Below are 54744 nucleotides of genomic sequence, written 5' to 3'. Positions count from 1 at the left end.
GCTCAGCCACTCGACATTGCAGCCCGCACCGATGATGCCGGTGGCCAAGGGAACACTCTCCGCAAACAGCCGCATGACGACAGCCGAGGTGTGCCAGCCACTGGCCGCGAGCCCGTTGAAGAAGGATTGCTGGGCTGCGACCGGATCGATATGAAACGGCTGTGGGTCGAATTCGCTGGCGAAGGCAACCACCCGCTCGGCACTCATCTCGTAGCGCCGGCTGGTGAAGGTGTCGCCTATGGAAAGGTCTTCCAGATAAAGCTTCTGTTGCGCTTGGGTAAGGGTCACAGCGTTTGCCCGCGTTGGAGTTGAGTCGGGATACGCTACCCCATTTGCTCAAGGTTGGCCGCTTCCCCAAAACTGCCCAACCCGGTCGATGTCGTTGCCCTGGCTTCGCTGCCTCGCCCCCCGATTACTACCCGCCTCAGCCGCGGACCGCGTCCAGGAAGTCCTGATAGTGCCGAGCGGTTTCGGCCGGGCGTTCGAGCATGGGCACGTGGCCGCAGTTCTGCATGATCACCACGCTGGGCTGTTTCAGCAGCGGCTTCATCACCTCGATGCTCGATACGTCCAGCACCCGATCCTGATCGCCCCACAGCAGCAAGGTCGGTACCTGGATCTTGGGCAGCTCCGGCTCCAGTGGCACGTAGTGTTCACGCAGCTGGGCGAACACTTGGTCGTAGTGCGCGCGGTTGGCCATCGACTGCTCGGCGAAGTGCCGCTTCAAGGGGCCGGGGATGCTTGGCGGAGTGGCGAAGACGAACTGCATCAGCACATCGAAGTCTTGCGGCTCCCGCACGATCAGCGGGTTGGGCTCGCCACGCTGCACGCGCAGGTACATCTCGCTCTTGGTCGGGGTGGTCACGCCGGCATTGTTCAGCAGCGCCAGGCTGAGCACCTGGTCGCCATGACGCGCGCTATACAGCGCGGCGATGTGGCCGCCCATGGAATTGCCGATCAGGTGCAGTTTGCCCAGGCCCAGGGTCTGGATCACGGCGTGCAGGCGCTCGACCTGGCTGGCGACGTCATAGCTGACATCCGGCTTGCTGCTCTGGCCGAAGCCCGGCAGGTCCAGGGCGATAACGTGGTAGCGCTCGGTGAACTGGCGCGAGAAGCGCAGCCAGGTGTCGCGGTTGCCGCCGAAGCCATGCAGCATCAGGAGGGTTTCGCCATCGGCCGGGCCGCCCTCGTAGTAGCGAATGGTGAACTCGCCAACCTGGATTTCCTGGGGCGAGAGCCCGGCCAGGCGCCGCTCGACCAGTTGCGTGGTGGCAAGCAGGGCCGAAGGGAAGAAGTACAAGCAGGCGGCGGCGCCTAGCAACAGCACCACGATGGCCGAGATCAGTTTTTTCATGGCGACTCCCCGCGCCTCGTTGCTGGAATGACCGCTCATGCGATGGCGCCGGGAAGCGGCCAAAGCGAGACGGTATCTAGCAATGTTCGGGACTTGGGAGTGGCGGCGCTATCGCTCTTCGGGGTGATCTCGCGGCGAGCTACAGAGCGATGGTGGCGCTAGCCATGCCCGCTTCGGGGGAAGCGGGCCTTGTACGGCGGCGACTAGATGAAGGTTTGCTTGGCTACGCCACGAGGCAGTCGATTGCGACCCGGCAGCTGTTGCAGACGCTGCTGCCATTCGGCGCGCGCCGACAGTCGGGGGGTGGGCTTGGCAGCCTCGGCAGCGGCTGCCTTCTCCGCCTTCGCGGCGGCTCTCAGCTCCGCCAGACTCGGCGCCTTGCGTACGGGCGCGGTCGCCATCTTTTCCACGGAGCGAAGGCAGAGCTTGCATGAAACCTGGGCGACATCCTGGCTGCTATTGAGGCCAGACCCGGTGCGTCCGCACGCAACACTTTCCTGGGACGCGAAGTAATGAATGACCAACGTGTTGTCTCCTGCATTTTCGGGCGCGGGATTCTACACAGTCACTCCGCAGAGTCGACACAATTTTGCGGCGAGAACCACTGGCGGTCAGCCGAGGGAGCGAAACGACTCGCCAGCCGTATTCAGGAACCAGGTGATCGCCGCCGCAGCGGCAAGCGCCGCGACCAGCAGGCCGACAAGCAGCCACTGCACCACCTTGCGCCACACCGAGGGTTTGCGCCTCGGCACCAGAGCCTCTCTGGCCAGCCGCATCTCCTCGGCACAGCGCGAACAGGGCGCGTTGTGCTGGAAGGTGAGGAATCCGCATCGATCACACTTTCTCATGCTGCTGACTCAGGATCGCAGGGCGCGCGCAAGCGCTCAGTATTTGTGGACGATGCCCAGCCGGCCCATGATCTCCAGCGCATTGACCAGCCCCAGGCCATTCATGGGCAGGCAGGCGAAGGCCTGGCTCTCGTCGAAGTGGGTGCCGATGGCCAGCAGCTTCAGATCATGGGCGTCCAGCTGCGCGTTGAAATACTGCAGCACCGCCCGCCCCCAGTCGTCGGCACGGCTGACAGTGGCGACGGTCGTGTCGTCAGGCGCCGCGATGGCAATGCCCAGCTGTCGTAGCGGCGCGAGGGCATTGACGGCATCGACGCCGTGGGACGACCACTCCTTCCATTCGAACTCGGCCAGCTGGTCGGCCCCGGCCAGCGCCGATTCGAGCTGCCTCCAGGCCCAATCCCACTGCGTCGACGGCGCCGGGAGGTTATCCGCGAGTTGCTGCGCGCGGGGCTCGTCGAACAGGCAGTAGAACAGCTCGGCCAGGGTGTCGCTCACATCGAGCTGCGGCCCCTGCTCCTGGTTGTCCAGGTCGCGGCTCATGCGCTGCCACATGTCACCCAGCTCGCCCCAGTCCTCCTCGTCCATGGCGTCGTCGATGACCTTGGCCTTGTCGCCGCGCCGGTAGTTGTCCAGTCGCGTCTTGCGCACGCGTATGCCGCCCTCGGCGAGGTCGACCTCGTAGCTGCGGTAATCCAGATAATTGGTCTGGAAAACGATGCGGTCAGGAAACACCTCGTGGGCGAGCTCTTCCTCGGAGTCGAAGTACGCGGCCCCCTCGAATTCGCCATGGGCGCTGGTGATGCGTTGGAACGACTGGAGATCGATTGGATTCATTGGGGGGCTGATCGCATGAAGGAAGCGGAATCTGCTAGATATGCTGCCAGCCACCCTCGACATCGCGCTGCCGACCAATGCTCAAACCCATGGCGCCGTGCGCACGACGCGGCATTCGGGCTGGCCGGTGTCACCCGCAAATACTTGAACACCCGCCCCGCTCTCCCCTCAAAACAGAGGTATCCAGCCTCTATGGAGAGCCGAGCCCATGACCAGTCACGCAACGCCCGACGGTAAAGCCGAACAGACGCCCACCACTCATGAACCGCCCAAGAAGGAAGAGCAGCCGGACGAGGACATCACGGGGGAACAGCCGCGCAGCCGATCCAACGAAGGCGACCCGCAGAACGCCCCCGAGTGATGCGCATGCCCTCGGCTCAGCCGTGGGCCTGCGCCCTCAGCATCTCGTGGCGCATTTCCTCCTCGATCTCGACCACCGCGTGGGCGCGCATCGCCACGCCCAGGTTCTTCTGGTCGGTATCGATGGGGAACTGCTCCAGCAGGTATCGCTCCAGCTCGGCTTGCGCGGCATTTCTCTTGTCGCGCAACGCATCCAGCGTGCAGCTCGTCTGTTGCTCCATGACACTCGCCTTCATGCCAACCTCCCGATTCGCGCCTGCAGATGTGCTCCAGAGTTTTGAGCCCTGGGAGTCGCATCCATTGCAGCTAAATGCAGGCAGCTCGTCCGGGAGCCGACGGTTCTGCCATCACATGCCGCTCAACGACGCGCGCCTTCAGCCGGCTGCGCCGTTGCCTGCCCGGCGTGCCGGGCGGACTCCAGCAACTGGCGAATGATGCGTTCCTGCTCGGCGTAGCCGCCCTCGCCCCAATGCAGATGGCGGATTCGTCCATCGGCATCGATGAAGTAGTGCGCCGGCCAGTACTGGTTGTTGAAGGCGCTCCAGATCCGGTACTGGTTGTCGATCGCCACCGGGTGCTGCACGCCCAGCCGCACCACCGCGTCGCGCACGTTCTCGACGATGCGCTCGTAGGGGTACTCGGGGGTGTGCACGCCGATCACCACCAGGCCCTGGTCGGCATAGCGCCGGGCCCACTGGTTCACGTACGGCAGGCTGTTGCGGCAGTTGATGCAGTCGTAGGTCCAGAAATCCACCAGCACCACCTTGCCGCGCAGGGCTTGCAGATCCAGCGCCGGACCGTTGAGCCACTGGGTGGCCCCGTCCAGCGAGGGTGCCGGCCCCAGGTCGGGCAGCTGTTCGCTATCGGCGGCGCGGGCATCGCCGACCAGCTGCGTCAGCAGCAGGGGCACGCCGCCGAGCACCTTGCGTTCCAGCGCGGACAGCAGGCTCGACGAGCCGGCGCCGGCCAGTTGGCTACTCATCCCGCTGGCGATGCCGATGACCGCCAGCAACGCCACGCCGCCCATGCCACGTCGCAGCCACTCGATCAGGCGTAGCGAGGGGCGTAGCCGCTGCACCACACCACGGCCCAGGAAGATCACCAGCGCCAGCGCCACGGCGCTGCCGAGCCCGTAGCTGAACAGCAGCAGGCTGCTGGCGACAGCGGGCCCGCCGAGCATGGCACCCGAGAGGATCAGGCCGAGTATCGGCCCCGCACAGGGCGCCCACAGCAGCCCGCTGGCGAGCCCGAGCAACCAGGCGGAAAGCCCTGCAGGCAGGCGCCGGGCCTCGCCGTGCAAATGATCGCCCAACCATAGCAATGGGCGCGACAGCCAGTTGCCAAAGCGAGTGGAGAGCAACGCCAGCGCGGACAACGCCAAGGCGGCGAGTGCCATATAGCGACCCCAGACGCTGGCCGTGATGGCCCAGTCCGCAGACACCGCCGCCAGGCTGGCCAGCAGGGCGAAGCCGGAAGCCAGGCCGAGCAGGGTCAGCCAGATCGATGCGGCCGAGCCACCGACTCTGGACAGCAACAGCGGCAGCACGGGCAAAATGCAGGGGCTGAGAATGGTCAGCACCCCACCGAGGAAGGCAATGAGCAGCATGGGTCACCTCGCGGTGCGCGAAAGGTCATGCCCGGCGCCGCCGGGCGAGTCGGGGGCAGCGATCAGTTGTCGTACTCGCAGGCCTTGGCATGCTTGAGGTAGGCCAGGCTGCGCTCGCGGCCCTGGGAATCCAGGTAATCCATGCGCGCCTCCACCACCTGGCACAGGGTCGAAGGCGCTTCGTGCAGCTGCAGGACTTTCTGCACGTCCAGCTGCATGCCGTAGTGGTAGCGCTCGACGGGGATGCTCTCGGCGGCCTGAACAGCGAAGCTGCCGAAGGGAAGGACGCAGGCCAGGACGAGGGCGGCGCGGGTGATGGCTTTCATGAGAGTCTCCTGAGGATCATGGGGATGGCGATGGATCACATCTGCCGGGCGCCCATTGCACGTTCAGGAGGTATCGCCAATGTGTCGGGCACGGCGAGCGATTGCCGCGCCAGGTATCACCCCGAAGCCTGGATACACTGCAATACAAAGGGTGGCGGGCAAGCGCCGCCGAGGTCGATAGACTAGCCACCGTCACTGCAACGAGAGACCGCCATGGACCATGTCGATCACATCCTGATCGTCGACGACGACCGGGAAATCCGCGAGCTGGTGGGCAACTACCTGAAGAAGAACGGCCTGCGCGTGAGCCTGGCGGCCGATGGCCGGCAGATGCGTGCCTTCCTCGAGGGCAACGCGGTGGACCTGATCGTGCTCGACATCATGATGCCCGGCGACGACGGCCTGAAGCTGTGCCGCGAGCTGCGCGTGGGCAAACACAAGGCCACGCCGATACTGATGCTCACAGCGCGCAACGAAGAGACCGACCGCATCGTCGGCCTGGAGATGGGCGCCGACGACTACCTGACCAAGCCCTTCTCCGCCCGCGAGCTGCTGGCGCGGATCAACGCCGTACTGCGCCGCACGCGCATGCTGCCGCCGAACCTGCAGATCAGCGAGAGCAGCCGGCTGATCGGCTTCGGCCAGTGGCGCCTGGACACCAGCGCGCGCCACCTGCTGGACGCGGCCGACACGGTCATCGCCCTGAGCGGAGCCGAATACCGCCTGCTGCGGGTGTTCCTCGATCATCCGCAGCGGGTGCTGAGCCGCGAGCAGTTGCTCAACCTGACCCAGGGCCGCGAGGCGGACGTGTTCGACCGCTCCATCGACCTGCTGGTCAGCCGCCTGCGCCAGCGCCTGCTGGACGATGCCCGCGAGCCGGCCTACATCAAGACGGTGCGCAGCGAGGGCTACGTGTTCTCGCTGCCCGTGCAGCTGATCGAGCCGGGCCTGTGAACGCCCTGCTGCGCTGGCCGCGCACCCTGGCCGCACGCCTGAGTCTGATCTTCCTGGTCGGCCTGTTGCTGGCCTACGGCATGTCGTTCAGCTCGCAGTTCTACGAGCGCTACCAGACCGGCCGCGAGCTGATGCTCGACAACCTGCAGATGGACCTGAGCACCACGGTGATGCTAGTCGACCGCCTGCCCGCCGCCGAGCGCGCCAGCTGGCTGCCGCTGCTGGAGCGGCGCAACTACCGCTACCGGCTCGACCAGGGCCTGCCCGGCGTGCCGATGGACATGAACGACGCACCCATGGCGGTGCCCGCCATCGAGCGGGCCATCGGTGCCCATTTCCCCCTGCGCTTCGAGACCATCGAGGGGCCGCGCCCGCATTTCCAGGTACATATCCGCCTCAGCGACGGCAACCCGCTGGTGCTGGACGTCACACCCGGCACCATCCCCATGGCCGACTGGCTGCCGCTGATGCTGCTGGTGCAGTTGCTGGTACTGCTGCTCTGCACCTGGCTCGCGGTGCGCATGGCGATCCGCCCGCTGACCCGCCTGGCCAGCGCGGTGGACCATCTCGACCCGGACAGCCCGGCGCCACCGCTGGACGAACGCGGGCCGAAGGAAGTGGCCTACGCCGCCCGCGCCTTCAACGCCCTGCAGGGCCGCATCGCTGCCTACCTGAAGGAGCGCATGCAGCTGCTGGCGGCCATCTCCCACGACCTGCAGACGCCGATCACGCGCATGAAGCTGCGCGTCGAACAGATGGACGACTCGCCGGAGCGCGAGCGCCTGTGGAGCGATCTCAACGAGATGCAGCACCTGGTGCGCGAAGGTGTGGCCTACGCGCGCAGCATGGACGGCAGCCGCGAGGCGCTGTGCCGGGTCGACCTGGACGCCTTCCTCGACAGCCTGGTGCTCGACTACCAGGACAGCGGCCAGGCGGTGAGCCTGGACGGCCGCAGCGGCGCCTTGGTGGAGACCCGTCCGCATGCCCTGCGCCGGGTGCTGAGCAACCTGATCGACAATGCCCTCAAGTTCGCCGGCAGCGCCGAGCTGCGGGTGGAGCGCGACGAACATGGCGTGCGCCTGCAGATACTGGACAACGGCCCCGGCATCGCCGAGGCGGAACTGGAGGAAGTGTTCAAGCCGTTCTACCGGGTGGAAAGCTCGCGCAACCGCAGCACCGGCGGCACCGGCCTGGGCCTGGCCATCGCCCTGCAACTGAGCCAGGCCCTGGGCGCACGCCTGACCCTGAGCAACCGCGACAGTGGCGGCCTATGCGCCCAACTGGAGCTGACTGTAACAAGCTGAACCGGCGATACACGGCGATACACGAAGGCCCCAGGCGGACACATCCGATACAAACCGGTTGGCGAGCATGGCAGGGACAGCGCGGTGGCATCCCGCCGACCGCGCACCACCCCGGAGCCCAACCCATGAACCCTTCCACCGCCCCTGCCAGCCTGCACGGCTGGCGCCTGTTCGGCCTGCTCGCGCTGCTCGTCCTGGTCGCCACCGCACTGTCCCTGGCCTGGCAGCCACAACTGGTTGAGGCGCTGCGCAGCGCCATCCGCGTCACCGCCCGCACCTCCTTCGCCCTGTTCCTGCTGGCCTTCCTCGCCTCGTCGCTGGCTATCCTGGTGCCCAGCCCGACCAGCCGCGCGCTGCTGCGCGAACGGCGCTTCTTCGGCCTGGCCTTCGCCTTCTCCCACCTGATCCACGGCGTACTGATCCTGACCTACGCCAAGCTGTTCCCCGAGGTGTTCTGGAACGGCCGCTCGGTGGCCGCCAATATTCCCGGCTCGGTGGGCTACCTGTTCATCCTGCTGCTCAGCCTCACTTCCTTCCCCTGGGCGATGAAGGCCCTCGGTGGCCGCGGCTGGAAACTTCTGCACGGCACCGGCACCTGGGTACTGGCGGCGATCTTCTGCCTGTCGTTCTACAAGCGCATCCCGATGAGCCCCTGGTACGTGCTGGGCTTCGCCCTGATGTTCTCCGCCATCGTGCTCAAGCTCGTCGCCAAGCTGGCCCAGCGCGTGCGCCGCAACACCCAGCCGGCCCGCACGCCGCTCGCCACCGCCCGCTGATTCGAGGTCGCCATGCATAATTTCGCACTCGCTCCGCTGAAGAACGTCTTCGCCCAACTCGACCGCCTCGGTGCCTGGAGCGCCGACCTGCCGCTGCGCCTGTTCCTCGCCTGGGAATTCTTCGAGGCCGGCCTGGAGAAATGGAACGGGCCGAACTGGTTCGCCCAGCTGCAGTTCCCCTTCCCGTTCCACCTGCTGCCGGCCGAGGTGAACTGGCAGCTGTCGATGTGGATCGAGCTGATCGCGCCCCTGCTCCTGCTGCTCGGCCTGGGCACTCGCCTGGCGTCGGCCACCCTGATCGCCCTAACCGTCGTGGCCATCGCCGCCGTGCACTGGCCGGCGCACTGGTCGAGCCTGGCGGAGCTGGCCCTGGGCTACTCGATCAGCGACCACGGCCATGGCAACTACAAGCTGCCGCTGATCTACCTGGTCGCCCTGCTGCCGCTGCTGCTCAAGGGCGCCGGGCGCCTTAGCCTGGACGCGCTGTTGCGGCGCGAGGCCTGATCCGCGCAACAAAAAAGCCCGCGCACCTCATGGGGTGCGCGGGCTTTTTCATGACCGGCGTTCAGACGGCGATGCGAGTACCGAGCACCACGCCCTGGGCGCGCAGGCTCTGCAGCAGCGCCAGCCCGGCCGGCACAATTTCCTCCGGCGCCACGCCGATGGCCTCGGCCAGCAATGCCAGGTGCTCGCGGCCGCTGACATCATGCGTCTGCAGCGACAGCAGCAGCGCATGGGCCAGCGGCGCCAGTCGCGAGAAATGCACGCGCTGGTCCGCCCGGCGCTGGGCCAGGATCAGGGTCGGCTGCGCCGGCGCCTGCTGCGGCAGATGCCCAGGGCCGATCTCCGCCACCGGCCAGCGATAGGCCAGCGGCCAGGCCAGGGGCGACAGCACGGGCACGCCGTCGAGCAGATCGCCGTGGGGCTCATTGGCCGGCTCGTCCGCGGCGCTGAGCAGCAGCACGCTCTCCACCCGCTCGTAGTGGGCCAGCTCGGCCAGCCACTCCGGTACATCCGGAGCCTCGCCCGCCTCCAGGTAGTCGACGAACTCGCCGGCCAGCTCGGTGAACAGCGGCGTGCGGCAGCGGTAGTCGGCGTAGAAGGCCTGCACCAGCGCCTGCCAGCGAGCGCTGCCCAGGCTCGCCCGCGCCACCGGAAAGGCCCCGGCCAGCAGCGACTCGAGATTGCCGAAGAACAGCTGCCGATAGACCGCCAGGCGCCGCGCCTCGATGCCCGGTGGCGGCGCATGGCGCTGCGGGTCGCGCACATGGCGGGCCATGCGCAGCAGTTGCTCGTGCAGGGCCTCAGCCATGGCGCACCTCCGGCAGCCGGGCGGCACGCTGGTAGCCGCGAATCTGCTCGACCTCGGTCAGCAGCTCGGCCAGTGGCGGGAAGTTGAAGTCCCGCTCCAGCAGCGTCGGCACCTCGCCGAAGCGCGCGTAGGCCTGTTCAAGTAGCGTCCAAACGTCGCCCTTCACGGCGGCTCCGTGGGTGTCGATCTTCAGGTCCGGGGCCTCGTCGTAATGCCCGGCCACGTGCAGGCAGACCACCCGCGCGGCGGGAATCGCCGCCAGGTAGCTCGCCGCGTCGTAACCATGGTTGATGGCGTTGACGAACAGGTTGTTGACGTCCAGCAGCAGGTCGCAGTCGGCCTCGTCCAGTACCGCGAGAAGGAACTCGATCTCGCTCAGCGCCTGGTAGGGCGCCGCGTAGTAGGAGATGTTTTCCACAGCGATGCGCCGGCCGAAGACGTCCTGGGCCTGGCGGATGCGCGCGGCCACGTGGTGCACGGCCTCGTCGGTGAACGGCAGCGGCAGCAGGTCGTACAGCTGGCCGTCGTCCGAGCAGTAGCTCAGGTGCTCGCTGTACAGCGGCACCCGATGGCGTTCGAGAAAACTGCGGGTGCGCGTCAGCAGGTCGAGGTCCAGCGGCGCCGGGCCGCCGAGGGACAGCGACAGGCCGTGGCAGGTCAGCGGGATGCGCTCGGCCAGTGCCGCCAGGCCATCGCCATGGGCGCCACCGACGCCGATCCAGTTGTCCGGCGCGCATTCGAGAAAATCCACGCTGCCGGGCGCCATCGCCAGCAGTTCGGGAAGCAGGGCACGGCGCAGGCCGAGGCCGGCGCCGTGCACGGGAGCAAGAGCGGTCATGAGGCTTCTCCAGATGGACGAACGCCCTCCCGGTCGGCGACAGGGAGGGCGTGGTGACAGGGGCGGATCAGTCCTTGGCCTGGCTCATCTTGGTGAACAGCTCGGTCGGCACCGGCTTGCCATTGCTGGTGTACTGGTTGCTGCGGAACTTGTAGACCTCGGCCTCGGACAGGTAGCCGTCGGCGTTGCTGTCCATGGCCTTGAACTCGCCGCTGCCATTCGGCGCCACGGTCAGCAGCTCCTTGAGGGAGACGCGGCCGTCGTCGTCGGTGTCGGTGCGGGCGAAGGAGGCGTCGCCGCACTTGCCCTCACCGCATTTGCCTTCGGACTGGGTGGCCTTGGCCTCACCGCCACACTTGCCCTCGCCGCATTTGCCCTCCCCACACTTGCCCTCCCCGGCCTTGTCGGCGGCGGCCAGTTGGTAGCCCTGGGGCAGTTGTTCGACGGCGAAGGCGGTGGAAGCCAGGTTCATGCCGCCGGCCAGGGCGACAGCGAGCAGGCCGATGCGGGTCTTGTTGGAAACGGGGGTACGGGACATGGAAGTTCTCCGATGCTGGGCGCGATGGCGCGCGGATATGCCACACAGGGCGATTGGCCGGTAGAGGCCGCGTGTGCGGGTCTCTTTCGGGTGTCGCCATTTGGCTCCGCGCTTGTATCTGGCACGTATCGGAGAGGCGCTCGCTTTGTATGTCAGCCGCGCCCAGGGCGCGGCAGATACAGAGTGATACGCAGGGTTGGGTTCAGGCGTCAGCCGCCCACTGGCGCTGCTGCTCCATGATGAAGTCGACGAAGGCACGCAGGCGCAACGGCATGTGCCGGCCCTGGGGATACAGCAGGGTGAAGGGCCGCGAGCGCCCGGCGAACGGCTGCAGCACCTCGACCAGCGAACCCTCGGCCAGCTCCCGTTCAACGATGAAGCGGTAGGTTTGGAACAGACCCGCGCCATGCTTGGCCAGGGTCACGCCGCCCAGCACATCGTCCGAGCAGACATAGCCACCCTCGGTAAGGATCTCCCGCTCCTGGCCGTCCTGGTTGAACAGCCAGGTGATGCGCCGCCCGCTGCTGGGCAGCTCGAACTGGATGCAGTCGTGCCGCGCCAGATCCTCCAGAGTCTGCGGCACGCCCTCGCGCGCCAGATACTCGGGCGTGGCGACCACCACCAGGCGAGCATCCTCCAGCGGCCGGGCGATCAGGGTCGAGTCCGGCTGCGCACGCACGCGGATGGCCAGGTCGTAACCCTCACCGACGAAGTCGATATTGCGGTTACCCAGGTGCACGTCGACCTGAACCTTCGGAAAGCGCCGACGGAACTCCGGCAGCAGCGGCAGGATACGGTGATGGCCATAGGTGGTCGGCAGGCTGATGCGCAGGGTGCCCGAAGGCTCCTGCTGCTGACCGCTCACCGCGCGCTCGGCCTCCACCAGTTGGGTCAGCGCCTGGCGGCACTGCTGGTAGTAGCCGCGGCCGCCCTCGGTCAGGCGAATGCTGCGCGTGGTACGCACGAACAGCCGGGAACCCAGGCGCTCCTCCAGGCGACCGATCGAGCGACTGACCGCCGCCGGCGTCACCCCGGCCGCCAGGCCCGCCGCGGTGAAGCTGCCCAGTTCCGCCGCCAGGCAGAACAGCTCGATGCTGCCGAGCAGGATGTCGTCGAATTGGCGCTGCATGATTAATTACACCATGTATCAACTGAAGTTCTCTAAGCCATATTTATCCGCATATCGCGCAAAAATATAGTCCTCCCAACGGCGCCACTCGGTGCCTCCTCATCGGGAGAAGCGACATGAGCAACAACAGAACCGTGGTGATCACCGGCGCCTCCAGCGGCATCGGCTTCGGCTTGGCCAAGGCGTTTCTCGCCAGCGGCTTCAACGTGGTCGGCAACGCCCGCTCCGCCGAGCGTCTGGACGAAGCCAGGGCGCAACTGGACAACCCCGCCTTTATCGGCGTGGCCGGCGACATCGCCAAGCCGGACACCGCGCGCCGCTTGATCCAGGCCGGCATTGAGGCCTTCGGCCAGGTCGACGTGCTGGTCAACAACGCCGGCTTCTTCCTGCCCAAGCCCTTTATCGAATACAGCCCGGACGACATCGACGGCCTGCTGGAGACCAACCTCAAGGGCGTGGTCTACGCCTCCCAGGCCGCCGCCGCGCACATGATCGAGCGGCGTCAGGGCCACATCATCAACATCACCGCGGCCGTGGCGCTGCAGGCCAACATCAGCGTACCGGCGGCATTGCCGGTGCTGATCAAGGGCGGCCTGAACCAGGTCACCCGCGCCCTGGCGCTGGAACTGTCGCCGCACAATATCCAGGTCAATGCGGTCGCCCCCGGCATCATCGAGACGCCGATGCACGACCCGGCCAGCTACGGTTTCCTTAACGGCCTGCAGCCGGCTGGACGTATGGGCCGGGTCAGCGAGATCGCCGACGCCGTGCTGTACCTGGCCAACGCCAACTTCACCACGGGCGTGGTGCTGCCGGTCGACGGCGGCATGAGCGCCGGCAAGTGGTAACAGGCTGATCGACCACCACTCTCACCCACACAGGAGCCGCAACATGCCCTTCGTCAGCGTCCGCATCACCCGCGACGGCGTCACCCGCGAGCAGAAAGCCCAGGTCATCAAGGAGATCACCGAGACCCTGCAGCGCGTGCTCAACAAGCAGCCCGAGCTCACCCATATCGTGATCGAGGAAGTCGACACCGATAACTGGGGCTACGCCGGTATCACCACCACCGAGTACCGCAGCAAGTTGCCCAAGGGCTGAAGCCGGCCCATGAAAAAAGCCCCCGGTCTTGCGACCGGGGGCTTTCTTTCACCTCCTCTCAGCGTCTGTTGGCCAGGCGCTGCACCGTGCTCACCAGCAGATCGACCTCATCCAGCGTGTTGTAGAACGCCAGCGACGGCCGCACCGTGGCCTCCACGCCGAAGCGGCGCAGGATCGGCTGCGCGCAGTGGTGGCCGGAACGCACGGCGATGCCCTCGCGGTTCAGCGCCGCGCCGACTTCCTCGGTGCGGTAGCCGTCGAGCACGAAGGACAGCACGCTGGCCTTGTGGGCCGCGGTGCCGATCAGGCGGATGCCCGGAATGGGCGCCAGCCCACGGGTGGCGTACTGCAGCAGGTCGTGCTCGTAGCGCTGGATGTTCTCCAGGCCCAGGCGCTCGACATAGTCCAGCGCCGCGCCCAGACCCACCGCATCGGCGATGTTGCCGGTGCCGGCCTCGAAGCGCGCCGGGGCCGGCTGGTACACCGTCTTGTCGAAGGTCACGTCGGCGATCATGTTGCCGCCGCCCTGCCAGGGCGGCAGCTGCTCCAGCAGATCGCGCTTGCCGTAAACCACGCCGATGCCGGTGGGGCCGAAGATCTTGTGCCCGGAGAACACGAAGAAGTCGGCGTCCAGCGCCTGCACGTTGACCCGCAGATGCGAGACCGACTGGGCGCCGTCCACCAGCACCCGCGCGCCCACCGCGTGGGCTAGGCCGATGATCTCGGCCACCGGGGTCACCGTGCCCAGGGCATTGGAGACCTGGGTGACGGCCACCAGCTTGGTGCGCGGGCAGAGCAGCTTGGCGTACTCCTCGAGGATGATCTGCCCCGTGTCGTCCACCGGGATCACCCGGATCTTCGCGCCTACCTCGGCGGCCAGCTGTTGCCAGGGCACGATGTTGGCGTGGTGCTCCAGCTGGGAGACGATGATCTCGTCGCCGGCGCCGATGAACTTGCGGCCGAAGGTGTTGGCCACCAGGTTGATCGCCTCGGTCGCCCCGCGCACGAAGATGATATCCTCCTCCGAACGCGCCCCAAGAAAGCGCCGCACCTTGCTCCGTGCGCCCTCGTAGGCGTCGGTGGCGCGTGCCGCCAGCTCATGCGCGGCGCGGTGGATGTTGGAGTTCTCGTGCTCGTAGAAGTAGCTGATGCGCTCGATCACCTGGCGCGGCTTCTGCGTGGTGGCGGCGTTGTCGAACCACACCAGCGGCTTGCCGTTGACCCGCTCCTGCAGGATCGGGAAGTCGCGGCGCACCGCGTTGACGTCGAAGCTGCCGCTGGCCTGCGGTTGCCCACCATGTTGCGGGGCCTTCTCCAGCCGTGGCGCACCGCCCTGGTCGAGGAAGTAGAACTGCCCACTGCCGCTTGCCGGTTGACTGCGTGCGGCCGGTGCCGGCTCGGCGAGGATCGACTGGAGGATCTGCCCCAGCTCGTCGCCACCCGGCAGCCCGTGGCTGCGTGCGGACACCCGATCCTCCCCCGCCGGTGCGGCCGCCGGTGGCGTGTGGTCGGCGAAGTAGTAGGCGGACGGCGCAGGCGCCCCGCCACCACCCGGCGACTGCACGATGGAGGCTCCCGGATAGACCTGCGGAATCGCCGCCGTGTAGGCCTGCGGCGAGCCGAGGTCGAGACCGTCCGCGGTACCCGCCGGCGACGTGGCCGCCAGCGGCGCCTCGTGAGCGCTCAGGTTCGGCACCTGCGCGCGCGGCTCCTCGCCCGGTTTGGCCGAGAACAGCTCGTTGGCCAGCCGCGCCAGGCTGCCGAGATCCGGCAACCCGGCCTGGGGCTCACTTGTAGGTATCTGGATAGTCATGGTACTTGCCGACCTCCACGTCATCGAGCACGGCCAGGGCATCCTCGGTCAGCACCGCCAGCGAGCAGTACAGCGAGATCAGGTAGGAAGCGATCGCGTTGCGGTTGATGCCCATGAAGCGCACGGACAGGCCCGGGCTCTGCTCGCCGGCCACGCCCGGCTGGTAGAGGCCGATCACGCCCTGGCGCTTGTCGCCCACACGCAGCAACAGGATCTTGGTCTTGCCGTTCTCGTCGAACGGCACCTTGTCCGACGGGATCAGCGGCAGGCCGCGCCAGGTGAGGAACTGCGCACCGAACAGGCTGACGGTGGGCGGCGGTACGCCACGGCGGGTGCACTCGCGGCCGAAGGCGGTGATGGCCAGCGGATGGGCGAGGAAGAACGCCGGCTCCTTCCACACCTTGGAGATCAGCTCGTCGAGGTCGTCCGGGGTCGGCGCGCCGGTCAGGGTGGAGATGCGCTGGGTGGGGTCGACGCTGGCCAGCAGGCCGTACTCGGGATTGTTGATCAGCTCGTTTTCCTGGCGCTCCTTGATCGTCTCGATGGTCAGGCGCAGCTGCTCGCGAATCTGGTCGTGCGGGCTGCTGTAGAGGTCGGAGACGCGGGTGTGCACGTCGAGGATGGTGGTCACCGCGTTGAGGAAGTACTCGCGCGGCGCCTCCTCGTAGTCGACGAAGGTCTGCGGCAGCACCGCCTCGTCGCGCTGGGAACAGGCGACCTGGACGTTGAGCGGGTTCTTCACCTTGTTCAGGCGGAAGATGCCCGCCTCCACGGGCGTCCACTGCAGCAGGTGGACCAGCCAGCGCGGGCTGATGGTGGAGAGTTGCGGTACGGTCTTGGTGGCGTTCGCCAGCTGCCGGGCGGCGCTGTCGCCGAGGGCCAGGCGTACATCCTGATTGTCAGACATGATTCACTCCAAATGTCATTTTTATTCCGCGCACGGCCCAGCCGGCCGCCGCGATGGCAGCCGTGAAAAATCGTCGCGTAGGGTTGGCCGCAGGGCCGCCGTGGTTTACCCGGCGGTGCCTGCCTGGTGTTGCAAGCTCGCCTGGGTAACGTTGCTGCCGGGTGGCACGCTGCGCGTCAGCCAGACGTTCCCACCGATGGTGGAACCTTTGCCGATGGTGATGCGGCCGAGGATGGTGGCCCCGGCATAGATCACCACATCATCTTCGACTAGCGGATGGCGGGCCTGGCCCTTGTGCAGCTGGCCCGTCTCGTCGGCGGTGAAGCGCTTGGCGCCGAGGGTCACCGCCTGATAGATGCGCACCCGGTTGCCGATCACCGCCGTCTCGCCGATCACCACGCCGGTGCCGTGGTCGATGAAGAAGCTGTGGCCGATCTGCGCGCCGGGGTGGATGTCGATGCCGGTGGCGGAATGGGCGATCTCCGCGCCGATGCGCGCCAGCAGCGACAGGCCGGCGCGATACAGGTGATGGGCCAGGCGGTGGTGGATGACGGCGAGGATGCCGGGATAGCACAGCAGCACCTCGTCCACGCTGCGCGCGGCCGGGTCGCCGGCATAGGCGGCGATCACGTCGCTGTCGAGCAGGCGGCGCAGGCCGGGCAGCGCGGCGGCAAAGTCGCGCACTATCTGCACCGCGTCGGCGTCGCTGCCCTCCTCCGGCTCGCCGCGCTGGCGGGCGGCGTGGCGCAGCTCCAGGCGCACCTGGCCGAGCAGGCTGTTCAGCGCACTGTCCAGGGTGTGGCCGACGTAGAAGTCCTCGCTCTCCTGGCGCAGGTCGCTGGGGCCGAGGCGCATGGGGAACAGTGCGCCGCAGAGGTCGGCGAAGATCACCTCCAGGGCCTGGCGCGACGGTAGCTCGCGGCTGCCCAGCTCGCGGGCGCGGCCGGTGCTGCTGCGCCATTCGGCGCGGGCCGCGCGCAGTTGTTCGACGATCTGATCGAGCTGCCAGTTGACCGGGCGCGCCACGGCCTCGGCCGGAGTCTGGGTCAGGTCATGGATATCGGCGGAAAGCTTGTTGGACATACGGATTCCTTGCCGGTCGCCATGGCGACCCGCCCGTGAGTCTGAGGGAATTGTCTGGGTTCAGTCCTGCAACCAGGGCAGGCCCCAGTGGCGCCAGCCGCCGGAGTCGCCGCGCTGCTGCTGGGTGTCGAGGTCGCCCTCGAAGCCCTCCAGCACGTTGAACACCTGGCTGAAACCGGCCTCGGTGGCGGCCTGGGCGGCGGCGGCCGAGCGCTTGCCGCTGCGGCACAACAGCACCAGCACGGCGTCGCGGCCGGCGCGGCTCTCCAGCTCGCGCAGGAAGCGCGGGTTCTTGATCATCGCCGGGCCGGTCTGCCAGGCCACATGGGCGCTGCCGGCCACGCGGCCGACGTACTTGAGCTCCTCGGCGGTGCGCACGTCCACCAGGGTCACGGCGCCGGCCTCGACCAGGGCCCAGGCCTCCGGCGGGTACAGGCTGCCGGCGTATGCGTTGCCCTGCTCCACACCACGGGCACGGGCGCGGGCCAGCAGCTCCTCGCTGGAGACTTCCAGCACGCTGCGCAGGTCATTGGGACGATGGGTATCGGGGGTGAGTGCAACGGCCGGCATGAGCGAGTCCTCTAGTTGGCTAGTCGGGGCTGGCAGAAGGTCTGCACCGCCGCGTTGAGGGCTACTCTATGCCTCGGCTCATATAACAAAAAAAGAATTAATTATTTTATTTGTCAAACTTAAAGGAATATCAAATAGCCATGCTTGTGGCCATGTGCCAGACGCCGAGCCCGGCTACCGAGGCTGGCGTCGACCAGTCTCAGGCACGCTTGCTGCGCGGGGCCGTATTGAGCGCCACTGCGGCGCGCACCAGCGCCTGCAGGGCCGCCTCGTCGGGGAAGTCACCCTGATGGATGTCTATGGCGCGCCGGGTGTTGCCTTCGAGGCTGGCGTTGAACAGGCCGCTGGGGTCGTCCAGCGCCGCGCCCTTGGCGAAGGTCAGCTTCACCGCGCTCTTGTAGGTCTCGCCGGTGCAGATGATGCCGGCGTGGGACCACACAGGCACGCCCCGCCACTTCAGTTCCTCGACCGCCTCAGGGTCGGCCTGCCTGATCAGCGCACGGACCCGGGCCAGCGTCTCGCCGCGCCAGTCGCCCAGTTCCTGGATCTTCACATCGATCAGCCGCGAGGCTTCCTGCGCGCTGGTCGGTTCCGTGGTCATGCTGGTCGTCCTCTTCCTGATGGTGGTCGCTGGCCGCAACCAGTATCGCCAACCCCTGGCATTCCTCCAGGGGAAAATCGGCGACGGTTGCGGCTTTGCGACAGCTTCGACCAACCGTGGGCGCGCAGGTGCCGAACCGGCTGGCGCCTCAGGCCACCGGAATCGACGGATCGGCCGCCGCCAGCGCCACCGCGCGATCCGCCGCCGGTGGGTAGATCCACTGGCTGTTGATCTGCGTCTTCAGCGTCTTGGCCTCGGCGCCGACCAGCTTCTGCACGCGATCCCAGCCCTCGGTGTACACCGCGCCCCAGGCACCCAGGTCCAGACAGGTGACGTACTTGGGCTGGCTGTAGATGCGTGGCGCCACGCCGATCAGCTCGGCCGCCGCGTTGTTGCCGGCATAGCGGCCCAGCGGGATGGCGTGCTGGCAGGACATCACGCTGAAGTTGCCCAGCTCGTCGGTGGCGGCGCGCGCGGTATCGCCGGCGGCGAACACGTCCTGCAGGCCGGCGACCTTGAGGAAACCGTCCACCTGCAGGCGGCCAGTAGCATCACGCGGCGCACCCAGCTGCTCGGTGAGGCCGCTGGCGCGGAAGCCGACGGTCCAGATCACCGTGCCGGCGTCGATGCGCTGGCCGTCGTCGAGTACCACCCCGCCGGCGTCCACCGCGGCCACCGACACGCCCAGGCGCCATTCGATGCCCAGCTCGCGGGAGGCCTCGAGAATCGCCGGGCGAATGCCATCGCCGAGGGTCGCGCCGACCTGGGCGCCACGGTCGATGACGATCACCCGCACATCGGTGTCCTCACCGAGGATGGCGCGCAGCCGCGAGGGCAGCTCGGTGGCGGTCTCGATGCCGGTGAAGCCGCCGCCGGCCACCACCACGGTATTGCGCGCGGCAGACTGCGGCTGCTCGGCAAGGCCGAACAGGTGCTGCTCCAGGCGCGCGGCCTGCTCGATCTGGTCGACATCGAAGGCATGCTCGACCAGCCCCGGTACCGGCGGGCGGAACAGCTGGCTGCCGGAGGCGAGGATCAGGCGGTCGTAGCCCAGCGCGGCCTCGCCACCCTCGGCATTGCGATAGGTCACCCGGCGCCCGGCGGTGTCGATGTTCAGCGCCAGGCCCTGGACGAAGCGCACGCCGGTCGCGGCGAACAGCTCCTGCAGCGGAGCGCGCATACTGTGCACGTCGGGCTCGTAGAAGCGAGGGCGGATGCGCAGCTCGGCCTGGGGCGCGAGCAGGGTCACGCGCACGTCGCTGCGGCCGTGCTGGTCGAGCAGGCGCACGGCGCTCAGCGCGCTCCACATGCCGGCGAAACCGGCCCCGATGATCAGAATATGTTGTTCCATGATGACTCCCGGCTGTGCCCGCTTCGTTTGATCGAGCCATGCTAGGAGCGAACGAATTTCCCGCCCATGACAGATAACCCTGAATTTATGCCAGCCCAGCCACGCCGCGTTCTGTTCATCGCTTACCCACGGGTGGGCCTGCTCGACCTGACCGGCCCGCAGACGGTGTTCTGGGCCGCCAGCAAGGCCCTGCAGGAACGCGACCGGCCGGGCTACGAGCGGATCACCGTCAGCCTGCAAGGCGGCCTGGTGCAGACCGCCGAGGGCCTGACCGTGGATACCCAGCGCCTGGCCGATTTCCCGGTGAATAACGTGGACACCCTGGTGGTGCCGGGCTCGCCGGAGATCGAGGGAGTGGTGGCCGAATCCGCCGAGCTGATCGGCTGGATCGCCGAGCACGCCGGCCAGGTGCGGCGCACCGCGTCGGTGTGCAGCGGCACCTTCCTGCTGGCCGAGGCCGGCCTGCTGCACGGCAAGCGCGCGGCCACCCACTGGGCCATGTGCGCCCGGCTGGGCGCGCGCTTCCCCTCCATCGAGGTGGATAACGACGCGATCTTCGTCCAGCAGGACAAGGTGTGGACCTCCGCCGGGGTCAGCGCCGGCATCGACCTGGCCCTGGCCTTGGTGGAGGCCGATTGCGGCCGTGACGTGGCGATGCAGGTGGCGCGCGAGCTGGTGGTGTTCCTCAAACGCTCGGGCGGCCAGGCGCAGTTCAGCGAGCTGCTGCTGGCGCAGAGCCAGGACACGGCGATCTTCGACGAGCTGCACGGTTGGCTGGCCGACAACCTCGCCGCGCCGAACCTGGGTGTGGAGGTACTGGCCGAGCATTGCCACATGAGCCCGCGCAACTTCTCCCGGCTGTACAAGCAGAAGACCGGGCGCTCGCCGGCCAAGGCGGTGGAAATCTTCCGTCTGGAGGCGGCGCGGCGCCTGCTGGAGGACTCGGAGCGCAACATAGACCAGATCGCCCAGCAGTGCGGCTTCGGCGACGAGGAACGGATGCGCGCCACCTTCCAGCGCCACCTGGCGATCTCACCGCGCGACTATCGCAAGCGTTTCTCCGCTTGAGGACGCGGCGGCCTAGCCCGCCAGTTCCTGCAGGTAGCTCCAGGGGTAGATGCCCTTGTCGTGGCCGTCGCTGAACACCAGCTGCACGCCGTAGCCCTGCTGATTGATGGCGCGCAGGCGTACCTCGCTCGGCGCCGCGTCGATGCGCCCATTCAGGCGCGCCGCGCGGCACTGCGAGCAGGGGCAGGCGGCGCGCAGGCGGGCGTGGCTGAGCTGGCTGACCTGGCCGTCCGGCCATTCCAGGCGTAACTGGCCGGCGGCGCTGCGCAGGACGCTAGGCGCGTTCATCGCGCCGTGCCCTGCAACTGGCCAAGGGCGATGCGCACGGCCTTGCGTACTTCGGGGTCGCCATCGTTCTCCGCCGCCTGCAGGGCCGGCAGCGCGGCCGGATCGGCCAGCTCGCCGAGGGCCAGAGCAGCTTCCTTGCGCAAATTGCTGATGCTGTGGCCGAGCAGCTCCACCAGCGCCTCCAGCGCACTGGCGAAACGCAGCTTGCCCAGCGCACGGGCGGCGCGCAGGCGCACCTGCCAGTAACCATCGGCCAGGGCCTCGATCAGCGCCGGACCGGCTTCAGCCTGGCCGACCTTGCCCAGGGTGGTGGCGGCCTCCTCGCGCACCTGCCACTCGCGGTCACGCAGGGCCGCGCGCAGGGCCGGCAGCACGCTGGCGTCGCTGGCCAGGCCCAAGGCGCCGGTGGCGGCGCGGCGCACTTCGGTGTCCGGGTCGCGGCTGGCCAGGTTGGCCAGGGCCGGCAGCGCATCGGTCTGCTTCAGCCAGCCGAGGATGCCGACCGCCTCACGACGGACAAAGGCATCGCTGTCATGCAGCGCGCCCAGGGCCAGCGGCGCGGCCTCGGCCAGGCGCAGCTCGCGCAGGGCTCGCAGGGCGCTGGCACGGACGAAGGCATCGCCATGGGCGGCCCAGGGCAGAATCACCCTGCCCGCCTCGGCACTCTTCAGCTCGGACAGGCTCTGCGCGGCGGCGGCGCGTACTTCCTCGTCGGCATCGGCCAGGGCGGCGCACAGGGCGGCGACCACCTCGGGCTCCTCCCAGGCCTCCAGCAGGCGCGCAGCCTCGGCGCGCACCTCGGCGGCGGGGTCATCGCCCAGGGCCTGGGTCAGCCAGGGCAAGGCATCGGGGTCTTCCAGGTCGGCAAGCTCGATCAGAGCGATACGGCGCACGCCGGCGTCGGCATCGGCCAGACGCGGCTGCAGGTCGAGGATGTCCGGGTTGTCGGTAATCAGATCGGCGACGGATAGATGGGTCATAGGGCGATTCGCAGTGGCGGATGTTCGGTGGTGGGCAGGCCCAGCGGGGTGAGACGCGGCAGTTCGCGGCCCTCCTCGTGACGCAGCAGCTCCAGGCAGTGGCGCTTAAGGTGGACGAAGCCGGGGCTGGTCAGCAGGCTGGCGTTGCGCGGGCGCGGGAAGTCCAGGCGCAGGTCCTCGATGAAACGGCCCGGACGCGGGCTCATCACCAGGATGCGGTCGGCGAGGAACAGCGCCTCGTCGATGTCGTGGGTGACGAATACCAATGTGGTGCGGATGCGCGTCCAGATATCCAGCAGCAGCTCCTGCATGCGCGCACGGGTCTGCGCGTCCAGGGCGCCGAACGGCTCGTCCATCAGCAACAGGCGCGGCCGGTTGATCAGCACGCGGGCGATCTCGGCGCGCTGCTGCATGCCACCGGAGAGCTGGTTGGGCCAGCGCGTGGCGAAGTCCTGCAGGCCAACCAGGCGCAGCATCTCGGCGGCCTGGCGGTGGCGCTCGGCCTGGCCTATGCCCTGCATCTTCAGGCCGAAGGCGACGTTGTCCAGCACGCTGCGCCAGGGCAGCAGGGTGTGGTGCTGGAACACCATGCCGCGCTCCGGCGACGGGCCGGCCACCGGCGCGTTATCCACCAGCAGGCTGCCGCCAGCCGGACGCAGGTGGCCGGCCAGGGCGCCGAGCAGGGTCGATTTGCCGCAACCGGAGGGGCCGAGGATGCACACGAACTCGCCGGGCTCGACAGTGAAGTCCAGCGCCTGCACCGCCTCGAAGGCCTCGCGGCCCTGGCCGAGGCGGATGGACAGCTGGCGGCCGTCGATGCGGCCGGGCTCGGGGGCTTTCTGGTAGACGCTCATCGCTGCGCTCCGCTGCGGTACCAAGGCGTGGCCAGGCCGCCGAGGCGCTTGACCAGGCCGCTGCTGGCCATGCCGAGCAGGCCGATCAGCAGCATGCCGACGACGATGTCCGGGTAGTTCTGGATGGTGTAGGACTCCCAGGTGTAGTAACCGATGCCGAACTGGCCGGAGATCATCTCGGCGGTGACCAGGCAGAACCACGAGGTGCCCATGCCGATGGCGAGGCCGGTGACGATGCTTGGCGCAGCCCCAGGCAGGATCACCTCGCGCAGGATCGCCAGGCGCCCTGCCCCGAGGCTGCGCGCCGAGGCGATCAGACGCGGATCGACGCCCTCCACACCGTGGATGGTGTTGAGCAGGATGGGGAACAGCGCGCCGGTGAAGGTGATGAACACCATCGACAGCTCCGACGACGGGAACATCAGGATGGCCAGGGGAATCCAGGCCACCGCAGGAATCGGCCGCAGCACTTCCAGTGGCGGCAGCAGGCTGTCCTCGGCCCACTTCGAGCGGCCGATGGCCAGGCCGAGCAGCACGCCGATCACGGCGGCGCTGAGGTAGCCGGCGAACACCCGGCCCAGGCTACTGGTGAGGTGCGCCAGCAGCTGGCTGGAGTGCAGCAGTTGCCAGGCCGCGTCGAGCACGGCACCAGGCGTGGGCACATAGGTGAAGGTGAGCAGGCCCAGGTCCAGGCGCGCAGTGGCGGCCAGCTGCCAGAACAGCAGGCAGGCGGCCAACGAGGCGAGGCGCAGGGGCCAGCGGTATAGAGAACTCATAGCCATCTCCGTAGCCCGGATGAAATCCGGGAATAACTGTGCGGTCCCGGATTTCATCCGGGCTACGTCCCTCTCCCCAGCCCTCTCCCATAAATGGGAGAGGGAGCAGTCCGTGCACGGCGAGGCCGGCGGGAGTCACCCTCTCCCCCGGTAAGAGGGGCCGGGGCGGGCCGCGTAGGCGTGAGGTTCTGGCAGGCCGCCACGAGCTGCCTGTAACACCCTCACCCCAACCCTCTCCCGGAGGGAGAGGTAGTCGGTCAGCCATCAAAGACTGGCGACGGCCTGCTGGTTGGCGCTGACGAAGTCCAGCGCGGTGCCGCCGTGCTGTTGGGCATAGGCCTCGGCCTGGTCCTTGAGCAGAAAGGCGGAGAGTTCACCCTTGCCGTTGCGCACGAACCAGGCCTGGTTGGCCAGCAGCTTGATGCCGCTGTCGGTGGCCTGGGCGTAGATGGCACGGATGTCCTTGCCCTCCTGCTCCAGCGCGGCCAGAGCCTTGAGCGCGGCTTCCGGCGAGCTGTAGTGGCGCACCTTGTCCTCGCCGCGCACCCAGATCTGCGCCAGGCGCGAGACGTCGGCGATCGGCTTGCCGGTCAGCGCGTCAACGGCCTTGAGCGGCAGCGGCTGGTAGTCGGCCAGGGCCTTGTCGTAGTCGCGGCCGGCCTGTTTGAAGGCGGCGCGGATGTACTGGTCGTCGACGAACTGGTCCACGTCCAGGCCGCGGTCGGTCTTCTTCAGCAGCTTGAGGGTGTCGATGGAGGTGGCCAGCGCCTTGCGGTACTCCGGCTTCCAGGTCAGGTCGCGGGTCTGCAGGCCGAGCGGGCCGTGGAACAGGTAGTTCACCTCGGCCTCGATGCCGGTGACCTTCTCGATCAGCTCGCTGTATTTCTCCGGCGACTCGGCAAACAGGCGGTCGGCCTCGAGGCTGGCGCGCAGGTAGGCGGTGACCACTTCCGGGTACTTCTTGGCGTACTCGGCATCGACCAGCGCGCCGTGGAAGGTCGGCGCGTTGGCTTGCGAGCCGTCGTAGATCTTGCGGGCGAAGCCACGGTTGGGGAACAGCTCGGCGAACGGCACGAAGTCGGCATGCGCCTCGATGCGGTTGCTGCGCAGGGCCGAGCCGGCGATCTCCGGCGGCTGGGCGATGATGCGCACGTCCTTCTGCGGGTCCCAGCCCTGCGCGGCGACGGCGCGCAGCAGCATGCCGTGGGCGGTGGAGGCGAACGGCACGGAGATGGTCTTGCCCTTCAGCTCGGCCAGCGACTGCACGCTGGAGGATGCCGGCACCACGATGCCGTTGCCGCTGCCACGGGTACTGCCGGACAGCACGCTGAGGAACAGGCTGCGCTTGCCGGCGTCGAGGTGAGCGACGCCGTTGAACGAGCCGGGGAAGTCGGCCATGGCACCGAAGTCCAGCTTGCCGGCGACCATCTCGTTGGTCAGCGGCGCGCCGCTGGTGAAGTTCTTCCACTCGATCTCGTACTTCACGTCCTGGTACTTACCGTCCTTCGGCAGGTACTTGTCGAGCAGGCCCAGCTCGCGAATGAGCAGGCCGCCGGTGGCGCAGTTGATGGTGGTGTCCTGGGTGCCGATGGCGACGCGGATCGTCTCGGCCTGGGCGTGAACGGTGGCGATGGTCAGGGCGAGGCCGGCCAGGGTAGTACGCAAGCGCATGGGTGTTTCCCCTCGAATCATGGTTTTTTGAGTCGTCTCCGCCATGCGGTTGGCTGGTGGGAAACGAGGGGTTTTGCAAGCAAGGCGTCCGGGGTCTCCGGATAGCGGTTTTCGCCCCCTCTCCCTCCGGGAGAGGGTTGGGGTGAGGGCGATACGGGCGGCTAGGTGTTCCCTCATCCGCCCTTCGGGCACCTTCTCCCAAAGGGAGAAGGAACAACTCAGCGCAGCAGGTAAGGGATTTCCACCTTCACCGCACCGGTCGGGCAGTCCTTCTCGCAGGGCATGCAGTACCAGCACTCGTCGAAGGCCATGTAGGCCTTCTGCGTGGCCGGGTTGATCGCCAGCAGGTCCATCGGGCAGACCTCGACGCATACGGTGCAGCCCTTGTGGGCGATGCACTTGTCCTCGTCGATGGTCACCGGCGCATTGCTGCGAAAGAAGATTTCCTGGGGCTGGTAGGCCATGTCACGGTTCCTCGGAGCCTGTGGCTCTCTCGTTTCTGCGGCCCCTGCTCGGGGCCTGCACGCAGGTGTGGTCAGGCGGCGTCGCTACGCACCCGCAGGCGTTGGTAGGCGTGCTGTTCCTCGTCATCCAACGGAATCAGGTACGGCTCCACCGGCTTTTTGAAACTGGTCATCTCGCCGTCATCACCCTTCTTCAGGTGGCAGTGGGCGAACCACTCGGCGTCGTTGCGCTGCGGGAGGTCGACCCGGTGGTGGTACAGGCCCCAGCGGCTCTCGGCGCGGAACAGCGAGGCGCGCGCGGCCATCTCGGCGCAGTCGCGGATCACGCTGACTTCCAGGGCGCGCATCAGCTCGTGCGGGTTGTTAGCCTTGAGCTGGTCGAGGTCGCGCTGGATATCGGCGAAACGGGTCAGGCCGATCTCCATCTTCTTGGTCACCTTGGGCGGCTGCAGGTAGTCGTTGACCATGCGCCGCAGCTTGTACTCGACCTGGGCCGGCGGCAGACCGTGCTCGCGATTGAGCGGCGCATACACCCGCGCCTGCTCGCGCTCGACCTGCTGCGCATCCACCTCGGTGAAGTCACGCCCGGCGATGTACTCGGCGGCATTGACTCCGGCGAACCAGCCGTAGGTGAAGGCGCCGAGCATGTAGTTGTGCGGCACGGCAGCCATATCGCCCGCGGCGTACAAACCTTTCACCGAAGTTTCTGCACGCTCGTTGACCCACACGCCCGAGGCGCTATGGCCGGAGCAGAAGCCGATCTCGGAGATGTGCATTTCCACCATGCCGGTGCGGTAGTCGGTGCCGCGGTTGGCATGGAACTGGCCGCGGCTGGGCCGCTCGTTGCTGTGCAGGATCTCCTCGATGTTCTGGATGGTTTCCTCGGCCAGGTGGTCGAGCTTGAGGAACACCGGGCCGTTGCCGCCCTCAAGCTCCTGATGGAACTCCCACATCATCTGCCCGGACCAGTAGTCGCACTCGATAAAGCGCTCGCCCTTGTTGTTGGCGGTGTAGCCGCCCAGCGGGCCGGTGACGTAGGCGCAGGCCGGGCCGTTGTAGTCCTTGATCAGCGGGTTGATCTGGAAGCACTCCAGATTCGCCAGCTCGGCGCCCGCGTGGTAGGCCATGGCGTAGCCGTCGCCGGCATTGGTCGGGTTCTCGTAGGTGCCCATCAGATAGCCCGAGGCCGGCAAGCCCAGGCGCCCGGCGGCGCCGCAGGCGAGCACCACGGCCTTGGCGCGGATCAGGTGAAAATCCGCGGTGCGGCAGTCGAAGCCCATCACCCCGTTCACCGCGCCCTCGGCGTCGGTGAGCAGGCGGGTAGCGATGACCCGGTTGGTGATCTCCACCCGCGCGCGCTTGAGCTGGCGGTACAGCACCTTCTTGATGTCGTGCCCCTCGGGCATCGGCAGCACGTAGGCGCCCATGTGGTGGACCTTCTTCACCGCGTAGTCGCCGGTCTCGTCCTTCTCGAACTTCACGCCCCAGCGGTCGAGCTGCTCGATGGTCTCGAAGCTCTTGGTGGCATAGGCGTACACCGCCGCCTGGTTGACGATGCCGTCGTTGGCGATGGTGATTTCCTTGGTGTACTGCTCCGGCGTGGCGTGGCCGGGGATCACCGCGTTGTTCAGGCCGTCCATGCCCATGCTGATAGCGCCGCTGCGCTTGACGTTGGCCTTGTCCAGCAGCAGCACGCGCAGCTCGCGGTTGGCCTCCTTGGCCTTGATCGCGGCCATCGGGCCGGCGGTACCGCCGCCGATCACCACCAGGTCGTATTCGCGTTCGATCGTATTCATGCGTGGGAGCCCTTCTGGCGGTCGATGCGCAGGCGGTACTGGAAGGCGTCGCCGCGGTAATAGAGGTATTCGAAGTCCAGCGGCGTGCCGTCGGCGGCGTGAGTCAGGCGCTCGATACGCATGATCGGCGCGCCCTCCTCCACGTTCAGCGCGCGGGTCAGGTCGGCGTCGGCCAGCACCGCATCGATGGCCAGGTCCGCGTGGCCGAGGGCGATGCCGCAGTCGTTCTCGATGATCAGAAAGATGTCGCGGGCCACCAGGTCGGCCTTCTCCAGCTTCTCGCCGACGGCGCGCGGCACGTAGGTGACCTCCAACGACACCGGCTCTCGGTTGACCAGGCGCACGCGCTTGATCTCGGTCACCGGCGCGCCCTCCTCCAACCCCAGCCGTTCAGCGACGCGAGCATCGGCCGGCAGATGCTTGAGACTGTGCAGGCGGTTGATCACCTCGTAGCCCATCTGCAACATGGACTCGGCCAGGCCCTGCAGGGTGCTGACGTTCTGGAACGCCTTGGGCTTGGCGACGAAGGTGCCCTTGCCGTGGATCTTGAAGATCAGCCCTTCCTTCTGCAGATCCCCTAGCGCCTGGCGCACGGTGATGCGGCTGACACCAAACGCCTGGCCCAGCTCGCTCTCCGAAGGCATGCGGCTGTGCGGCGGATAGGTACCGTCGAGGATGCGCCCGCGCAGCAGCTCCTTGAGCTGGCTGTACAGCGGCACGGGGGAAAGGGGAAGCAGTTCGGCCATGTTCTCGTCTCTGATCTCTACTTGTCATAACAAGCTGTGACGAGAAGATAGCGAGCATAAGAAATGCACGGGAAATACTTTTATTGCATAAGCTTATGATGCGATGGAGGTCGCGAGCCGAATAGCCCGCCTATTCGGCTCACGAAGGAGCAGATAGCCAAAAACAAAAAGGCCAGTCATTTCTGACTGGCCTTCTGTTGGGATTATTTGGTCGGGACGGAGTGATTCGAACACTCTACCCCTTGCACCCCATACTGGTAAAAGCCCATCCAGCACAAACCAAGGAGAACCGCCTAAAAAACGTAACCCGTTGTTTCCTATACAATAATGCCTTATTTTAGCTTCCACTGTCGTCTTGTAGCCTGCGCCCGAATCCACGCACAAACGGTCACCAAACGGTCACCGGATGTAGCACTGATAAGGACGACGGAATGGCAGACATCACAGACCGACAGATGAGCATCAAACCAGGTCCTCGGGACATCTGGCTCAACGAATCCGCCCCTAAAGGTCACGGCCGCTTCATGGCCCGTATCAGACCAAACGGCGAGCGCCTCTTCTACTACCGCTACACCGACTCGACCAGGGCTCGGGTGCGCCTTCCTATTGGTTCCTATGACCGGGATGGCACCTCAGGGCTGACGCTCAAGGCTGCCCGTCAACGCGCCCGGGAGCTGACAGAGCTATATCTGAGCGGAGTTACCGACCTACGCGAGCATCTCGAGGCCGAAGAGGCTGCCCGCAAGGCTGCAAGAGATGCCGAGATCGCCAGGCTCGAAGCAGAAAAAGCAGCATCCGAAGCTGAATTAGCCCGCCAAGCTGCCCGCAAAACGGTATCTGAGCTTTTCGACCATTGGGCACGTGTCGATCTGATCAAGCGAAAGGACGGCGGTGCCGAGGTACGCCGCATGTTCAACAAGGATGTGCTGCCTCTGATTGGCCACCTGGCCGTCGAGGACGTCAGAAAGGGGCACATCACGGAAGTGACGGACAAGCTTCTGTCCCGGGGTGTCAACCGCATGGCGAAACAGATCTTCTCGCTGATGCGCCAGATGTTCCGCTTCGCGGTGGATCGTGACCTTATCGATAGCGACCCAAGCGCGAGCATCCGTAAAGCCAAGATCGGCGGCAAGGATGTCGAGCGGGATCGCGTACTCAGCGAAGACGAGATACGGGCACTGGCGAAGCAAGTGCCGGCCGCGGGTCTTCTGGTCACCTCACAAGCCGCAATCTGGATTGCACTTTCAACATGCTGCCGTATCGGAGAGCTCCTGGCTGCACGATGGGAGCACGTCGACCTGAACAAGCGTACATGGCTGATTCCGTCTGAAAACAGCAAGAACAAGAAGGCTCACCTGATAACGCTTTCAGAATTTACGGCGCAGAAGTTCCAACAGCTTCGTGAGATCAGCGGTTCTTCTCCTTGGTGTTATCCAAACACCGACTGTAGCGGACCAGTCTGCCCGAAAACCGTTACCAAGCAGATCGGCGATAGACAGAGAAAGCCCGGCCAGAAAGTCATGAGTAACCGCAGCGCAATGGCTCATGCCCTCATCCTGCCAGGTGGCAAATGGACCCCGCACGACCTGCGCCGCACCGGCGCCACGCTTATGACCATGCTGGGCGTTCTTCCTGAGGTCGCCGAGCGCTGCCTGAATCACACAGAAGAAAACAAAGTGAAACGCATCTATCAGCGACACAGCTATGCCCGAGAAATGGCAGATGCCTGGACGCTGCTGGGCGAATACCTGAGCAAACTGATCACCAACGAACAAGGTGCACAAAAACCATGAGAAAAGATTTGCTAGCACTACCTTGGCTGACAGCCGAACAAGCTCTAATCGTGCTCAATGACTTGCTTGGTTACCAGATAGCGTACGGCGACCTCATAAGCCAATGTCAGTATCACCAATGTGAGGTGTTCGTTCACCTCAAGGACGTTAGGGGCACAACCTCCGACGCACTCCCTGTTGGCAAAGATGACTGGACCACCGCATGTTATGCATCAGGCCCACAAAAAGTGCTCAATCCAGAAGCGCTAGTAGGTGCCGGGGGCAAAGTGAAATTAAGCCTGTCAGGTACAGCTCTGACGCTGGATGGGGATGAGCCATATAGGCACAGCTTTATCCAGTGGGAAGCGAATGTTGACCTCGACACATGTGAAGTCCGGTTTCAGACCTCTGCAGTTCAAAACCTAGCCGACCTAATTGTCAAATCGTCGAAACCAATGGATCCCAGAGAAAAGAAAAGTCTGCATCAGATCATTGCAGTGCTGGCATCGATGAGTGGGATTGACCTGAGTAAACCATATGCAGCCTATCACGCGATGGCGGCAGAGGCCGCATCAGTGGGGATTGAGCTCGGAACAGATGACACCGTTGCCAAACACCTGGAAGCCGCAGCGATAACCGTCGCTCACTAACACCGAACAAGTCCTATTAGGGTTTTGCCCTACCCTAATAGGACTTTTCTCAACATGAAAAAACTAGATTTTCGCCAGTTCTTCCACTGCGAGCCAGTAAGTGCTCAGGAGTATTGGCAATGTCCCCTCGAAACATACCTAAGTCAGCCGTTAGTTATCAGCGCCGCTTCCTTCGACTTGCACAAGTCGAAGAGCTGACCGGCTTCAAACGGTCCCACATTTACAACCTCATTAAGGCTGGAAAATTCCCTGCACAAGTCAAGCTTGGAGCGCGAGCCGTGGCCTGGGACTCAGAATCAATTGATGCCTGGCAAAAATCAATAATTGACTCGACACAAGCTCACTAACCCCCTCCCCAGAAGCAGGACTTGTACCAAGCCATGAAAAAATCGCATAACGCCGTTAACCGCTGCAGCCCAGCAACCGCGGGACTTCTAATTGATGTCTACCTGCGCAGCCAGAAGCTCCACGTAGTTATAGATAAATATCTATCTAAGACATCCTTAACTGAAAATGAGAAATACTGGGCTGATAGGCAACAGACTGAGCTACTCCTAAACCAGATAACAGCTCGTGAAGCTTTACAAAAAATCCAGACAACAAAATGGGGAGCTCTTCCGGAGCACCTGAAACAGGTGTTCAAGCTTGCTGCGGTTGGCAATGATGAACATGCTATTGCAGTCTCCTGCAACCTTAGCAGCAAGGTGGCAGCATCTGCTCTTAATGCTAGCCGTGGTGAAGCTGACTACATCGGCAGAAAAATCAGAAGGGTTCTTAATCCGCAGGGAGGCTCCAACCTAGCAGCAGCCGTTCTTGAGAATGCCAAACAGCGTAATGGCTGCAATCCGCGCCTTCATTTCCATGGGGTCTTTAGAGTATCTGAAAAGGATTTCACCCAAGTTAAGTCGAAACTAGAGAAGTCCTTTGCTGCGGACTACAAAGAGGTTGCTGGAAACAGGTCAGTAGTAATCAAGCGCATTTACGACGCGGGAAGGTGGGCAGGCTACTGCTCCAAGTCCTTGCGCAAAAGGGACTCCGGGATCGGAAAAGCAGTTTACTCAACAATTCCAGCAAGCAGAGCTGGAGAGCAACTGTTTAAGCAGGCAACCCAATGGGCACGTCAGCTTCCCAGCATTGAAGAGTGCAGAGCAAAACTCAACGAGCTGACTAAACCAGACATCAAATGCAATCCGTGCCCGGAGCTAAACATGCTTATTAACAAGCACCGCGAACAGAAAGAGATCATTAAACGTGCGCGCCGCAAACGAAACAGATCTTACTTATCTCAGCTGGCCTTGAACCCTGAACTATTCAAACGTCAGCTAGCCGAGATATTCCAAACCATCAGAAATAGAATCAGCGCATAGCGCCCCACAAAGCCCGCTAGCACAGTTCATTTGGTCGACATCCCCAATGTAGCCCACAATACCAAAGCTACTGTACAGGGCACTACAGGACGATTAAATGAATTGGCTCGCGGGCATTGGACTGAACAGAGCTGGGGACCAATTTCCACTGATGCCGGAGATCTCCGAAGCGTAGGTTGGCGTGCGCCATATGAGGTCACGATATGCCACATCAATGCAGTCCAACACCAACCCGGTCTCAAAGCCTGCAGAAGGATGATGCCCCTCCAACCTAAGAAAGGATGAGCCTTTGTACTACCGGCTGCCTTAGCGGTTCGGCAAATCTACTCAAACCTACGCAGCATGGTGCTGACATGTAGCCGCCAACGACATGAGAAGACAACATGTCGTTGAAATACAAAAATTGCGACACGTTGACTAATAAGCACCATGCCGGGAGTGGCGGCCAAACACAGTCCCACCCACCCAGCCGGAAGCATCAGTCTTACCACGGACCTACTCTCTCAGCGCGCCCAACATGGAACTCCCCCTGCTGATCCGAGGTACAAAGGAGTCTGAGCCTCTGCAGCATGGCTAATCGAGCCTACTGCTACCGTATCCAGAACGATTCCACCCTATGCCGGGTCCGCAACCTCGTCGACAGTCAGATTGCCCAGCGCCCGGCAATCTCGCACTATCTTAAAGAACTTTTCTCCACAGGCCTTTTGCATGAAGTACAGGTCGGCATGGAGAAGCTCTCCATCCCCCAAGACGATGCAGATGCTGATTCTCGACAGCAACGAACTCAGGCCTTACTTCTAAGGGCATAGAAAAGCAAGCTTCAGTATGTGTAGCCCTCAGTGCTCGCAGCTCGTTGCCAGCACATGTCCCGGACCGAGTGATGGGCTAATGCCGGAGATTACGACCAGCGCCATAAGCACATACAGGGTCGCCTTCAATCGTCAAAGTCTTAGAACCGACGAACCTGCTCCACCCTATTCAACTTCATGTGCGTCACGTCCCCGGCAACTCCCCTTACACAGGAGTCCGGATGCAGGAGTTAAATTTTGTTCGGTTTAAGTTCATGTTTTCCAAGCGTAAGGAACACATGTAAGGAGACACTCGAAATCTGCATTGGCTTCTGCCTGCCAGCTTTGCCGGCAGAAATAACCTTACAGAAAGAGCTTCTGCCGCTCCCTCAATCAGCCGAAAACTCCAGCAGCGAAGCCGGGGCAACACCGAGTGCATGCGCAATTCGCTCGATGTTGTAGATGGTCACGTTCTTTTCACCGCGCTCCAGCATTCCCACGTAGGTGCGGTGCACTCCGGCGCGCTCGGCAAGCAGCTCCTGAGAAATCCCCTGGCGCACACGCTCGCGCCGCACATTGTCTGCGAACACTTTGACCAGAAGGCATTGATCGGGCTTGAGAGGCATGCAGCCACTTTCGTGACGTGCATACTCTCATTCTACATACTATAGTTAGCACAAGAGTGAACTACTGTTGCCGATCATCACGGCAGCTGCAGCCAGAACAAGCCATTTCCCTCTCGCGAAGCAGTAACGCAATTGGAAGCCTTCCCCCGCACTACTACAGCCTCTGCAGGGGGCTTTCGGACATTCGATGCGCCTGCAAACGAATTCAAACTGGCTCTTGAGGCGCTCCGGGTAAGCCACGCTCACCTCTTCGATCCGATGATGGCGCTGCACACCTCCGCCATAATTCCGCTGCCTCACCAGATCAACGCAGTCTATGAGGTCATGCTGCAGCAGCAACCTCTGCGCTTTGTCCTGGCCGATGATCCAGGCGCAGGAAAGACCGTCATGGCCGGGCTTCTGCTGAAAGAAATGCTACTCCGGGGCAAAGCCAGGCGAGTCCTGATAGTCGCCCCCGGAGCACTCACCGAGCAGTGGCAAAACGAGCTGGACGAGAAGTTTGGCATCAGATGCGAAACGCTCGCTTCGGGGAATGCAGAATCCAGCTCCTCCGGAAACCACTTTGCAGATCATGATCTGCTTATCGCCAGACTGGATCAGCTGGCTCGCAACCAGCGCCATCAGCGGAAACTGCGAGAAGTGTCCTGGGATCTCATCATCATTGACGAGGCCCACAAGCTTTCCGCAGGCTACCAAGGGCGGACCGTCAGCAAGACGCAGCGTTTTCGGCTTGCCGAGATGCTGGGCCGAACGTGCCGTCACTTCCTGCTCATCACTGCGACCCCGCACAACGGCAAGGAAGAAGAGTTCCGACTGCTCCTGTCGCTGCTTGACCCAGACCGCTTTGGCGGCAGGTACAGCGCCGACTCACTTAGCACCGATATCAGCGACGTCCTGCACCGCACCGTCAAAGAGAACCTGCGGGATATCGCAGGCAACCGTCTACTCCCCTCCCGTCATGCCTACACGGCCACGTACGACCTGAGCTCGGAGGAAGCCGCGCTCTACTGCCGGGTAACCGACTATGTCCGAAGAGAGATGAGCCGGGCGGATCGCCTGGGCAGAAGGCGCAGGGAAGCGGTAGGTTTCGCCCTCACCATCCTGCAACGCCGCCTGGCCTCCAGCCCAGCCGCCCTCTACAGGTCGCTTCAACGACGCAGGCTCCGGCTCGAACAGCACCTCGGACAGTTGCCAACCGAAGGAGTGGATGATGTCTCCCTCTGGGATGTCGCTGGCTATAGCCAGCTCCCGGACGATCTGGATGAGGCAGCAGACGAGCTCGCCCCGGACGAATACGAAAGCCTTGCAGACCGCATCGTGGATGAGGCGACGGCAGCCTCCTCTCGTATCGAGATAGATACCGAGATCAGAACCCTGCTCTCTCTGGAGAACCAGGCAGAGGAACTGCTAAGCAACGGAACCGACCGCAAGTGGGATGAATTGTCGAGCCTGCTCAAAGATCGACTGCAGCTACTCGACACATCGGGCAGAAGACGCAAGCTGATCATCTTCACCGAGCACCGCGACACCCTCTATTACCTGCTGCAACGGATCCGCTCCGTCCTTAGCTCTGTTGCTGCCGTGGCAATACATGGTGGTCTGAGCCGAGAGGATCGACGCCAAGTGCAGGAGTCCTTCAGCAGCGACCCCGAAGTTCAGGTGCTGGTTGCCACCGATGCTGCTGGCGAGGGCGTGAACCTTCAGTGCGCCAATGTGGTGGTCAACTTCGACCTGCCCTGGAATCCCAATCGCCTTGAGCAGCGCTTCGGACGGATTCATCGCATCGGACAGACCGAGCCGTGCCATCTCTGGAATCTCGTCGCCAAGGGGACACTTGAAGGCGGGGTGTTCGAGACGCTCTTTGCCAAGCTCGAGGTCGCACGTTCAAGCCTGGGTGGCAGGATCTTCGACGTGCTTGGCCAGGCCTTCGAGAACAGACCTCTCGAAAGCCTGTTGCGGGAAACCATCCGCGAGGGCAATCAGCACGCAACCAAAGGCCGACTGGAACAGGCCGTGGCGCAGGCGCTGGATACGGAACGTCTCCAGGGCATGCTTGAGCGAATCTCGCCAGCCAACGAACCGGATATCGAAACCCTGAAAGACAAGCTGACGGCAGCAGCCAGCAATGTGCCGAGCCCGGAATTCGTATGCTCTTTCCTCGGCAGAGCTCTGACCCATCTTGGCGGCGAAATGACGGCCCTGGACGATGGTTACTTCCGGATCCCCACAGTACCTGCAGCGATACGCGAGTACGACCGACTCCGCGGCGAAAGGCAACCGCCCGTGTTGCGCAGATACGAGCGCATTCGCTTCGATAGACAGCCTGCATCCGGAGGGAGTGCACAGACCGCGGAAATCGCCCACCTCAGCCACCCGCTGGTTCGGACATGCGCCAACATGCTGTTCGAAAGGCTCCGCCCCTGCCTGGTGCGAGGCTCGGTTCTTGTCGACACTGACCAGGCCGGAGGAAAGCCCGGCGTGCTCATGGTTCTGGAGCACAGCATCCATCGCGACCTTCAGCAGCCCCCGATCTCCCGGCGGATTCAACTCATCAGATGCGGTCGGGACGGTAGCGTTGTCGAGCTGTCCTGGGGCGACGCTCTGGAAATACGGGCAGCCCCTCAATCCGGCACGCATCCCACGGACTTCTGGCAACCGCAGGAGATCGAGGAGCTTTCTGTTCGGACCGCAGAGCACCTGGCCAAGGAGCATCTCAAGGACGTCGAGGACAGTCTCACGCGCCAGGCCGAAAGCAGGACGGCGACGCTGCGCAGGCAGATGCTTGAAGAGATTGATCTGTGGTCACGTCGGTATCTGGATTTGCGACTCCGACCTGCTGGCAACCGGCAGCCGGCCATGCAGGAAGAGAATGCACGCTATCTGGCCGAGACCATATCTCAGCGCCTGCAGGCACGAGAGGAGGAAGCTGCTGCAACACTCCGTGTAGTGACCGGTACGCCGACGGTTCTTGGCATTGCGATGATCGCCTCACCAGAACTGCTGCCAGAGGATAGCGAGCACTCCTTCTGCGCCGATGCCGCCGCACGTGGGCGCATCGAGCTCCTGGCGATGCAGGCGGTAATCGAGGCAGAACGCGCACTCGGGCACATGGTTCACGACGTGTCTGCCGAAAAGTGCGGCTGGGACATTACCGCCGTTTGTCATTGCCATTGTCATCCGGCCTGCATCGAGCGTCGCATCGAAGTCAAAGGGCGCGCCAAGGGACAGAGCACCATCACGGTAACCCGGAATGAAATCAGCCAGGCGCTTGATCACCCGGATCACTTCATCCTCGCAGTAGCACTGATCGCCCCGGACGACCGGATCGAAGGCCCCTACTACATCCGAAATCCGTTCGAGCAGAAGCCCGACTGGGCCGAAACCAGCAGGAACCTCGATCTGGATCTGCTCCTGCAGCGATCAGTCAGCCCCCTGGAATCCATCCGAGTGGGATCTTCTGCAATCGCACACACGCCCCACATATCCGAGGAAACACGGCGAGAGACTGGCGCTCAGCCAGGCTGATCGCCATGCGGCTGGCATTCCAATCACACACAACAGGTACGACAACATCATGGGATATCGGGTCACCACCATCGCCGAAACCCTCAACCGCATAAACCGGGAGCTCTTCATTCCGGCCATTCAGCGCCCATATGTCTGGTCGCCAGAACAGATCACCGGCCTGTTCGACTCCCTCATGCGCGGCTATCCCATAGGTGCGCTGATGTTCTGGGACCTGCCACAGGGCAGCCAGGAAGACTGGGAGGTCTACAACTTCATCTGCAACTTCCGCCACGGCTCCATTCACAATGACCGAGTAACGCCAATTTCAGGCCAGCCTGTAACGCTGGTGCTGGACGGGCAGCAGCGCCTCACCTCCCTGCTGATCGGCCTGAAGGGCTCCTATACCGTCAAGCAGAAGCACAAGCGGAAGAAATCGGACGAAGCCTGGGACGAGAAGATTCTCTTCATCGACCTCGCCGCTTCACCCGATAGAGAGGAAGAAGCAGACGACGATGCCAGCCCCATTGCCGAACACTATCGGCTCGCCTTCTTTGACCACGACCAGCGCCCCCAGAACGGTGCAGGCGAACTCTGGTTCGAGGTCGGGCTCGTCCTCGCGGCAGAGGATGAAACCGAACTGGAGCACATGCTCCACAACTGGGTGGATACGAACGTGGCGCTCGATGAAAGTCGCCGCGATGTCGCCAGGGCGAACCTGACTCGCCTCTGGGTGGCCGTCTGGAGAGACGATGCACTGTCCTACTTCACCGAGCGCAGCGCGTCCTATGACCGCGTTCTGGATATCTTCATCCGCGCCAACAGCGGCGGCTCGCCACTGAGTCGTAGCGACCTGCTCATGTCGGTCATCACCCTGCGCTGGGAACAGTTCAATGCACGAGACGAGACCGAGCGACTCATCGAAGACCTCACCGAACTGCTATCCCCGAAGAGAGCACTCAATCGCGAGTTCGTGCTGCGTACCGCACTCTTCCTCAACGATCTGGATTTCTCCATCAAGGTGCAGAACTTCGTGCCGAGCAACATTCGTCTGCTCGAACAGAGCTGGGAAAGGGTCAAGGCAGTGCTACTTTTCTCTGCCCGTCTCCTTCGCGACCTCGGGCTATGCGGTGATCGATTGAGCGGCACCAACGTGCTGATGCTGGTTGCGTACTACATCCACAGGCGCAACCTCGGATCCACCGAGCAGGAGATCGACTTCGAAGACAGTCAGCTGATCCGACGCTGGATCATCATGCTTGGGTTCCAGGGGTTACTGGGCCTGCAGACCAACAATACGTTCAAGACCTATCGGAATGCCGTGCGCCGGGCTGTCAAACAAGAGAACAGTTTTCCTTGGGAAGCGGTTGCAGAGGCGTTTCGAGGCATGGGGCGCCCGATGGACTTCAATCGGGAGTCCCTGGCTCGCTGGTGCAATACTTCTCTGGACAACCAGCCCCAGGCCGAGCTACTCCTATCCCTGATCTACACCGACGATCTGCCGAACCTGCAAAGGCGAGCCATGCCGGCAGTGCAGAACCGCTTCTTCCTTCCGGAGGAAATGCGCCGAGCAGGCGTCAGCGAAGCTTTGGCCCCCGTGATTCAGGGCTTCGCGGGCAAACTGATACTGTCAGTAGCCTTGGACACCAGGGAGCAGGAGGACTACTTTGCACTTTCCTTCGAGCAGTGGGCTCAAACACTTTCCCCGGCCACCATGCATGTGCATTGTCTGCCGGAAGATCTCGCTCTGTACCGCATGGGTAAGCTGCCAGACTGGGTGAGTGAGCGAAGGAGGCTTCTTGAGAAGAGGCTTGCAGAGCTCAGCAGACCGCAACGCTCTGAAGCAGAAGCGCTGGCAGCCAACACATCAGATACTTGAGCTAAGAGACCCGTCAATGAAACAGCTCGACATCACTGAAGCTCAGGCAGCCTTTACGGAGATCGTCGAGCGTGCTGCCGGTGGAGAACAAACCCTGATCACCCGGGATGGCAAACCAATCGCGCGAATTCTTCCAGCTCAAAAGTCTCGAGTTGGATTGATGGTCGGGGTTTACCCTCCCGTGCCGGACGACATTGACACGCCGTTTGCTAAGGAAATCGAAGAGATGTTCTTTGGCAAGCAGGAATGATCATTTCGGGCCAAGCTGTTTATCCGGATTTCATGTCAGCTGGATCATGGCGGCGTCTCCTTATTGATTGAGCCAACCTTATCCAAGCCAACCACAGGTCGCGACCTGTTCACTTTTTTGCGTAAACAATTTAGTTACACCGAATCGCCCGGCAACGAGCGCGGGTTGCGGAGTGCCCAGCAGACCGGAGGCGTTTTAGACAGCCGAGATCCGACTCGTCGGGGCTAGCGACTCAAAACTGTGCCTGTTGAAGAGGTCTGGAGCGTTGGCCCGCGCATGCGTGCGCATTTGGAAGGCATGCAAATCAAGACCGCTTGGGACCTTGCTCAAAATGGACGCCTGGACGCTACTTAAGCGTTTCAATGTAGTGGTCGAGAAAACCGTGCGTGAGCTGCGCGGAGTGGCATGCCTGGAAATCGAACACGAAGTCGCGCCCAAGCGGGAGATCAGCTCCAGCCGATCATCGGTAAGCGTCTGCGTGAGTTAGCCCCCATCCAGGAAGAGGTAACCAGCTATGCAACGCGAGCAGCCGAAAAACTACGCATGCAGGAGTCGCATTGCCGACAAGTGTGCGTGAGTCTGCGCACCTGGCTGTTCAATCCCTCTGAGGCCAAATACGCAAATGGGTTCTATGCCACCTACCCTACCCAACCGACAACAGCCGGCTGATCATCCAGGCGGTTCAAACTGGGCTCAAGCAGGTCTTCCGAGATGGCTACAGCTACGCGAAGCCCCAAGTGCTGCTATTGGACCTCTGTGGGAAGAATGAGTACACACCAGACCTTTTCGCCCCTGAGCAGCCCGTAAAATCCGAGCAAATGATGAGTACCTTGGATGCCATCAACAATCGCTGGGGACGAGGAGGAACCTAGGAACCTGGACGTACTACCAAGCCAGCCGAGTGGGCTGGCGAAGAAAATTACTCTCACTTGCCTACGCCACCCGGTGGTCAGACCAACTTGTCGCAAAAAGCTCTGTGAGCATCCTATTTTAAAAGGGCAGGAAATGGTCTGTCCCGGAACTGGCGGACAGGTAGTTAAGAGCTACTGCTCGCGTTTCGGCACTCAAACTCCATCGGACTGGGATAGCCCAACGTCGAGTGGCGACGGCGATGATTGTAAATGCGGATATAGTCGAACAGGTCGGTTTTCGCCTCCTAGTAGCTGACGTAGCGCGTCAGGTACACCCGCTCGGCCTTCAGCGAACGTAAGAAGCACTCCATCGCAGCGTCGTCCCAGCAGTTCCCCGACGTGAATGGCTGGGCACAATCCGATGTCGCCGCAGCAAGGCGTGGTAGTCATAGGCGCAGTATTATCTGCCACGATCCGAGTGCAGCAGTACCTCTGCCTGTGGTTGGCGGCATGCCACAGACATCTCCAGCGCAGCATGCACTGGGGCTTGCTGCATGCGATGGTGCATCGCCCAACCGACGAAGGCGCGTGAATAAAGATCGAGCACCACGGCCAGAAACAACCAGCCTTGGGCCGTCCGCACGTAGGTCATGTCTTAGACCCAGTGCCGGTTGGGGCGAAACCTCACTTCGTGGGCTGCGAGAAGACGGCGAGCGCCTTTTTAATAGGTAGCGCTTTAAGGTGACCTTGAGCCAGTTGCTGGCGAAGTCGACGCAGCTCCGCGCTCTCACCGCGCTGCTTGCCAATGCCCGGAAAGGCATCGTCACCTTGCTGTTCGTACTGGCATTTCATTTACCCAGCAGGCTTTCAGCGATGCCGAGCGTCTCGGCGACATGACGAAGCCGCGTGCCGGCAAGCACATGGTCTACCGCTTTGCGTTTGAAGGATTCGGGAAAACCTCGTCTGGTCTAGGTGATGAAAACTCCTTGCGGTGGGAATTAATAACCTTTAGTCAGTGTCCACTCAACCCGGGACAGACCATTGCGTCGTTGGGTTGAGCAACTGCGCAGCGAGCGTGGCGGCAGGACACCGTCACTCAGCAAAGCCCTGAATACTGAAAAAAGGCGCATACGGGACCTGGAAGCCCAGGTTCGGCGCCCGGAGCGGGAGAAAGAGATCTAAAAAGGGATACCGCTCTCTTGATGTCGGACTCCCTCAATCAGTAGCGCTGATTGAGGGACTGGGCGAGCAGTATCCACGAGCCAAACTATGCCGAGTGTTCGATGTGCAGGGCAGCAGTTTTTACGAGACCTGCAAAGCCCGTCGCCGAGTTGATCACAGGCGAATTGCCTTGCGTCAGCTGGCTGCCGAGCCTCATGCACAAACTCGTGGATCGGAGCCAGAACATTATTGGCAGCGCTACGAATACAGGGTGTGCAGGCTGGTCGCTTTCTAGCTGGACGCCTGATGAAAGAGGCCATGCTATTCAGCCCGCTATGTCGCAAGCATCGCTACCGCAAGACTGATGGTGAAAGCGCCATTGCGGCCAACGCACGGGATCGGCAATGCACAGTAAGCGGCCCCAAGCAAGTATGGTGTGGTGATGTGGCATATATCTGGGCGGGTAATCGCTGGATCTACCTGGCACCATTCATACATTTATATGCGCACCGCATTGTCGGTTGGGCACTTTCCAATCGACCTGACTCGCAGCTCACGACACGCACGTTACGGGTGGCCTATGAGTCCCGAGGCTGCCCGCCGCAGCTGATGTTTCACTTGACCAGGGTTGCCACTACACAAACATTGAATTTCGCCAGATGCTTTGGCGCTACCGTATCAAGCAGAGCATGAGCCACCGCGGCAACTGCTGGGACAACGCGCAGATGGAGCGTCTTTTTCAGAAGCATGAAACGGAATGGATGCCGGAGCATGGATATGCCAGCCAAGGGCAAGCTGATGCTGATGTGCTGCGCTACCTGGCGGATTACTACGACCATCAACGACCACACATCTAAAACGAATACAGAACGCCAGCGGAAACGAATCACTGGCCGGATAAACCTAAACCAGTGTCCAGTTTCGTTGTCCACAGCACCCCCTAAGCAGTAGGGTGATGAGCTCGCCATTCCGCACTGAACACCCCTTATCCGAAACCCCTAGAAAAACGCGCCCATCCTAAAGGTAGTTTTTTGACGTAGCTACGCTAAAAATTGACGTAAAGCGAGCTATAATGCACGCCACAATTCAATCTGACGTCCACCTCCAAATGCCAGTCCAGATGAGCACCCTCGACGCTGACTACTGCTACGCCTTCCCCGCGGTCAGGGGGATACAAGCAGGCAGGCCGTTTTACATAGCGACCTGTCCCATGCGAATCATCCCCAAAATCTTCAGTTTTGACGAAACAGAAGTGCCACCTGAGCTACGCGCACAACGGACTCTAAACAAAACGCGGATTCCCGAGATGGTTCGCTATTTACTCGATAATCCCGATGATTATGTCTTTTCGGCATTGACCGCATCAATCGCGGCCGAGATTGCATTTGATGAACATCCCCACTCGCACAACCTGGGAACCTTGCGCGTCCCAATGGATGCTCAGATTTTGATTAATGACGGCCAGCACCGGCGGAAAGCTATCGAAGAGGCTCTTCAGGAGAAACCAGAACTAGGGCAAGACAACATTCCCGTACTTTTTTTTGTCGATGAAGGCTTAAAGCGCAGCCAACAAATGTTCGCAGATCTGAACAAGCACGCGATCAAGCCTAGTCCATCTTTGGCAACTCTCTATGACCATCGAGACCCCGCATCAGAGCTTGCACGTCATCTAGCGACAACTAGTGAGCCATTCATCGGTCTAACAGAAATGGAAAGCTCAAGCATATCTGTGCTTTCGAGCAAGCTATTTACTCTAAGTAGCATCAAACAAGCCACTCGTGCCTTACTAGGCAAAGGTGCTAAAGATGACTTTGATGATGAAGACACTCTGATCGCTGAGTTGTATTGGCAAGCTGTTTACAAGCATATGCCTGACTGGCAAATGGCGATGCAGAAAAATGTAGCGCCAGCTCAATTGAGGCAAGAATATGTTCATGCACATGCCGTCGGGCTTCATGCAATAGGATTGTTAGGAAGAAGCCTGATTAAAGATCGTCCAGACACCTGGAAGGAAGAGATTGAAAAACTCAGGACTATCGATTGGCGCAAAACCAATCCGGAATGGTTACGTAGAACAATGTCCCATGGAAAATTGAGCAAAGCAACGTCCGCTATAAGACTGACGTGCAATGCCCTAAAAATCGCACTCGGTCTTCCCCTAACTCCAGAAGAGATGGCGCTCGAAGCAGAGCAGAATTTAACCAATGAATAAACTACTTCTCGCTCATGATCTGGCGGATTATGAAAGCTTTATAAACCACGAGCAATTTTCAGGCAAACCGCTCGCAGAATACGTTGCCGAGGTTCAACGCATCTACTGCATGGACTCGCGCCCTTGGATCATTGGCTATAGTGGCGGGAAGGATTCGTCAGCAGTTACTACGCTGGTTTATCTAGCCTTGCTTGGCCTTCCGCCAGAGCTTCGCAAGAAAGAGGTATTCTTAATAACATCAGACACCCTTGTAGAAACACCTGTTGTCGTTGACTTAATCAAAAGCAGCATGCAGCTTATTGAAAGAGCGGCCAAAAGAGACAAGCTGCCCATTACCCAGCACTCAGTAACACCAAAAACAAATGATACGTTTTGGGTAAACCTTCTAGGCAAAGGATATCCAGCCCCAACTCGAAGCTTTCGCTGGTGCACAGAGCGAATGAAAATCGACCCGGTCAGCGATTTCATTCGTGAAAAAATAAGCCAATACAATGAAGTTATTATCCTATTAGGGGCCCGCAGCAGCGAGAGTGCTTCACGCGCGCAAGTAATTGCCAAACATCGAATTGATGGCTCCCGCCTATCTCGACATACAACACTAGCGAACGCCTTCATATATACGCCAATCGATTCTTGGGACACCGAGGAGGTCTGGAAATTATTGCGTGGTGCGTTCCGATATTCTCCTCACGACATTGAAGAGTGGGAGACCCCATGGGGTGGCAGTAACCGGCCCTTGTGGACGCTCTATATGAATTCATCAACCCAAGGAGAATGCCCCCTCGTTATCGACGAAAGCACTCCTTCTTGCGGAAATTCTCGTTTCGGCTGCTGGACCTGTACTGTAGTAACAAAAGACAAAGCAATGGAAGGCCTTATCCAAAATGGTGAGGACTGGATGCTACCCTTGTTACATTTCCGTGACCTGCTAGCAAGAACCACGGAGCCAGATCAAAAAGATATTTACCGCAATTTCAAGCGGAGAAATGGTAAGGTCACCTATCAATACGCAAAAGAAGGGGAAGACATTGCGACCGAGCGAAAGCATATACCCGGCCCCTATTTGCTTAAATATCGCAAAGAATGGCTTAGGAAGCTTCTAGAGCTAAACAAGGAGCTAAGGTCACAAGGACACAGTATTACTCTAATAACCGAACCCGAGCTTCATGCAATTCGGCAACAATGGCTTCGGGACCCCAACGAACCCGACTGGGCTGATGAGCTGCCGAATATCTATCGTGAGATTTACAACGAGGATCTCAACTGGATTATAGACGACCAGTCCCAATTTGATGTTTATGATGCCTACTTGCTTACAGAGATTGCAAAAGAGCATGACGCTAGCCCGGAGATGATTATGAAGCTCATAGAGCTTGAAGTCTCACTGGAAGGCATCAGCAGACGCCACGGAGTGTTTGACAAGATAGGGAATATTCTTAAGCAAGATTGGGGATCTCTTGAGTCGATTGAACAAAGCCAGATGGACTTGCAGAAGCGGCATGAGCGCGACATTCATGCACTTGACATTAACCAAATAGAAATTGAGCTTAAAGAAGTTCAAGATCAGATCTTGAAAGCAGAATCGCAGATATCAAGCGGTACGAAGGCGCCACTCAATGATAATTAAAAAACTAATTCTAAACAATTTTCGCGTTTTCCAAGGAACTCACGAAATTGACTTGGCGCCTCGTGACAGCAAGAATGGCTCTAAACCAATAATTCTATTTGGCGGACTCAACGGAGCCGGCAAAACTTCTATCCTGACAGCTATCCGACTAGCACTTTATGGCCGCCTTGCATTCGATGATGTAAACCAGAATCACGACTACATCGATCACTTGAGTTCTTTGATCCATAACGGATTAAACCTTAGCCAGCAGCCTAATAATGCATCTATAAATCTAACATTCACCTATAACAAAGAAGGTGAAGAATCAGAGTTTACCGTAATACGAAGCTGGGAACGGGGCAAGAAAGATACATTGACACTCTTGCAGAACAAAGCACCGCTATCCGAGCTCAATTACGAACAATGCCAGGGATTCCTGAATGAGCTTATCCCTTACGGAATTGCAGATCTTTTCTTCTTTGATGGTGAGAAAATCGCCTCCCTGGCTGAAGATGAGTCGGGGAAGATTCTTCAAACAGCCGTTCGCCGCCTACTTGGGCTCGACCTTATAGAAAAGCTACGAAATGACCTTTCCATTTACCTGAAGCGCCAAAGCGCCGATGCGCTTGGCTCACAATTGCAGAACCAAATAAAAGACCTCGATGAGAAAGGGACACGCCTCGGTAAAAGTGCGGAGAATTTCCGTTACGCGGCTGATCTACAGAAAATCTCAATAGACCTTATCGCTGCTGAAATTCGCAAGCATGAGGGGTTGCTTTCGGCTCAGGGTGGCGCCTTTGCTCGAACCAAAGCTCAAGAACAGAGTCGAGTTGACCATCTACTGAAAGAGAAGTCACAACTAGAGAAGGCTATCCGTCACGAACTAGAAGGGGCATTTCCCTTTTCTCTTGCACCTAAAGCCTTGGGCGAGCTGCTCAAGAGACTTGAGACCGAGTCAGCAATCAGAACTAGCCAAAATTTTTCCAAAGGCCTTATGTCGTTCATGAACGATCTATCCAAAAGTGGAAGTTTCGAGTCGGAAGAGGTTAAGGCATCTGCGATAGGCACCATTAAGGATCAACTGAAGCTCTATCTATCTAAACAGCCCACAGGGGAAGTTATTTTAGATATTTCCGAGAGAGAATTAGGGATACTTCATCAAGCCCTTGATTCGGAGAGCCATTCCTCTCGACTCCGCTTTGAGACGGCCCGCCAAAATTTAATTGATGTTGAAAGCTCGCTAGATCAAGCAGCTGCCAACATAGCTCGCGCACCAGACGATGAGCAATTGCTGGATATATTCCAAAAAATTCGGGAACTAGACGCAAAGCATAAAGAAGCTTTAACAGAATACAAAAACCTATTAGATAAAGCGCGCGATACCTTGCAGCAACAACTTGAATGCGCACGTCAACTTCAAAAGCTCCATGACAAAAAGCGCTTCCAACACGACTCTACCGCTGCGATAAATAATGGCAAAGCCTCGTTAGCCTTGTTAGAGAGGTATTCAGAGGCTCTCACTATTGCACGCGTGCAAAAACTCGAGCACTTCTTCGAAGAAGCCTACCACCGCCTTGCGCGAAAAGACGATCTACAGATTAACGCACAGATAAATCCGCAAACCTTTGATGTAGAGTTGGTCGACGATCAGGGTATAGCAATAAATCGAAAACTTCTTTCAGCTGGAGAGAAGCAAATTTACGCTATTGCCATTTTAGAGGCACTAGCAAAAACATCAGGCCGCCAACTACCCGTTATTATTGACACACCACTGGGCCGCCTTGACTCACATCACCGGGACAAATTGATTGAAAATTACTTCCCCTCGGCAAGCCATCAGGTAGTTTTACTATCTACCGACACAGAGATCAATGAGCAATATTTCTTCAAAAAACTAGCCCCCCACACCTCCCGCGCTTATCAAATAATATTCAACAGCGCAGCGAAATCGGCTTATTTGCAAGAAGGCTACTTCTGGAATGAAGCTAGAGCGGAGACCATATAATGCTCCCCAATAGAATGCAGCTAAGTGCTCAAACAGAAGAAAATTTAAAAAAACTAAAAGCCTATACTGGCATCACACCGAACATTTCTGCTAGGTTAGCTTTTTTCCGCTCAATGGAATCAGGGTTCCGCTACCAGCTTGACGAACGAAAACTGGATGGGGCACTAGTTCTAGATAAAGTGACATGGCTGGGCGAAACAGCTCTTCCTACAGAGCTTTTGTTGAAACTAGCCTATCCCAACTTTCCCTCTAAAGACTTGATGAGGGCATGGGCCGCACACGTTGAAGATGGCATATCTTCACTGAGAAACCATCGCAGTCTGATTGAGTTCTCAAAGGCTCTGTAACAATTCTGATTTAATCAGGATCGATGATAATCGATCCTGATTAAGCTCCCCCTATTCAAAATGCATTGGCAGTCTAATTATAGAGCACCACCTAATTTTTACTCTTCACACCTGAAGCGGCTAAGAAAGTTTTCTTTCGAGTAGCCTCTGGGGGGGCTTTCCCATCTCCGGACCTCAGATCCAGAAACGATTCGATTCTGCTCTGATTGCTGTTACTGTAGCTGATATGAATTGGCCGACTCCTATCGTACAAATAGAGCCGGTCAAAATTCAGGTTTTTAACAATCCATTGCGCAACTTCCAACATGTCTTCGTCTTCAATGATGAAGTCGACTGCGGCCCCTTTTCGCTCGCAAATGTAGTTTCCTTTTCGGTTCTTTTCGTAGCTGGCATGCTGATCTAACCTAGGAGCAATGCCCCTGGGTATTTCTTTGGCCAGAGCCTGCGAGCAGAAACCGTAGGTCAGCCTGATCATCCCAAAGTAATCGATAATGGGGTCCAGTAGGTTTACGGCTAAGTCCAGAAGCGCAGTGTAGGTGTTCGGTTCTTTGGGAAGATTATCGAGATTGGTTCTTTGTTGCGTGTCGCCGCAGTGGATTAGGTCTCGGTAGGTAAAATTCTCCCCGCAAGAGTCGTCCAGATTTGGTATCGATTGACTGCGCGCAAGTGTAAATCCTTCAACTTGGTAGCGGTGCTTCGCCAGGGCTTTCACAAAACTTTCTGGACTTTGACCATAGCCATCCAGGTCGAGAAACGGTAGTTTTTCTAATTCCTCGTCAAACGCCAACTGTTGACTGTAGTTTTGGCAACTTTCGTTGATGTAGCGACTTTTCAGATAGAGGAATGGCGGGGTGTAGGTTTCGCCGTAATCGAAAAAGTCCAGCCGTTGACTCATCAGATTGATTTTGACCCGCTCGATCATTCGCGGCAGCGGTTTACCATCAAAATCATCGAACTCCATCAGCGTGAGCTTACTCGAGCGAATGTGAATCTTCACCAAGTCGGCGCTGGTAACGTCACCGTACAAACTAGTGGCACAGTGCACATAGGTTCTTAGCACCGACGGTAAATGTGAGACCAAGCTGGTGTGCAGTTGTAGCGAATGGCCCTCGTTCAACCAACCCAACCCGAACTCCGCCGCTGAGTTACAGGCAGCGTTGATGGCCTCTTTGTCGAGAGCCCTAAGTAGCAAAGCCTCGCCATGGGCAAAGGCGTTGTCGATATCGCCAAAGAAGTGCTTAATGTCTTCTTTGAGAGTTGGTTCGAACGGCCTCCTGGGTCGCTTTCCAGCAAACCGAAGCTTGGCAAAATACACCGATAAGTCATCGATTCGGGTCTGGCGAGCATGTTGTAGCTCGGCGACACCCTCTTCCCCTTTGATCTGAATGAGCAGCCGCAAGGCCAGGGGCAAGGAGCCCAACTGGGTACAAACCTCGTCCCCAAAAACCAGCTCTTGGGGTTTTGGTACTCGACCCAAACCCAACCATCGCTTCCAAAGCGTCTCTAGCAACTGCGCATGGGATTCGTATTTATGTTTCGCCCGCTGGGTGACCCGCGCCATTTTTTCTTCCAAAGTAAGCGGGGTGTAAATAGGACGGACGGGGGCACGTCGTTTGGCGACCCGCTGACTGCTGAATTGTTGTTCTGCATCCGAGCTTTTAAAGACGTAAAAGATACCGGGCGCCACGGGCATCGGCTCGACGCCTAACACCGCTTCCAGGTATTGAGCTAGTTCGACCTGGGAGTAGTACTTTTGAAATGTGTTGCGGGAAGTTAGGACACCGTCAGCATACGGGACGCCGTTGCCGGTGTTCGAGTGCACCAACATTGCAGACACCACCAGCCATTCCTGAGCTAGCTCAAAGGCCGCTTTAAGGGCTTCATCACGTTGCTGGCGATTCTCAATCACGTTGATGACGAAGCCAAGATTCACCACATCAGCTATGTTTTTGTTGTTGTCGGGGGCGTAATAGGGATCCCAGCCTGAGGCCGTGATGCCGTGGTCCATCAGAAAGCGAACGTCACTTCCCCGTCCACACCCGTAATCGAAAATGGTCTTTTGGCCGTTCAAATAGCCAAACCGAGCCAAGGTCTGCATGGGAGCCGAAAGGTTAGTGCGCGAGAGTGCCGTGAGGTGGCGTTGAATGATATCGGTGTCAACCCGCGTGTCAGTGACCGTCTCACCAAACTCTTCATTGCCAATGGGCAGCAAGTCGTGGCCCTGAGTTCGGTAACCCCGCTCGATCAAGACTGCAGCCCAATCTCGGGCGAAGCCAATGCGGCTGGTATCATCAAACAGGCCAACGGCTTCTGCTTGTACGGTTAGTGACGCAAAAACCGCTCGGCAAGGATGATCGGAAGCCAGCAGGAGTTCTTTACGGTGCAGAACAGGCGGATTAAGGGACTCTTGAAAAGTCCTAAAGATTAGGCGTTCCGTGTCGCCGGTGAACGACCAATAGTGAACTAGGCTCGGGAAGGCGTCCTCAAAAAAAGCCGGGTAGTAAAGAAAGGATACATCCTGGTTGTTGTCGTGTAATTTGACGACATTGAAGTCCTTCTCCGCTTCAACACCCGCAAGCGAGATGGCTTTTTCGATAGTCTTACGGTGATGAGGCGCCAAGCTTGGCAGCGCCGACCAATGCACATATAGGTGCTGTCCGACTTTCTTACCAACGAAGGCAGTTCCGTTACCCATTTTAGGTCCCTCCGACGGTGGCTCGTTGGTAAGCTAATACCCCAGGCTCTGGGCCAATGAAATCATTGGATGTAAGGTTTTCGTGTATGCCTCTGTAACCCTTTCCGGACATACTAGCTCGTCGGTGCTGAGGCCAAGGCCGACGCTGTAATCTTCAGCCATTGCTGTCCACTGTTTTGACGACAGCAGGCGTTGAGCTACTTGCAGAGCCTGGATTTGGACCTTGATAAAAGCCTCCACCTGTTCTGGGGTGGGCAGGATCCTTCCGATGCTGCGGTTAGTGGCTGACTTGGCCGGGATCAGATTCCAGTATTGGTCGTGGCAGATGAACGACCAAGGCAGGAAGTGGTCCAGATCAAAGGTATCGGGCTCAACTGGATCATTGGCGTAAATGCACGTCAGAGGCAGCTCGGCAAGAAGCTGCTTCCAGACTTTGCGCTGCTTCGTGAGCGGCGCCCGTTCATACGGCGGTGCGATCTTGTCGATGATGGCAGGCGAATTTGGATTGCGCCTCTGCAGATAGACCGCCCAATGGTTGAACGCCCAGCCTTTAATGATCGAGAAATTCACCTTCAGGTACTCCATCCAACGCGGGTGGACCTCTATGTGAGCGCCGCCGTTGACGAAGCGATAGAGGGGGGGATGGTCTGACTCAAACGTGGATTCTGCCAGTTCGCGTATTGTTCGGTCTTTCTTTTGATCAGGAAGGCAACGCAACGCGTCCGCAAAAAATGGCGTCAGTAGGCGCTGCGGGACGTACCGTTGTAGGGTCGCCGCGCCAATACGATTGAACTGGCCGGCAAGGGCGTCCTGCAGGGCTTGCTGCGCCTCCGGTGACGTAACCGCGCGATCAGATGGATTAAAGTCCAGCTGGTCCAGCACCGTACCAACTTGATCCTGCACCCCAAATGAAAGTTTGAAGAACCGATGGGGATACCAGCCGAAGCTCAGCAAGCTGCTGGTGATCTCGTCCAACGCAAAGGTTCTGTCGTCATCGAATCGACGCAACCGGTTTTCGATCAGCTGCAACAAACCGATAAAGAACAGCAGCTTGTAGGATGCGGTCGTCTTATCGAAAACCGCCGATAGCGCTCCCACGTTCAGCGTGGTAGCCGAGGGAGGGAGCGCGCTCATAGCCAATACTTGGCTTTGTCCGGAATAACCCAGCGTACCCCGCCTCTAGGGTCCTCAACATCACCGTCGTACCTGGGAATGACGTGAATGTGCACGTGCGGCACCGTCTGTCCTGCAGCCGCCCCATTATTGATCCCCACGTTGTAGCCATCGGGACGATGGAATTGGCCGATAAGGTCCTTCGCCTGATTGATCAAACTTAGCAGATGCCTTTGTTCTTCGGCGGGCACGTCAAACAGTGTTGGATAATGGCATCGTGGGGTGATTAGTAGATGGCCGGGAGAGACCGGGTAACCGTCCGAAAAAATGTTGGCCATTTCGTCGCTATAGATCAGACGCTCCTGGGGTAAATTGCAAAACGGGCAATCTGCCTGGTGGGACGCAGCGTGATCGTGGCTGGTTGCGTATGTCATCATAGCTAGCTTTTCCTTTTCACTCGATGTTTCCACAACTCACCGACAAACCTCACTTTAATCTGCAGTTAAGGAGTCAGAGGCGTCCCTGCCTCTCCCCAAAATTAGGCACCCAGTGCGGTAATATCATCGATGATAGTGTGCTCAGCCTGCTCATCGAGAATCAGACGAATGATGGCACTCTGTACTTCTAATCCAGGGTCCAAGATCGTGCTTTTTATGATATCCAAACCGCCACAGGCGTATTCCTCGAAGAGTTTGATCTTAGCGTCGAACTTATCACCCTCCGGTTCCAGGTAACCGGAGTCCTTATGATCGAACAGGGCTAGCACGTTCATAAACGCTTCGTCGTACTCCCCCCGAAATACTGAAAGGGGGATCGGATCGCTGGTTTTGTCGAACGCCACCGACTTCTTTCTGGAAAAACCAAGGGCTGCGGCGAATACCATGGCGTCCTTAAAAGTAGCAAAGACGCCAGTTTTATCCTTGAGAAATATTAAGGTGTCGGTGTGTTTAGCTGGCTTCCGGACTCGATCAACCATAGAACCCTTCCTCCAGGTTTGTGTACTCGTACTTTTCATTGTTGCCTTGGTCAGGCTTATGGTACTTGAGCGTGTATTGCTTACCCAGGCGCTTGGACAACTCGTTTTCTACTTCACCGCGCCACTGAGATTTCGACACCATAACGATGACCTGATCCGCTAGGGCCGGAATGAGGTTCGCCACTTTTTGGCGATACTCGGGGTCCAGCGCGCCAAATGGGGAATCCATCACAATCGGATAGATGCCGCCCTTTTGAAACACACCCGATTTACTAGCCCGCTCTTTGGCGCTGTTCACGATGCTGCTAATGAAACAAAGGCTTGTCACTTGGTTCTCACCGGTGGACTTTTCCCACACCTGCTGTTTACCGTGCCCTTCGATGTTCTTAAAAATTTTGAGGGTAAAGTCTTCATCAATCTCTGCCCAATAATCTTTCCTCATGATCTTCCGGAAGGTTTCATCGACTCTTTTCGATAAATCTAAGCGGACCTGGTGGGCCATGGCCTCATGGAACTCACCAATGGTAACTGCCACTTCTTTGGCCAACTGCTTTCTTCGCTGACTTAAATCCGCCTGACTGGTTTTTGCCAACTCCTTTTCGATTTCCTTCTCCTTTTCTTTTAAAGCACAGTCCCAATCTGATATCTGGTGACGGCCGATGGCGCACTTATCGTTATATTCCTGTCTTTTCTCTTTCAAAGTCGCCCGTCGCATCTCCATTGCAGCTGCATCCTCTGCCCCACCAATCTCTTCGCCCAGTTCATCAATACGGCCCAACAGCTCCTTTCGCTGATTGGCAAGCTCCTCCAATTTAGTTGTCAACTCATGAATATTGGTGAACAAGGTTTTTCGTTCGGTTTGCAAATGTGACATGACACCAAACAGCGCCAAGAAACTCTCTTCAACCCCATTATCCTTGATGGTGTTTTTATATGACTCCAGGGTCTTCACGCAGTCACTTCCCGGCTCTAGGGGCTGACCACAAATGCATTTACCTATATTGATAAGATCATCGATAAAGGTTGCTTTTACCTTGCTGGGCATCTCCCCACGAACACGCATTTCATCTAGATACTGCTTGACCTCGGCCAGCTGCACCTCGATAAACGCGAGAAAGCCCCGTTCTGTAATGTTTTTGTTAAGAGAAAGCTCGACGGATAACTTATTTTTCTTAATTTGATCAAGTTGCGCCTCAAGCTCTTTCCTTAGCTTTTGCTGTTGCGCAACGACCTTAATTGAATCCAAACTCTTATCAATTTCCTCTATTTCCAGATCACAAGCAGACTTATTCTTTTCCCAACCATTGATTTCATCATCTTTCTTTTGAATTTGATCTGTTAATGTCGATTGTTCTTCGTAGAGCACCTTCAAATTACCGGAAGAGCAGTCCTTGGCTTCTTTGTTGAAATACTGCACCACAGTTTTCTTTAGCTGATTTTCGGCTCTATCCAGAATGTTTAGGCCCATCAGGCTTTTGACGGCATCTCTAACCTGGGTGGAGGCGCTGCTGTATGAAAGCTTTTCAATACGCTCACCATTAAAGAAGAAGTATCCATGCATATTTTCCGGCAAAATCTGATTCAGCTGACTGCTCGGATTAGTGGAACGATGAGACTTTCCAGCGTCATCAATCCAGCTCAGAGACGGCATGGATGGACCCACAGGCTGTGCATTCAAGCTCTGACCTTTGGAGAATTTTTGCTCTCGACTGGCAGTGTAGGAGGCCCCATCATCATCAAACTCCAAGGTCACCGACATGACGATAATGCTATTTTCGTCCGCCTCAGCAATCGCCTTTTCACTGAGGATCTTATCGTTATTGGTATCGAAGTCTGTGGCTCCGTAGAGCACCCATTTAAAGGCGTTCAACAGTGAAGTTTTACCGGCACCGTTTTCTCCGTGAATAACCGTTACGCTCGCATTTTCGCTGGTGGCGAAGTTAATCGAAACTTCACCATAGAATTGTCTGAAGTTTCGAATGGTAATTTTTTTTAATTTCATACCTTAACCTTGCCCTTAATCACCGTGATGATGCGCTCGCAGAATTCCCGTTCCACTTCCGCCGGTAGAGCTTTATAGTGCTTGCCTTCCTGATTGATTTTAAGAACTTCCTCAATGATCGCCCGAACTTCCGGAGAAGCAGCCTTAATGACATCGGCGGGTGTTTTCATATTAAGCACCTAACAGTTTTAATTTTTTTCTTATTCCCAGTAAGGCCGATAGAGTATCTCCGTAGTTTTCGGAAATCTCGGCAAACTCTTTGATTCGTTCAAGTTCACGCTCAACCATATTCTTTTCGATATTGAACGTTTCTTGGTCCTCCCCCAGTTTTTCCAAAGGCGGGATTGCGATAAAGTCATAGATGGCCGCCAAACCCTTACCGTCGTATTGACGCAATACCCGTCCACGTCGTTGAATGAACTGGCGGGGGTTGGTCGAGGACGCCACAATATAAGCGGTTTTCGTTTGCGGGATGTCGACACCCTCATCTAGGCACTTAATGGCAACAATGGCGTCAATGTCGCCGGCCTTAAACCTGCGCAAAATCTCGGCGCGCTGTTCTTTGCTCTCCTCGGCTGTGAACTTGGCTACACGCCATTGGCAGTCCCTTCCGGCAATCTGAACAATCCGGTCGATATCCCGTTCGCCGTCGTTGATAGCCTCACTGGAATAGATCAGCGAGTGTT

The 54744-nt window shown here is 60.2% G+C and carries 59 protein-coding genes and 1 pseudogene (2 of these 60 only partly in view); 24 read left to right on the top strand and 36 right to left on the bottom strand.

The annotated features are described in order from the left end of the window. The 5 genes from OH686_RS22550 to OH686_RS22530 form a co-directional block, all read right to left on the bottom strand. A protein-coding gene (locus OH686_RS22550) for a MaoC family dehydratase (protein ID WP_289535378.1) crosses the window boundary here: on the bottom strand, positions 1-288 show its 5' portion. 171 nt of this gene lie to the left of the window's left edge; the window shows 288 of its 459 coding nt (coding positions 1-288); it begins with the start codon at positions 286-288; the stop codon falls past the left edge of the window. A gap of 136 nt (positions 289-424) precedes the next feature. Continuing rightward, the gene (locus OH686_RS22545; protein WP_289535376.1) at positions 425-1354 is read right to left on the bottom strand and encodes an alpha/beta fold hydrolase; all 930 of its coding nucleotides are present in this window, start codon (positions 1352-1354) and stop codon (positions 425-427) included. A gap of 203 nt (positions 1355-1557) precedes the next feature. After that, positions 1558-1878 carry a hypothetical protein gene (locus tag OH686_RS22540; RefSeq protein ID WP_289535374.1) on the bottom strand — a complete coding sequence of 107 codons (321 nt, stop codon included), beginning with the start codon at positions 1876-1878 and terminating at the stop codon, positions 1558-1560. Between the two features lie 87 nt (positions 1879-1965). Beyond that, entirely contained in the window at positions 1966-2106 is a 141-nt protein-coding gene (locus OH686_RS22535; RefSeq protein WP_289535373.1) for a hypothetical protein, read from the bottom strand. Between the two features lie 132 nt (positions 2107-2238). Further along, the gene (locus tag OH686_RS22530) at positions 2239-3039 is read right to left on the bottom strand and encodes a DUF6630 family protein (protein WP_289535372.1); all 801 of its coding nucleotides are present in this window, start codon (positions 3037-3039) and stop codon (positions 2239-2241) included. Between the two features lie 208 nt (positions 3040-3247). Between OH686_RS22530 and OH686_RS22525 the strand changes: the two genes are divergently transcribed. Then, positions 3248-3400, top strand: a complete 153-nt coding sequence (locus OH686_RS22525; protein WP_289535370.1) for a hypothetical protein — start codon at positions 3248-3250, stop codon at positions 3398-3400. A 16-nt stretch (positions 3401-3416) separates the two neighbouring features. Here OH686_RS22525 and OH686_RS22520 read toward each other — a convergent pair whose 3' ends face one another. The 3 genes from OH686_RS22520 to OH686_RS22510 form a co-directional block, all read right to left on the bottom strand. Continuing rightward, on the bottom strand, positions 3417-3620 hold the full coding sequence (locus OH686_RS22520; RefSeq protein WP_289535368.1) for a hypothetical protein: 204 nt from the start codon (positions 3618-3620) through the stop codon (positions 3417-3419). Between the two features lie 137 nt (positions 3621-3757). Further along, positions 3758-5005: a cytochrome c biogenesis protein DipZ gene (locus tag OH686_RS22515; RefSeq protein WP_289535366.1), complete on the bottom strand. Its 1248-nt coding sequence runs from the start codon at positions 5003-5005 to the stop codon at positions 3758-3760. A 62-nt stretch (positions 5006-5067) separates the two neighbouring features. Then, positions 5068-5331, bottom strand: coding sequence for a DUF2790 domain-containing protein (locus OH686_RS22510; protein ID WP_137972051.1), 264 nt, complete (start codon positions 5329-5331; stop codon positions 5068-5070). Between the two features lie 213 nt (positions 5332-5544). On the opposite strand from OH686_RS22510, the gene OH686_RS22505 reads away from it, so the two are divergent. From OH686_RS22505 to OH686_RS22490, 4 genes are all read left to right on the top strand, one after another. Next, on the top strand, positions 5545-6285 hold the full coding sequence (locus tag OH686_RS22505) for a response regulator (RefSeq protein ID WP_289535363.1): 741 nt from the start codon (positions 5545-5547) through the stop codon (positions 6283-6285). Between the two features lie 8 nt (positions 6286-6293). Beyond that, on the top strand, positions 6294-7589 hold the full coding sequence (locus OH686_RS22500; protein ID WP_289539122.1) for an ATP-binding protein: 1296 nt from the start codon (positions 6294-6296) through the stop codon (positions 7587-7589). Between the two features lie 125 nt (positions 7590-7714). Then, the gene (locus tag OH686_RS22495) at positions 7715-8365 is read left to right on the top strand and encodes a ferric reductase-like transmembrane domain-containing protein (protein WP_289535361.1); all 651 of its coding nucleotides are present in this window, start codon (positions 7715-7717) and stop codon (positions 8363-8365) included. Positions 8366-8377: 12 nt separating this feature from the next. After that, a complete protein-coding gene (locus OH686_RS22490) occupies positions 8378-8869 on the top strand; it encodes an HvfX family Cu-binding RiPP maturation protein (RefSeq protein WP_289535358.1) in 492 nt (163 codons plus the stop codon). Positions 8870-8930: 61 nt separating this feature from the next. Here OH686_RS22490 and OH686_RS22485 read toward each other — a convergent pair whose 3' ends face one another. The 4 genes from OH686_RS22485 to OH686_RS22470 all read right to left on the bottom strand — a co-directional run bounded on the left by OH686_RS22485 (position 8931) and on the right by OH686_RS22470 (position 12182). Further along, positions 8931-9677, bottom strand: a complete 747-nt coding sequence (locus tag OH686_RS22485; protein WP_289535356.1) for an HvfC family RiPP maturation protein — start codon at positions 9675-9677, stop codon at positions 8931-8933. After that, positions 9670-10515, bottom strand: coding sequence for an HvfB family MNIO-type RiPP peptide maturase (locus tag OH686_RS22480; RefSeq protein ID WP_289535354.1), 846 nt, complete (start codon positions 10513-10515; stop codon positions 9670-9672). Before OH686_RS22480 ends, OH686_RS22485 begins: the two co-directional genes overlap by 8 nt. 67 nt (positions 10516-10582) lie before the next feature. Continuing rightward, complete coding sequence (locus OH686_RS22475; protein WP_289535352.1) at positions 10583-11053, bottom strand: HvfA family oxazolone/thioamide-modified RiPP metallophore; 471 nt, start codon at positions 11051-11053, stop codon at positions 10583-10585. 202 nt (positions 11054-11255) lie between these two features. Next, positions 11256-12182: a LysR family transcriptional regulator gene (locus OH686_RS22470; RefSeq protein ID WP_289535351.1), complete on the bottom strand. Its 927-nt coding sequence runs from the start codon at positions 12180-12182 to the stop codon at positions 11256-11258. 116 nt (positions 12183-12298) lie between these two features. Here OH686_RS22470 and OH686_RS22465 point away from each other — a divergent pair, with 116 nt between their 5' ends. Then, positions 12299-13030 (top strand): SDR family NAD(P)-dependent oxidoreductase, encoded by a 732-nt coding sequence (locus OH686_RS22465; RefSeq protein WP_289535349.1) that lies wholly within the window; start codon positions 12299-12301, stop codon positions 13028-13030. A 43-nt stretch (positions 13031-13073) separates the two neighbouring features. After that, entirely contained in the window at positions 13074-13283 is a 210-nt protein-coding gene (locus OH686_RS22460; RefSeq protein ID WP_137972042.1) for a tautomerase family protein, read from the top strand. A gap of 58 nt (positions 13284-13341) precedes the next feature. On the opposite strand, the gene OH686_RS22455 is transcribed toward OH686_RS22460, so the two are convergent. The 6 genes from OH686_RS22455 to OH686_RS22430 all read right to left on the bottom strand — a co-directional run bounded on the left by OH686_RS22455 (position 13342) and on the right by OH686_RS22430 (position 19608). Next, on the bottom strand, positions 13342-15096 hold the full coding sequence (locus OH686_RS22455) for a family 2A encapsulin nanocompartment cargo protein cysteine desulfurase (RefSeq protein ID WP_289535348.1): 1755 nt from the start codon (positions 15094-15096) through the stop codon (positions 13342-13344). Then, positions 15071-16003 (bottom strand): family 2A encapsulin nanocompartment shell protein, encoded by a 933-nt coding sequence (locus OH686_RS22450; RefSeq protein ID WP_137972038.1) that lies wholly within the window; start codon positions 16001-16003, stop codon positions 15071-15073. Before OH686_RS22450 ends, OH686_RS22455 begins: the two co-directional genes overlap by 26 nt. A 105-nt stretch (positions 16004-16108) precedes the next feature. Further along, positions 16109-17086 (bottom strand): serine O-acetyltransferase EpsC, encoded by a 978-nt coding sequence (epsC, locus tag OH686_RS22445; RefSeq protein ID WP_137972037.1) that lies wholly within the window; start codon positions 17084-17086, stop codon positions 16109-16111. A gap of 60 nt (positions 17087-17146) precedes the next feature. Then, the gene (locus OH686_RS22440; RefSeq protein WP_289535346.1) at positions 17147-17656 is read right to left on the bottom strand and encodes a rhodanese-like domain-containing protein; all 510 of its coding nucleotides are present in this window, start codon (positions 17654-17656) and stop codon (positions 17147-17149) included. A 199-nt stretch (positions 17657-17855) separates the two neighbouring features. Beyond that, positions 17856-18257 (bottom strand): DUF1801 domain-containing protein, encoded by a 402-nt coding sequence (locus OH686_RS22435; RefSeq protein ID WP_289535344.1) that lies wholly within the window; start codon positions 18255-18257, stop codon positions 17856-17858. A 148-nt stretch (positions 18258-18405) separates the two neighbouring features. Continuing rightward, entirely contained in the window at positions 18406-19608 is a 1203-nt protein-coding gene (locus OH686_RS22430; RefSeq protein ID WP_289535343.1) for an NAD(P)/FAD-dependent oxidoreductase, read from the bottom strand. A gap of 66 nt (positions 19609-19674) precedes the next feature. Between OH686_RS22430 and OH686_RS22425 the strand changes: the two genes are divergently transcribed. Next, on the top strand, positions 19675-20676 hold the full coding sequence (locus OH686_RS22425; RefSeq protein ID WP_289535341.1) for a GlxA family transcriptional regulator: 1002 nt from the start codon (positions 19675-19677) through the stop codon (positions 20674-20676). 12 nt (positions 20677-20688) lie between these two features. Here the strand turns inward: OH686_RS22425 and OH686_RS22420 are convergent, their stop codons facing one another. The 8 genes from OH686_RS22420 to OH686_RS22385 all read right to left on the bottom strand — a co-directional run bounded on the left by OH686_RS22420 (position 20689) and on the right by OH686_RS22385 (position 28251). Further along, complete coding sequence (locus OH686_RS22420; protein ID WP_289535340.1) at positions 20689-20964, bottom strand: DUF971 domain-containing protein; 276 nt, start codon at positions 20962-20964, stop codon at positions 20689-20691. Then, positions 20961-21944: a HEAT repeat domain-containing protein gene (locus tag OH686_RS22415; RefSeq protein WP_289535339.1), complete on the bottom strand. Its 984-nt coding sequence runs from the start codon at positions 21942-21944 to the stop codon at positions 20961-20963. The genes OH686_RS22420 and OH686_RS22415 overlap by 4 nt, the downstream gene beginning before the upstream one ends. Beyond that, positions 21941-22798, bottom strand: coding sequence for an ABC transporter ATP-binding protein (locus tag OH686_RS22410; RefSeq protein ID WP_289535338.1), 858 nt, complete (start codon positions 22796-22798; stop codon positions 21941-21943). Before OH686_RS22410 ends, OH686_RS22415 begins: the two co-directional genes overlap by 4 nt. After that, positions 22795-23580, bottom strand: a complete 786-nt coding sequence (locus tag OH686_RS22405; protein ID WP_502942758.1) for an ABC transporter permease — start codon at positions 23578-23580, stop codon at positions 22795-22797. Before OH686_RS22405 ends, OH686_RS22410 begins: the two co-directional genes overlap by 4 nt. A gap of 258 nt (positions 23581-23838) precedes the next feature. Next, positions 23839-25245 (bottom strand): ABC transporter substrate-binding protein, encoded by a 1407-nt coding sequence (locus OH686_RS22400; protein WP_289535336.1) that lies wholly within the window; start codon positions 25243-25245, stop codon positions 23839-23841. Between the two features lie 218 nt (positions 25246-25463). After that, complete coding sequence (locus tag OH686_RS22395; RefSeq protein ID WP_043310664.1) at positions 25464-25709, bottom strand: 4Fe-4S dicluster domain-containing protein; 246 nt, start codon at positions 25707-25709, stop codon at positions 25464-25466. A gap of 71 nt (positions 25710-25780) precedes the next feature. Then, complete coding sequence (locus OH686_RS22390; protein ID WP_289535334.1) at positions 25781-27505, bottom strand: fumarate reductase/succinate dehydrogenase flavoprotein subunit; 1725 nt, start codon at positions 27503-27505, stop codon at positions 25781-25783. Continuing rightward, the gene (locus tag OH686_RS22385) at positions 27502-28251 is read right to left on the bottom strand and encodes a GntR family transcriptional regulator (RefSeq protein WP_289535333.1); all 750 of its coding nucleotides are present in this window, start codon (positions 28249-28251) and stop codon (positions 27502-27504) included. The genes OH686_RS22390 and OH686_RS22385 overlap by 4 nt, the downstream gene beginning before the upstream one ends. A gap of 431 nt (positions 28252-28682) precedes the next feature. Between OH686_RS22385 and OH686_RS22380 the strand changes: the two genes are divergently transcribed. From OH686_RS22380 to OH686_RS23280, 5 genes are all read left to right on the top strand, one after another. Beyond that, complete coding sequence (locus tag OH686_RS22380) at positions 28683-30044, top strand: tyrosine-type recombinase/integrase (RefSeq protein WP_289535331.1); 1362 nt, start codon at positions 28683-28685, stop codon at positions 30042-30044. Next, positions 30041-30673: a hypothetical protein gene (locus tag OH686_RS22375; protein ID WP_289535330.1), complete on the top strand. Its 633-nt coding sequence runs from the start codon at positions 30041-30043 to the stop codon at positions 30671-30673. The genes OH686_RS22380 and OH686_RS22375 overlap by 4 nt, the downstream gene beginning before the upstream one ends. A 119-nt stretch (positions 30674-30792) precedes the next feature. Beyond that, positions 30793-31020 (top strand): AlpA family transcriptional regulator, encoded by a 228-nt coding sequence (locus OH686_RS22370; RefSeq protein WP_206418039.1) that lies wholly within the window; start codon positions 30793-30795, stop codon positions 31018-31020. A gap of 33 nt (positions 31021-31053) precedes the next feature. Continuing rightward, positions 31054-32040 carry a hypothetical protein gene (locus OH686_RS22365; protein ID WP_289535327.1) on the top strand — a complete coding sequence of 329 codons (987 nt, stop codon included), beginning with the start codon at positions 31054-31056 and terminating at the stop codon, positions 32038-32040. 569 nt (positions 32041-32609) lie between these two features. Further along, complete coding sequence (locus tag OH686_RS23280) at positions 32610-32849, top strand: hypothetical protein (RefSeq protein ID WP_354005273.1); 240 nt, start codon at positions 32610-32612, stop codon at positions 32847-32849. A gap of 368 nt (positions 32850-33217) precedes the next feature. Here the strand turns inward: OH686_RS23280 and OH686_RS22360 are convergent, their stop codons facing one another. Then, positions 33218-33454, bottom strand: coding sequence for a helix-turn-helix domain-containing protein (locus tag OH686_RS22360; protein WP_289535325.1), 237 nt, complete (start codon positions 33452-33454; stop codon positions 33218-33220). A gap of 132 nt (positions 33455-33586) precedes the next feature. Between OH686_RS22360 and OH686_RS22355 the strand changes: the two genes are divergently transcribed. From OH686_RS22355 to OH686_RS23275, 4 genes are all read left to right on the top strand, one after another. After that, on the top strand, positions 33587-36979 hold the full coding sequence (locus OH686_RS22355; RefSeq protein ID WP_289535324.1) for a helicase-related protein: 3393 nt from the start codon (positions 33587-33589) through the stop codon (positions 36977-36979). A 49-nt stretch (positions 36980-37028) separates the two neighbouring features. Then, on the top strand, positions 37029-38837 hold the full coding sequence (locus tag OH686_RS22350; RefSeq protein ID WP_289535322.1) for a DUF262 domain-containing protein: 1809 nt from the start codon (positions 37029-37031) through the stop codon (positions 38835-38837). A gap of 16 nt (positions 38838-38853) precedes the next feature. Further along, positions 38854-39087 (top strand): type II toxin-antitoxin system Phd/YefM family antitoxin, encoded by a 234-nt coding sequence (locus tag OH686_RS22345; protein WP_289535321.1) that lies wholly within the window; start codon positions 38854-38856, stop codon positions 39085-39087. 405 nt (positions 39088-39492) lie between these two features. Then, the gene (locus OH686_RS23275) at positions 39493-39756 is read left to right on the top strand and encodes a DinB/UmuC family translesion DNA polymerase (protein ID WP_354005272.1); all 264 of its coding nucleotides are present in this window, start codon (positions 39493-39495) and stop codon (positions 39754-39756) included. A gap of 367 nt (positions 39757-40123) precedes the next feature. Here OH686_RS23275 and OH686_RS23270 read toward each other — a convergent pair. Then, positions 40124-40231, bottom strand: a pseudogene (locus tag OH686_RS23270) (IS3 family transposase); the annotation flags it as partial. 167 nt (positions 40232-40398) lie between these two features. Beyond that, the gene (locus tag OH686_RS23265) at positions 40399-40590 is read right to left on the bottom strand and encodes a DDE-type integrase/transposase/recombinase (RefSeq protein WP_354005271.1); all 192 of its coding nucleotides are present in this window, start codon (positions 40588-40590) and stop codon (positions 40399-40401) included. Between the two features lie 95 nt (positions 40591-40685). Between OH686_RS23265 and OH686_RS22340 the strand changes: the two genes are divergently transcribed. From OH686_RS22340 to dndE, 7 genes are all read left to right on the top strand, one after another. Continuing rightward, on the top strand, positions 40686-40835 hold the full coding sequence (locus tag OH686_RS22340) for a hypothetical protein (protein WP_289535319.1): 150 nt from the start codon (positions 40686-40688) through the stop codon (positions 40833-40835). Between the two features lie 570 nt (positions 40836-41405). Continuing rightward, the gene (locus OH686_RS23260) at positions 41406-41792 is read left to right on the top strand and encodes a DDE-type integrase/transposase/recombinase (protein ID WP_354005270.1); all 387 of its coding nucleotides are present in this window, start codon (positions 41406-41408) and stop codon (positions 41790-41792) included. Then, a complete protein-coding gene (locus OH686_RS22335; protein ID WP_289535317.1) occupies positions 41759-41956 on the top strand; it encodes an integrase core domain-containing protein in 198 nt (65 codons plus the stop codon). Before OH686_RS23260 ends, OH686_RS22335 begins: the two co-directional genes overlap by 34 nt. A 251-nt stretch (positions 41957-42207) precedes the next feature. Further along, entirely contained in the window at positions 42208-43311 is a 1104-nt protein-coding gene (gene dndB / locus OH686_RS22330) for a DNA sulfur modification protein DndB (RefSeq protein ID WP_502942826.1), read from the top strand. Next, on the top strand, positions 43304-44938 hold the full coding sequence (gene dndC, locus OH686_RS22325; protein ID WP_289535314.1) for a DNA phosphorothioation system sulfurtransferase DndC: 1635 nt from the start codon (positions 43304-43306) through the stop codon (positions 44936-44938). The genes dndB and dndC overlap by 8 nt, the downstream gene beginning before the upstream one ends. Continuing rightward, positions 44928-46925 carry a DNA sulfur modification protein DndD gene (dndD, locus tag OH686_RS22320; protein WP_289535313.1) on the top strand — a complete coding sequence of 666 codons (1998 nt, stop codon included), beginning with the start codon at positions 44928-44930 and terminating at the stop codon, positions 46923-46925. The genes dndC and dndD overlap by 11 nt, the downstream gene beginning before the upstream one ends. Then, positions 46925-47272, top strand: coding sequence for a DNA sulfur modification protein DndE (gene dndE, locus OH686_RS22315; RefSeq protein WP_289535312.1), 348 nt, complete (start codon positions 46925-46927; stop codon positions 47270-47272). The genes dndD and dndE overlap by 1 nt, the downstream gene beginning before the upstream one ends. 91 nt (positions 47273-47363) lie before the next feature. Here the strand turns inward: dndE and OH686_RS22310 are convergent, their stop codons facing one another. The 7 genes from OH686_RS22310 to OH686_RS22280 form a co-directional block, all read right to left on the bottom strand. Further along, the gene (locus tag OH686_RS22310; RefSeq protein WP_289535311.1) at positions 47364-49967 is read right to left on the bottom strand and encodes a DNA phosphorothioation-associated putative methyltransferase; all 2604 of its coding nucleotides are present in this window, start codon (positions 49965-49967) and stop codon (positions 47364-47366) included. 33 nt (positions 49968-50000) lie between these two features. Next, positions 50001-51101 (bottom strand): HNH endonuclease domain-containing protein, encoded by a 1101-nt coding sequence (locus OH686_RS22305; RefSeq protein WP_289535310.1) that lies wholly within the window; start codon positions 51099-51101, stop codon positions 50001-50003. Continuing rightward, positions 51098-51517, bottom strand: a complete 420-nt coding sequence (locus tag OH686_RS22300; RefSeq protein ID WP_289535308.1) for an HIT family protein — start codon at positions 51515-51517, stop codon at positions 51098-51100. Before OH686_RS22300 ends, OH686_RS22305 begins: the two co-directional genes overlap by 4 nt. A 101-nt stretch (positions 51518-51618) precedes the next feature. Beyond that, positions 51619-52056 carry a DNA phosphorothioation-associated protein 4 gene (locus OH686_RS22295; RefSeq protein ID WP_289535307.1) on the bottom strand — a complete coding sequence of 146 codons (438 nt, stop codon included), beginning with the start codon at positions 52054-52056 and terminating at the stop codon, positions 51619-51621. Beyond that, the gene (locus tag OH686_RS22290; RefSeq protein ID WP_289535306.1) at positions 52049-54058 is read right to left on the bottom strand and encodes an AAA family ATPase; all 2010 of its coding nucleotides are present in this window, start codon (positions 54056-54058) and stop codon (positions 52049-52051) included. The genes OH686_RS22295 and OH686_RS22290 overlap by 8 nt, the downstream gene beginning before the upstream one ends. Next, positions 54055-54228: a hypothetical protein gene (locus tag OH686_RS22285; RefSeq protein ID WP_289535304.1), complete on the bottom strand. Its 174-nt coding sequence runs from the start codon at positions 54226-54228 to the stop codon at positions 54055-54057. Before OH686_RS22285 ends, OH686_RS22290 begins: the two co-directional genes overlap by 4 nt. A 1-nt stretch (position 54229) precedes the next feature. After that, a protein-coding gene (locus tag OH686_RS22280) for a DEAD/DEAH box helicase family protein (protein ID WP_289535302.1) crosses the window boundary here: on the bottom strand, positions 54230-54744 show its 3' end. 1561 nt of this gene lie beyond the right edge of the window; the window shows 515 of its 2076 coding nt (coding positions 1562-2076); the start codon falls outside the window, past its right edge; its stop codon occupies positions 54230-54232.

This window comes from Pseudomonas sp. SO81 (assembly GCF_030374125.1).
In the GTDB taxonomy this organism is placed as follows: Bacteria; Pseudomonadota; Gammaproteobacteria; order Pseudomonadales; family Pseudomonadaceae; genus Aquipseudomonas.
This window is presented reverse-complemented; position numbering and strand designations above follow the sequence as displayed.

Excerpts from the sequence above, each read along its gene's own strand:
- OH686_RS22460 (WP_137972042.1), top strand. The coding sequence starts at position 13,074 with ATGCCCTTCGTCAGCGTCCGCATCACCCGCGACGGCGTCACCCGCGAG.
- OH686_RS22335 (WP_289535317.1), top strand. The coding sequence starts at position 41,759 with ATGCTTTGGCGCTACCGTATCAAGCAGAGCATGAGCCACCGCGGCAAC.
- OH686_RS22415 (WP_289535339.1), bottom strand. The coding sequence starts at position 21,944 with ATGACCCATCTATCCGTCGCCGATCTGATTACCGACAACCCGGACATC.
- dndC (WP_289535314.1), top strand. The coding sequence starts at position 43,304 with ATGAATAAACTACTTCTCGCTCATGATCTGGCGGATTATGAAAGCTTT.
- OH686_RS22455 (WP_289535348.1), bottom strand. The coding sequence starts at position 15,096 with ATGACTATCCAGATACCTACAAGTGAGCCCCAGGCCGGGTTGCCGGAT.
- OH686_RS22530 (WP_289535372.1), bottom strand. The coding sequence starts at position 3,039 with ATGAATCCAATCGATCTCCAGTCGTTCCAACGCATCACCAGCGCCCAT.
- OH686_RS22370 (WP_206418039.1), top strand. The coding sequence starts at position 30,793 with ATGTCCCCTCGAAACATACCTAAGTCAGCCGTTAGTTATCAGCGCCGC.
- dndB (WP_502942826.1), top strand. The coding sequence starts at position 42,208 with ATGCCAGTCCAGATGAGCACCCTCGACGCTGACTACTGCTACGCCTTC.
- dndE (WP_289535312.1), top strand. The coding sequence starts at position 46,925 with ATGCTCCCCAATAGAATGCAGCTAAGTGCTCAAACAGAAGAAAATTTA.
- OH686_RS22350 (WP_289535322.1), top strand. The coding sequence starts at position 37,029 with ATGGGATATCGGGTCACCACCATCGCCGAAACCCTCAACCGCATAAAC.
- epsC (WP_137972037.1), bottom strand. The coding sequence starts at position 17,086 with ATGTCCAACAAGCTTTCCGCCGATATCCATGACCTGACCCAGACTCCG.
- OH686_RS22435 (WP_289535344.1), bottom strand. The coding sequence starts at position 18,257 with ATGACCACGGAACCGACCAGCGCGCAGGAAGCCTCGCGGCTGATCGAT.
- OH686_RS22380 (WP_289535331.1), top strand. The coding sequence starts at position 28,683 with ATGGCAGACATCACAGACCGACAGATGAGCATCAAACCAGGTCCTCGG.
- OH686_RS22365 (WP_289535327.1), top strand. The coding sequence starts at position 31,054 with ATGAAAAAATCGCATAACGCCGTTAACCGCTGCAGCCCAGCAACCGCG.
- OH686_RS22310 (WP_289535311.1), bottom strand. The coding sequence starts at position 49,967 with ATGGGTAACGGAACTGCCTTCGTTGGTAAGAAAGTCGGACAGCACCTA.
- OH686_RS22375 (WP_289535330.1), top strand. The coding sequence starts at position 30,041 with ATGAGAAAAGATTTGCTAGCACTACCTTGGCTGACAGCCGAACAAGCT.
- OH686_RS22520 (WP_289535368.1), bottom strand. The coding sequence starts at position 3,620 with ATGGAGCAACAGACGAGCTGCACGCTGGATGCGTTGCGCGACAAGAGA.
- OH686_RS22420 (WP_289535340.1), bottom strand. The coding sequence starts at position 20,964 with ATGAACGCGCCTAGCGTCCTGCGCAGCGCCGCCGGCCAGTTACGCCTG.
- OH686_RS22395 (WP_043310664.1), bottom strand. The coding sequence starts at position 25,709 with ATGGCCTACCAGCCCCAGGAAATCTTCTTTCGCAGCAATGCGCCGGTG.
- OH686_RS23280 (WP_354005273.1), top strand. The coding sequence starts at position 32,610 with ATGGCTAATCGAGCCTACTGCTACCGTATCCAGAACGATTCCACCCTA.
- OH686_RS22525 (WP_289535370.1), top strand. The coding sequence starts at position 3,248 with ATGACCAGTCACGCAACGCCCGACGGTAAAGCCGAACAGACGCCCACC.
- OH686_RS23275 (WP_354005272.1), top strand. The coding sequence starts at position 39,493 with ATGCCTGGAAATCGAACACGAAGTCGCGCCCAAGCGGGAGATCAGCTC.
- OH686_RS22510 (WP_137972051.1), bottom strand. The coding sequence starts at position 5,331 with ATGAAAGCCATCACCCGCGCCGCCCTCGTCCTGGCCTGCGTCCTTCCC.
- OH686_RS22360 (WP_289535325.1), bottom strand. The coding sequence starts at position 33,454 with ATGCCTCTCAAGCCCGATCAATGCCTTCTGGTCAAAGTGTTCGCAGAC.
- OH686_RS22345 (WP_289535321.1), top strand. The coding sequence starts at position 38,854 with ATGAAACAGCTCGACATCACTGAAGCTCAGGCAGCCTTTACGGAGATC.
- OH686_RS22290 (WP_289535306.1), bottom strand. The coding sequence starts at position 54,058 with ATGAAATTAAAAAAAATTACCATTCGAAACTTCAGACAATTCTATGGT.
- OH686_RS22490 (WP_289535358.1), top strand. The coding sequence starts at position 8,378 with ATGCATAATTTCGCACTCGCTCCGCTGAAGAACGTCTTCGCCCAACTC.
- OH686_RS22475 (WP_289535352.1), bottom strand. The coding sequence starts at position 11,053 with ATGTCCCGTACCCCCGTTTCCAACAAGACCCGCATCGGCCTGCTCGCT.
- OH686_RS22285 (WP_289535304.1), bottom strand. The coding sequence starts at position 54,228 with ATGAAAACACCCGCCGATGTCATTAAGGCTGCTTCTCCGGAAGTTCGG.
- OH686_RS23260 (WP_354005270.1), top strand. The coding sequence starts at position 41,406 with ATGAAAGAGGCCATGCTATTCAGCCCGCTATGTCGCAAGCATCGCTAC.
- OH686_RS22495 (WP_289535361.1), top strand. The coding sequence starts at position 7,715 with ATGAACCCTTCCACCGCCCCTGCCAGCCTGCACGGCTGGCGCCTGTTC.
- OH686_RS22390 (WP_289535334.1), bottom strand. The coding sequence starts at position 27,505 with ATGAATACGATCGAACGCGAATACGACCTGGTGGTGATCGGCGGCGGT.
- OH686_RS22485 (WP_289535356.1), bottom strand. The coding sequence starts at position 9,677 with ATGGCTGAGGCCCTGCACGAGCAACTGCTGCGCATGGCCCGCCATGTG.
- OH686_RS22405 (WP_502942758.1), bottom strand. The coding sequence starts at position 23,580 with ATGGCTATGAGTTCTCTATACCGCTGGCCCCTGCGCCTCGCCTCGTTG.
- OH686_RS22545 (WP_289535376.1), bottom strand. The coding sequence starts at position 1,354 with ATGAAAAAACTGATCTCGGCCATCGTGGTGCTGTTGCTAGGCGCCGCC.
- OH686_RS22480 (WP_289535354.1), bottom strand. The coding sequence starts at position 10,515 with ATGACCGCTCTTGCTCCCGTGCACGGCGCCGGCCTCGGCCTGCGCCGT.
- dndD (WP_289535313.1), top strand. The coding sequence starts at position 44,928 with ATGATAATTAAAAAACTAATTCTAAACAATTTTCGCGTTTTCCAAGGA.
- OH686_RS22385 (WP_289535333.1), bottom strand. The coding sequence starts at position 28,251 with ATGGCCGAACTGCTTCCCCTTTCCCCCGTGCCGCTGTACAGCCAGCTC.
- OH686_RS23265 (WP_354005271.1), bottom strand. The coding sequence starts at position 40,590 with ATGACCTACGTGCGGACGGCCCAAGGCTGGTTGTTTCTGGCCGTGGTG.
- OH686_RS22440 (WP_289535346.1), bottom strand. The coding sequence starts at position 17,656 with ATGCCGGCCGTTGCACTCACCCCCGATACCCATCGTCCCAATGACCTG.
- OH686_RS22470 (WP_289535351.1), bottom strand. The coding sequence starts at position 12,182 with ATGCAGCGCCAATTCGACGACATCCTGCTCGGCAGCATCGAGCTGTTC.
- OH686_RS22410 (WP_289535338.1), bottom strand. The coding sequence starts at position 22,798 with ATGAGCGTCTACCAGAAAGCCCCCGAGCCCGGCCGCATCGACGGCCGC.
- OH686_RS22400 (WP_289535336.1), bottom strand. The coding sequence starts at position 25,245 with ATGCGCTTGCGTACTACCCTGGCCGGCCTCGCCCTGACCATCGCCACC.
- OH686_RS22465 (WP_289535349.1), top strand. The coding sequence starts at position 12,299 with ATGAGCAACAACAGAACCGTGGTGATCACCGGCGCCTCCAGCGGCATC.
- OH686_RS22425 (WP_289535341.1), top strand. The coding sequence starts at position 19,675 with ATGACAGATAACCCTGAATTTATGCCAGCCCAGCCACGCCGCGTTCTG.
- OH686_RS22295 (WP_289535307.1), bottom strand. The coding sequence starts at position 52,056 with ATGGTTGATCGAGTCCGGAAGCCAGCTAAACACACCGACACCTTAATA.
- OH686_RS22505 (WP_289535363.1), top strand. The coding sequence starts at position 5,545 with ATGGACCATGTCGATCACATCCTGATCGTCGACGACGACCGGGAAATC.
- OH686_RS22300 (WP_289535308.1), bottom strand. The coding sequence starts at position 51,517 with ATGATGACATACGCAACCAGCCACGATCACGCTGCGTCCCACCAGGCA.
- OH686_RS22450 (WP_137972038.1), bottom strand. The coding sequence starts at position 16,003 with ATGTCTGACAATCAGGATGTACGCCTGGCCCTCGGCGACAGCGCCGCC.
- OH686_RS22305 (WP_289535310.1), bottom strand. The coding sequence starts at position 51,101 with ATGAGCGCGCTCCCTCCCTCGGCTACCACGCTGAACGTGGGAGCGCTA.
- OH686_RS22515 (WP_289535366.1), bottom strand. The coding sequence starts at position 5,005 with ATGCTGCTCATTGCCTTCCTCGGTGGGGTGCTGACCATTCTCAGCCCC.
- OH686_RS22430 (WP_289535343.1), bottom strand. The coding sequence starts at position 19,608 with ATGGAACAACATATTCTGATCATCGGGGCCGGTTTCGCCGGCATGTGG.